Here is a 40505-nt window from a genome sequence, read left to right as displayed (position 1 = left end):
GGCGGCAACGGTGGTGGAAACTCCGGCGGTAACGGCGGGGGAAACAGCGGCGGCAACGGTGGTGGAAACTCCGGCGGCAACGGTGGTGGAAACTCCGGCGGTAACGGCGGGGGAAACAGCGGCGGCAACGGTGGTGGAAACTCCGGCGGTAATGGCGGGGGTAAAGGCGGCGGAAAAAGATGATGTTTAAACTTCGAGACACGCGCATATAGTGCTGGTGCATGAGAGTTTTGCTTGCAGAAGATGAACCGCACCTCTGCGATCAGATCAAAAAGCTGTTGAATGCCGAAGGTCGCGTAGTGGATGTGGTAAACAACGGTCTCGACGCGTTACATCTGGGCGCGACCGAACCGTACGACGTGATCATTCTGGATATCGGCCTGCCGGAACGGGACGGTATCTCGGTGCTGCGCGAGTGGCGTGGTTCAGGCATTAAAACCCCGGTTCTGATACTCACCGCCCGTGATGGCTGGAGTGAGCGTGTCGATGGGCTTGATGCCGGTGCGGATGACTACATGACCAAACCGTTCCACATGCCAGAACTGGCGGCCCGGGTCCGCGCCATTTTGCGACGGCAAAGTGGCCAGTTGAACCCGGTGATCGAGATGGGTAATGTCGTCCTGGACACGCGCAACGGGCGAGTGACGGTTGAAGGTGTTCCGATCGATCTAACGGCTCAGGAAATCGCTGTGTTTACCTATCTGGCCCACAATGCCGGGCGCATGATTTCAAGAACCGAGCTTTCTGAACATATCTATGAATACGACGGCGACAGGGATTCCAATACCATCGCAGTCTTCATAACCCGTCTGCGCAAAAAACTTGGCTCCGACTTGATTACAACGGTACGGGGCCGCGGATACATGATTGACTCTGCCTGATGTTGTCACTGCGTCAACGGGCATTGTTAGGAGGCTTTGCATCCGGAGCCGTGTCTGTTGGATTAGGTACACTTGCCGTCTTTTCTTACATCAACAACCGCGTATCAGATCGCTTCGACACTGCTTTGTTGGACCGCCACACACAGCTTGTAGTGGGTTTGAGCGTAACCACCCAAAGCCCCGATTCACTCAGGGATCTGATGTTCGATCCGGCTTACAGTTCTCCATACTCTGGTAGATACTGGCAAGTTAGCAACGATGAAGGAGAAATTTTTACGTCTGCGTCACTGTTTGACGAAGTTATCGCCGAACCTTCCGGCAACCCAGATACGCCAACGCTGTGGACTACGAATGGCCCTGAAGGTGAGGTTCTGCGCAGTGCCTTTCAAAAAATCACGTACGAAGACGGCTCTGTCTGGGGCGTAAGTGTCGCCGAAAGTCGGGTTCAACTTGCGGCCGAACGCCGCGCCGCACAGCAAAGCCTTTTGCCCGTATTTGCCCTGGTCGGTCTAATAGGAGTGGCCGGATCTCTTCTATTGATGACTATCATACTTGGGCCTTTGAGAAGATTGCGTTCCGATGTCGCGCATCGCTGGGATCAGGATGAAGATCTCAGACCAGCTGATTATCCAGAAGAGGTCGCTCCACTGGTTGAAGACCTGAACAAACTTCTGCGTCGGAATCGTGAGATCGTGTCAGGATCTCGCCGTCAGGCAGCAGACCTAGCCCACGCTTTGAAAACTCCTGCCACAATTTTGCGGAACGAACTGGAAACACTTTCCGGCGCAGGAGTTGCAACGGGCACCGCGCGGGAGGCGTTGGACCGGATCGATGCTCAATTGAGCCGATCTCTCGCCAGATTGAGGGCCTTGCATACCGCGGACTTAACCCATTCGAGAACGGATTTGACAAACGCTATCGACAGGCTGGAACGGCTGTTTGCAACAATAGCGGATCGCGAAGGCAAATCTCTGCAGATCGTGCGTGACCCCGGTCTCTGGGTACGCATGGATGCACAAGATATTGAAGAGGTGCTGGGCAACTTGCTGGACAACGCAGTCAAGTGGTGCCGGAAAAGTGTACGCTTGACGGCCAAGCGCAACCCTGATTGCATCGAAATCAGTATCGAAGACGACGGCCCCGGGATTCCCGAGGAGGCCCGCCGCGATGCACTTCGGTCCGGCGGTCGCTTGGACACGTCGGTCACCGGCAGCGGCCTAGGGCTGACAATAGCAGTCGATTTGCTGAAAGCTTATGACACCCATCTGATTTTGGGCGCTTCCAGTACCCTCGGTGGTCTCGAATGTCGGGTCGAGATCTCGAGCTAATTTGAGCCAAAAATCATCAAACTGATTAAGCCGTCCTTTTTCGATTTTGCAGCATTTGAGAAACACAGGCCTCTGTTGTTAATTCATGTAACTTTATCCTAGTCGATCAGCTTCTGCAGTTCTCTGTCTGCACGGATCAGGTCGTTGATGTTTTTGCGTGCCTCCTCGGCCTCTTGAGATCTGCCTCCGTGCTTCCACGAAGGATGGCTTAGCCCAGCAGCGTGCCCACCTCTAGCCCCATGCATGCGACAAACACTCCAGCCTTTAACAGCCGGAGCACGACATCGCTTCCCGGTAGACTTCGCCCTGGCAATACACCTCGGTGCATCTCTGAGCCTTTTCGTTGGGTCCATGAGGTTGTCGTCACTTTTTGTCATCCGACCGCCCCCCATTTTGAACGTTACCAACAATTGCCTGCCCGCCTTCTTTAACTTCAACGCGTTCGACCCGGACGGTTTGATCTGCTTTGGAGCGATACCTCTTCAGGGTATCAACCTGGCTGGTGAAGGTCCGCGCCAGCTTATTGAGCGCTCGTTCTGCCGAATCTTGCTGCGGGAGAGTTTTTACGTGGTTCAGGCGACGTGCCATCATCATCGTGGCCTGATGGACAGCGCCCATTTGGATCGCAAGCATGGCTTCGATCTCGTCCTGCGGCTTAACCCCAGCAACAACCGACATTACGAAGTTCGATGCCGTCTCGGAGACAGAGCTGTCCTGCTGCCCAAGAGTCGCGACTTGGTCCATGACCCCTTCGAGGAACCGATAATCAACGGTGCCGAGCTCATGCATTGCCAAAGCACAGGCAGCGGTTGGATCTTTTCCTTTGTGCCCAACCGTGAGCCGTCGTGTGTCTTCATCAAAATCCAACTTGATGTCCGGGGCCCGGACGTATGATCTCTTCCTTTCCCTCAGATCGGCAACCGCGTTGGTCTCCGCTTCGGCAAGCTCGGAGTTCTTTGTCCGAAGTTCGTTGCGACTGTTTGTCTGTGTCTTGCTCATGTCCGCCTCGCGTAACAGGGAGTGGTTATTATTAGTGTTCCGTTTCAGAACCGATGGACCGTCGAGAAATCGGCCTGACGGGTTCTGATTTTGAACCATGGGAGGTCTTTGGGTTCTCAAACGGAACCACAGAAGATGCTGACAGATCCATTTCAGAACCGCGTTTTGTTTTTTTGGGGTGCCAGGACCGCCAGTCATTTGTGGCGGCTTTTTTGCCGGACCGGTTCTGCGTCGCCTTGGTCGTGAACCGCCATTCGTGGGCGCGACGGTGATACCAGTTGCCTTCCTGTTCCAGCACAAGGAAGCCTTTGTCCTGCAGATCCTCGAAAGCCCGCTGAACCGTGGCCTTGCCCAATCCAAGAATCTCTGCCGCTTCGTTCATCGACAAAAACACCTTGCCGTTGTTGCCGCCGTTGTAGCGGGTGTGAAGCTCCAGCCAGAGCTTCACTGCAGGTCCGGACAATGCCCGCCACGCCGGAGATTTGATCATCGCGTAGGGCAGAGGGATGTATTGGCCCTCATCCGACCTTTTACCATTGGGTGGCCGCCTCCTACTCATCGCGACACCTCCGCTCGAAGTGCATGGGCAAAGCATCCAGTTCGGGAATGTGACACCCGATATGCGCCCGGACGAGCCGGGTTAGGCCGGAATTGGACACACTGTACCCGAGCGTGTCCCAGGCCGCTCCCCCGGCGGGAAATTGAGGTCTCTGACGCTGAAACAGCCATTGGATACTGTCCCGGCACTCGGCGACGCGGTAGATACCATAGCGAAAGAGTTCGCCCTGGTAGTTCTCAGCGGTTTCTCGATGATCGGTCTGGGAAACGGGGCCTTCTTCAAGCCCGCTTTCATAGCTTTGATTGCGCGATTTGGAAAAGGACATATCAGCCATGCTCGATCCGTCCTTTCCGCACGATCACCCGTTCAACCGAATGGCTCAGGGGCGACCAGTAGTACCGGCGCTCGTTTTGTCTTGTTGGCGCGGGGCATCCTGTGGCATCAACTGGACTTGCTAGGGTGACAGTTGATGTCACTGGAAAAGCCCCGTCTCCGCGCTTGGAGTTGGGGTTTTTCATTGCGCAGCCTCGTTGTTGGGATCGGTGCGACGGGCCGAAAGCCAGGCGTTCAGATCAGCGCCGTGATAGGCGATCCGCCGACCGATGCGGATAAAGGCCGGACCACACATGCGGTGGCGCCATTGAGCCAACTTCTCGCGGTTTCCCAGCAATTGCATTTCAGGGTCTTCTGGGAAATAGACCCGGTCGTCATTGAAGACGTTTGCCATCGTTGAAATCCTCTTGGATCAGTTGCGATGGCTCCCAATTATGGGCAGAATAGATCAATTGTCAGCAATGAAAAACAAGCACTTAGGCGCATTTACAGATAGCGTATATCACCTAGCCAACCCTAAGCTTTTTTGAAACCTGCTAGCCGGTTTTTGGGAATAGTGCTCTATACTTTGATCGAAACCTTTCTTCGCTTGCGAAAGAGGTAATGTATGCTTCAAGTTGCCCTTTTCCTTGCGACCAAAGCGAGGGATTTTCCGTCGACGCATCAGCCAACGCCAATTTGGCAACGTCAATTGGCTTCATCCTTGATAATGCGGGATTTACCTCCACCAACTGTTGGATATGGGCAAAAAGATGGTCCAAGCGCATTTGTTTTCTATCTTTTGATTTTCCCTTAAGGCCTCGCTCACGATAGCTTTGCTCATACTCATAAGCTCGTCGCGCGTCTGGCTCGAGGGTCGCCAAGTTTTGAGCACTCGAAAACAATCTACCCACACAAAATCCGAGCCGGAAAACCCAGTCTAGCCTTTCATCATCCTCTATAATGTTTTGAGCAAGATTCCTGATTTGTAGTGCTGCGACTACGTCAATTTCTAATCTATCGTAGGATCGCTCTGGATCTATCGCAAAAGGGTCTAGCTCGAGCTTTTCGGCTAAGTCGCTTAAGTGTTTCAACTCGATTTCAACACCAACTGCATTATTACTCCTGATGTGATCGAGGCAATGCTGGAAGCTACCGAATTCTTCCTCGAAGGTATCTGAGCGGATGAGAAAGCGACGTATGTTTAGGCCCGACTGGCGAATTGCCATAACGTGACCGTCAAATTCGCCTCCTATTGCAACAAAAATTACATCGACCACTGAGCTGGTAACTACGAGTGGCCCGTGTACCTCTAAAGATTTGTAAAGATCATCGTACGTCTTGTATTGCTCTTTTGGCCGATAACCGCTTGCAAGTGCCTTACCTCTCATTGACTCTTTTTCTGACACCCAGTGGATCATTTCGAGATCTGGAATCTCGGAATACCCATCAATCGGCTCTTTATCCGTCAATTTTGGGTTCCTCCCGCCGCTCAACACGCCACAATTTCACACCACTTTTCAATCAACTTTCGCCGCCTTTCCAACAAATCCGACCGCGCGTAAGCCCGCTCCACATCGGACCCAATCTGATGGGCCAAAGCCGCCTCTGCCAGTTCTCGAGGCGCGTTTGCAGACTCCGCCGCCCAATCTCGGAACGAACTGCGGAAGCCATGCACGGTGACGCCATCTTGCCGCATCCGGCGCAGCAGCATCAGCATGGACATGTTCGACAACGGCTGATGCCGCTTTTGACCCTCGAACACATAGTCAGAGGCCAGCGCACGCAGCGGCTCCAGAATGGCCAACATTTCGTCAGCGAGGGGCACGCGGTGGACCTGCCCGCCTTTCATGCGCTCTGATGGTATGGTCCACAGGCGCGCATCGACGTCGACCTCGGGCCATTTCATCTTCAGCACCTCTGAGGTTCGGCAGGCGGTCAGGATGGTGAACTGCAACGCCTTGGCAGCCATGGCTGAGCGGGCCTGTAACTCGGCATAGAACACGGGCACCTCTTGCCACGGCATCGCGTCGTGGTGCTGGACCTTGGTTTTGACGGTGGGCAGCACTTTACCTTCGCGGATCGCAGTCACCGGGTTCTCGCCCGAGCGGAAGCCCTTCGACTTTGCCACGTCGAGTACCGTCTTGATCCGCTGTGACAGTCGCTTTGCGGTTTCGTGTTTCTCAGTCCAGATGGGGGACAGGCACATCAGCACTTCGGGCTGATCAATGCTGTCCACAGGCATGCGTCCAATCTTGGGGAACGCATAGTCGCGCAAGGTGTTGAGCCATTGCTGACCGTGCTTTGCATTCTTCCATGTAGGCAGGCGGTCGATGTGGACCTGACGGCTGAGTTCTTCGAAGGTCGGGATTTCGCGCTGGGCATTGAAACGCGGGTTCAACCCGGCTTTCGCCATCCGACGATATTCGAGCGCCCTTTCTCGAGCCTGGTTTAAAGTGACAACATCTGCGCCGCCCAAACCAAAATCCGTTCTCAGCGGTGCGCCCTTGCGGTTCTTCTGCCCTTTGACCGTTACGCGCACAATCCAGCGCCGTGCACCTGATGGATCAACAACAAGGTACAAGCCAGAACCGTCGCCATGCCGACCCGGGCCGAGATTCTCTACCAGCTTCTTGGTCAGCTTCCCGCTGAGCGCAGCCATGAAAATACCACAAAATATACCACTCAATGAAAGTATAGTGGTGTAATCGGATAAAATCCAATGAAACACGCTATTGAGACTACAGCCATAAAACACAAAGGTTTTAACACTCTAGTGTGGTCCATCAAAATTGGGGAAAATTACCAAGTGGCGGACCGAGGAGGATTCGAACCCCCGACCCCTTGATTCGTAGTCAAGTACTCTATCCAGCTGAGCTATCGGTCCGCGTTGGTGAGGCGCTGTTTAGACCTGCCGCCCGAGACGTGCAAGCCGATTCTTCAAAAAAAATCAAAAAGTCATGTCCCCACGCGGAAGGCTGATTTCAAAGACAGTTCCCTCGGGGCCCGTCTCTTTCAAGACCAGATCACCCCCGTGCCCGCGCACCAACTCCTGAGAGATTGCCAGCCCCAGGCCAGAGCCGCCCTTTCGGACCCCCCCCTGGAAAGGCGTGAACAGGTTTTCGCGTGCTTTGGGGGGAAGGCCCGGCCCCGTGTCGCGAATTTCGATGCACCACGTGTCGTCGTATTCACACCCGGCAATGGTAACCCGACCAAGTTTTCCGGAAGCAACCAGGGCCTGTCTTGCATTGCGCACGAGGTTCATGATGACCCGGTACAATTGTTCGGGGTCCGCGCGGGCGACAAGCGCTTCGGGCACTTCGTTCACGATCTCGATGCAGGCATCGGCAACGGCGAGCTGTTCGCTTGCCGCGACATCCGCCGCGATTGCGCGTATCGGAACCATTGTCAGAGTGGGCGCGGGCTCTTCCGCGCGGCCAAACGCCAATGTGCTTTCACAAAGGGACACAGCCCGGGTGATGGAATTCACCAGTTTTGGTGCCATCCGCCGCACCAGCGGATCATCGCTGGCCTCGATCCGGTCCGTAAACAACTGCGCCGACGTCAAGATATTGCGCAGGTCATGGCTGACTTTGGCTACGGCCCCCCCCAGCTGCGCCAGCCTTTCTCGCTGTTTAAGCGCCTGGGTCAGGTCAGTTTGCAGCATCTTCAGTGCTTCCTCGGCCTCGCGCAGCTCCGTTACCTTCGAATTCGGTGTGATTATGCCACGCGCGTCCTCTGGCGCACTGGCATAGCGCTGCATGTAGCCGACAACGCTTTTGATGGGGCGCACAAGTACAACGCGCACAGCGAGAAACAGAAAAAACGCCGTGATGATGGAAATGACAAAAGACAGGCCGAGAATACGCAACCCGTAGTCAACCATCGCCGTTCGCAAGGGCATGCTGTCCGTGGTGACTTCGATCAGAAGGCCTGCACCCTTGACGGGTTCTCCGATGACCCGGATGACTTCGTTTTCGGGCTCAAAGAAGCGGCTGATCGCATCCCGGATCAGAACCCAGGGGCTTGCATCCCGCAAATCGAACGTGTCGCCGATTGGGCCCGGAATAGGCGACGACAACATCAGTTGCCGAACCTCATCCCGTCGCAATACGACATTATAGACGCCTGCGTTTGCCAGCAGTTCCGCCTCAAGATCTTCCGCCAGCATATCGTCCGCTAGCAAAGCCAGCGAGGCGATCTGCGCGCGTTCGAGCCTGTTCAGCAGAAAATCCTCGCGAAACCGGGCGATCGACGGGACAAAGATCAGGACTTCGGCCAACATGACGAAGACCGTCGTCAGGATCAGAAATCGGCCCGACAGCGAGTTCAATTTGCGCCCCTCCTCAGGTCAGGGAATCCAGCGCTGGACGAACCTGACCACTCGTTTAACTGTCTGATTCTCAAACAGCCTTGGCGAGAAATAAGCACCCGCCACACGTTTGTTAAGCTCTCCGATCGTCGGATAAGGTGAAACCATAGCAGCGATCTGTCCCATCTTCAGGTTATTGGCCAAAGCCAACGACCACAAGTTGATCAACTCGCCTGCCTGATGCCCGACGATTGTGACGCCGACGGGTCGGCCTTTCACCACTATGACTTTGATGAAACCTTCGGTTTTGCGCTCAGCAATCGCCCGGTCATTGTGGTGATAGTCAAAGCGAGCAATTTCGAGTTTTTCACCATGCGCTTTGCGCGCCTGAGCTTCGGTCAGTCCGACCTGGGCCAACTCCGGGTCTGTATAGGTGGCCCACGGGATATGTGCCGTTTTCGCCCTGGACGGCAGACCGAACAGGGCCGAACGAATGATGACACCTGCATGATACCCGGCAACATGGGTGAATTGCAGGCCACCTGCCACATCTCCGATCGCATAGACGCGGCGATTGGTCGTGCGCAGCGCGTCATCCGTCCTGAGGCCGGTTCTCGTGCGATCAATTCCGGCCACGTCCAAGTTCAGACGCTCAATATTGGCTTTGCGTCCGGCAGCGATCAAAAGGTGTGAGCCACGATGAATATCACCGTTTTCGGTAACGACTTCCACAGCACCTTCTGTTCCGCGGACCTGCGCGACCAAGGCGTTTTCGTGGATATCCACTCCTTCACTGCGCAGGGTATCCAGCACCACGGACGCAGCCTCGGGATCGTCTTTGCCCAAGGCTGTGAGCCCTTCGACAACCGTCACCTTGCTGCCGAGGCGTATATGGGCCTGCGCCATCTCCATCCCGATCGGGCCGCCCCCGATGATCAGCAGATGATCTGGCCGCTCTCTCAAGTCAAAGATGGTTTCGTTCGTATAATAGGGCACCGTGTCCAACCCCGGAATCGGCGGCACCAGCGGCGACGAACCGGTCGCAATGACGATGCGACGCGCAGAGATGACATGATCTCCGGCCTGCACCTTTTCTGAGGATATGAACGCGCCGTATTCGCGAATGACCTTCACGCCAAAGCCTTCGAACCGCTGCTGGCTGTCCATCGGTTCGATCTGAGCGATCACATCATGGACATGGTCCTTTACGGCGGCATAGTCGACCTGCGGGATTGTATCAGCGACGCCAAAACGAATGGAATGCGCCTGACCATAGGCCACCTTGCCGCTTGCAATCAGGGCCTTCGACGGGACACAGCCGAAATTCAGGCAATCACCGCCCATCTTGTGCCCTTCCAGCAGAATAACGTCCGCACCCATCTGGCTTGCACCAGCGGCGACGGACAATCCTCCGGACCCGGCGCCAATGACCAGGAGATCGGTTTTCAGGTCTTTCATGGCTCAGGTGCCCCTTTTCGCGCGCAGTGCTTTGAAAACGATGGGCAAGGCGGCCAATACACACAACCCGATAATCGGCCCGATCACGAACGGCTCCCACAGCAATGAAACATCAGGCATTTCCCCGCGGTCGAACACACCACCCAAACCGACTCCGATCCACGTGTACACGATACCTCCGGGGATGATGCCCAGCGCGGTCGTCAAAAGGAAGTTACGGAACTTTACACCGACCAAAGCCGGCACGAGATTGGCAACAAAGAACGGCACGACCGGCACCAGACGCAGCAGAAACAAGACCGAGATTTCGTTTTCCCGCAGACCGTCTTTCAGCCTCTTGACTGTCCCCTCTGAAGATTCCAGCCGCGACGTCAGGGCTTCGCCCAAGCCCCAGCGCGCCGCCAGAAAGATCGCCGACGCGCCGATGGTGGCAGACACAACATTGAAAACGGTTCCCGCAAAAAGACCGAAAAGAAAGCCGCCCGTCATCGAAGCCACCGCAGCACCCGGCAGGGAAAAGGCCACTATGGCGATATAAATGGCAACAAAAGCGGCAGCCATGATCCAATAGTGACCGTCCCGCCACGCCAGAAGCGCCTCGCGATTGTCCCGCAAGGTCTCGAAGGTCAGGTAATCCCCAAGTGTGAAAAAGCCGACAACGGCAACGCTAAGGATTACAAGCAGCGGAATGTGGCGCGCGAAACCGTTGCGCGGTGCATGGCTTGTGTCGGACATCAGGTTTTCCGGTTCTTTGTTCTTCATCTTGTGCCCAAGATGCGCTGCTTGGAGGGCCAGCAACAGGGGGATCACGGGGCCTTGATCTGTATGGCATCGAATGTGAGGGATTTCGGTGATAATCGGGTATTTTGAAACCTTTTGCCGTTGCCGGTTACAGAATTGTTGCAAAAGCTGCGAAAACCTGGCCGTTGGGGTTTGACTTACCCCCCGCTTGGCAGTAGAGGACGGGCTTCGAACACCACGGGCAGGCGAATCCGCGCCGCACCCGACCGCATAGATTGGAGACGGAGCGATGAAACGCACCTATCAGCCTTCGAACCTGGTTCGCAAACGCCGCCACGGTTTCCGCGCGCGCATGGCCACAAAGGCCGGCCGCAAGATCCTGAACGCACGTCGCGCACGCGGCCGCAAATCGCTGAGCGCGTAAACCGCTCACCGATCAGGTTATGAACATGACGCCGCCGGAGGCCCCTGAGGTTGGTAGGAACCACCCCGGGAATACGCCCCCGGCGGCGTCCGTTTGTGTGTCTGAACCTCTGACCGTTCTCAAGAAACGGTCCGACTTTCTGAAAGCCGCGCGTGCTCGTCGACAAGGTACGTCTTCGATGATGGTGCAGGCCCGCAAGCGTGCCCCCGGCGAGGGCAACGGGATGCGCGTAGGATTCACCTGCTCAAAGAAAGTGGGCAATGCCGTGGCCCGCAACCGTGCCAAGCGCCGTCTGCGCGAAGCCGCACGGGCCGTCCTGCCCGAGGCCGGCCGCGACGGGTGGGATTACGTGTTGATCGGCCGTGCCGAAGTCACCGCCAACCGCCCCTATGACGCACTGTTGGACGACCTGCGCTATGCGCTCCGCAAGGTGCATGCGGCAGAAAAATGACCTTCCTGTCCCATATCGTCGCCCTGCCTGTTCGGGCGTATCGGCTGTTCTTCAGCCCATGGGTCGGTTTCAACTGTCGCTACCAACCCACGTGTTCAGCCTACGCGCTTGAGGCGCTGGAGAAACACGGGGCAGTTAAAGGCTCCTATCTGGCCGCTCACCGGATTTGCCGCTGCCACCCCTGGGGCGGCGACGGGTATGATCCGGTACCTGACCACAGGCATAACGACCCTTCGTCCTGACCCCCCGTCAGACTTGACCGGTATACGCAGCGCCTGAACAGTTGGACCAGTCCAACCCGAGGTCCCGATGAAATCCCCAGCGCGCGACACCCTGCCGACCCACGATGTCCTGAACCAACCGCCCGTGCGCGGCGACACCGATCTTTGGCTGTCCGATCCGGTCCTGCAGGACGCAGCAAGAACAGCGGGCGCGCGCGCTTTGGATCTGGCGGCATATGGTAAGACGCTCGGAACCGAAGAAACGCAGGAACTGGGACGGGACGCCAACCGGCATCCACCAGAGCTGCGTCTGTTCGACCCGGGTGGCAGACGTCTGGACGAGGTGCGGTTTCATCCGGCCTATCATCAGATGATGCAGATCAGCCAATCGGCGGGCTATGCCGCACTGGCCTGGGATGGACAGCCCGGCGGACATGCGACCCATGCGGCGATGGTCTATTTGGCAGGACAGGTCGAACCCGGGCATTGCTGCCCGATGACCATGACCTATGCAGCAATCCCTGCACTCGCTGCCAATGAACACATTGCCTCAATCTGGCAGCCAAAACTCTTGGCCCGGCACTATGATCCTTCGGAGGAACCGATCGGTCAAAAGATCAGCGCGACGCTGGGGATGGCCATGACCGAGAAACAGGGTGGCTCGGATATACGTGCCAATACGACCGTTGCGACCCGCGACGGGGATCACTGGTGCCTGCGTGGGCACAAGTGGTTCTGCTCTGCGCCAATGTCGGATGGGTTCCTGACGCTGGCGCAGGCGCCCGGCGGGTTGACCTGCTTTCTGGTTCCCCGCTGGCTCGAGGGCGAGCGCAATGCAATCCACCTGATGCGTCTGAAAGACAAGCTGGGCAACAAATCCAACGCATCCTCGGAAATCGAGTATCATGACGCGCTGGCCTTTCAGTTGGGGGAAGAAGGAGCGGGTGTGCGCACCATACTGGAAATGGTGCATCACACGCGGCTCGATACAGCCATGGCGCCGGCCGGGCTGATGCGTGCCGCGCTCAGCGAGGCGCATCATTGGGTGACCCATCGCAGCGCGTTTCAGCGCCGATTGATCGATCAACCGCTGATGCAAGCGGTCCTGTCCGACCTTGTTCTGGACTGGGAAGGCGCATTGACCTTGGGAATGCGTGTCGCGCAGTCATTTGACGGTCAAACGCCCGAAGCCAAGGCCTTCGCCCGGATCGGTGTCGCATTGGCCAAGTTCCTGAACAATAAACGCTGCCCGGTCGTCGTCATCGAAGCGATGGAAGTACTGGGCGGCATGGGTTATGTCGAAGACACACCCTTGCCCCTGATCTACCGCGAAGCGCCCCTGAACAGCATCTGGGAGGGGTCAGGCAATGTGATCTGCCTCGATATCCTGCGCACTCTGGTACGTGAGCCGCTGGCTGCCGAGGTTTTGGAGGCCGAGTTGGATACGGTGACAGGCGCAGACAAAAATTATGACGCAGCACTGACCGCGCATCGCAACCGCTGGCCCGGTCTGCCGCCTGAGGCCGAAGCGCGTTGGTACACTGAACGCACGGCACTGCTGCTGACAGCCTCGCAACTGCTGCGCCATGCGCCCGGGGCGGTGGCTGACGGTTTTATTGCCACACGTCTTTCCGGTGATAGCGGCCGCATTCCCGGATCAGTAGCCGGGTTGGATACCGACGCCCTGCTGGCGCGGCTTGGCTGACCCGCCACTTGCCCGGTTGCGCCATCTGCTGTAGGGGCAGCGCATGTTTGATGATGCAGATGATATCCACCCGCTCTTTGCTGGCGCGCCCTCGACCACCGAGTTCAAGAAACTGCGCAAACGCATCTTACGCCAAACCCGCGAAGCGATCGAGCAATACGGGATGGTGGACCCGTCCGCCCACGACAAGGACGGCAAACCGCCACGCTGGCTTGTCTGCCTTTCGGGCGGCAAGGACAGTTATACGCTGCTGGCCGTCCTCTACGAACTCAAATGGCGCGGATTGCTGCCTGTCGATCTTCTGGCTTGCAATCTGGATCAGGGGCAACCCGGATTTCCGGCCACGGTCCTGCCAGAGTTTCTGAACCGCATGGGCGTGCCACACAGGATCGAGTATCAGGACACTTACTCTGTTGTGATGGACAAGGTTCCGCAGGGCCGAACCTATTGCGCCCTGTGTTCGCGACTGCGCCGCGGCAACCTGTATCGCATTGCCCGGGAAGAAGGCTGTTCCACCGTTGTGCTGGGGCACCACCGCGACGATATTCTCGAGACGTTTTTCATGAACCTCTTCCACGGAGGCCGTCTGGCCACCATGCCGCCGAAACTGGTGAATGAAGAGGGCGATCTTTTTGTCTTCCGCCCGCTTGCCCACGTCGCCGAAGCCGATTGCGCGAAATTTGCCAAGGCCATGCAGTATCCGATCATCCCCTGCGATTTGTGCGGCAGTCAGGACGGGTTGCAACGGCAGCAGGTCAAACAAATTCTCGATCAGTGGGAAAAGAACAGCCCAGGTCGGCGTCAGGTTATGTTCCGCGCGTTAACCAATGCGCGCCCGTCACACCTTCTGGATGCGAAACTCTTTGATTTTATTAACCTTTCCGTAAACTCTGACGAAAAAACAGAAAATTTGGAAGAAATGCCGCTTCTGCGTTAACGACTGACTCAGACTGGTTTCCTAGGCTCGGCATACAATCCATGCCCAAGGCCAGGACCCGATGCGGAATCATCCTTCTGTCGACCGTTTTTTGAATCTTTGAGAAACGTGGCATACGGCCCTGCCGTTCTTGCTTTTGTTCCGGCAATGAGCCTGGGTGCATTCTGGCTCGGCGGTGAACGCGCTTTGATCGCAGTGACACTGGGTTTGCCTTTGATACTTGCCGGCATTGGGGCAATTGCACCCAACCCGGCAAAGAGGAAACGACAACAGGGTGGTCTGCTGCCGAAAGACCGGTTCGGAACCGTTCTGGCAGAGGTACTTTCGGATAGCCGCCGCAGGGGTGAAACTTCGGCCTGTTTCGCTGTTATCCTGGACGACTATGTGCAAATGCTTGATCTACATGGCCAGGCAGCAGCAAACCACGTAGCGCAGCAATTCTGCTCTCGTATCATGTCTATGATCCGCGCCAATGACTCCGCAACCCGGGTCGATGGAAACAAGATGCTGGTTGTTCTGCACCCTGCACAACAGCTTGATCTGGAAACCTGCATTCAGATGTCGGGACGAATGCAATCCGCAGTCGAAGACCCGATCATGTTGAACGGCACCGGAGTTTACATGTCCTGCTCCATTGGTTTCTGCCTCAGCAGCAATGCCCCCGACGGTTCTGCGACAGACTGGTGCGACGCTGCAAACAACGCGCTGCAGGAGGCACAGCAAAACGGGCCCTCGACGATTCGTGCTTTTTCGTCCGAAACACGTCGCAGAGCTCAGGTCAGAACCAATCTGCGCAGGGAATTTGACGCTGCGTTGGAAAGTGGTGAAATTCGTCCATGGTTTCAACCTCAGATCTCGACAGATACCGGGCGCGTGTCCGGGTTTGAGGCGCTGGCCCGCTGGGAACATCCGACAAAGGGCGTGTTGGGTCCCAATGTCTTTCTACCCTTTGCTGAACAGGCCGAGTTGATGGGTAAACTGGGACAGGCGATGCGGCATCACGCCTTTTCCGCAATGCGCGACTGGGATCGCGCCGGTCTGATTGTGCCGCGCATCGGTATCAACTTCTCGTCGGACGAGTTGCGCGACCCGGGATTGATCGACCGCCTGAAATGGGAACTGGATCAATTCGATCTGACGCCGGGCAGATTGGCGGTCGAGGTGTTGGAGACCGTGTTTTCCAGACGGCCGGATGACATAATCACCCGCAATGTCACGGGCCTGGCCGCGATGGGGTGTTGCATTGATCTGGATGATTTTGGCACAGGGCATGCCTCGATCGCGTCAATCAAGCGGTTCAATGTGTCCCGGATAAAAATCGACCGCTCTTTTGTGACAAAGGCCGACCAGGACCCAAGCCAGCAGCAGCTGGCCAGCGCAATTCTGACCATGGCAGAACGGTTGAATCTGGAAACACTCGCAGAAGGTGTCGAGACGCCAGGGGAACATGCCTTGATGGCGCAATTGGGATGTGACCATGTTCAGGGGTTCGGTATCGGCAAGGCCATGCCTTTTGAAAAAACTAAGGACTGGATCACATCTCATCGCAACAAGATAGACGGAATGCCCAAAATCGGACGGCAAACGGGCTAAAGAACCGAAAACTGCGCCACAGAAGACCGATCCGTGACGAAATGACGAGCGATTCCGCTTGACCTTTGGGCCTGCACTCTGTTGAACCCTGCGGGTGTCTTTCACTGCTCAAGGTGGCTGTCCCAGATGGACGATCAGAACAAGAATCTCATCCTCGCAACCGCGCTCAGCTTTCTCGTGATCCTGGTCTGGTTCGTGCTGTTCCCTCCTCCGGAACCCACACCAACCACGGAGCAGGCTGAAATCGCCAGCATCGAAGGGAATGAGGTTCAGGCGCCCAGCGCCGCCGATACCGGCACCGTCGGCGAAGCTACTGCGACCGCCACCGAAGCCGAACCCGAAGCCGAGGCGCCCCGGGTCAGCATTGACACGCCCCGTCTGACTGGTAGCCTGTCGCTTGCCGGTGGCCGAATTGATGAGCTGTCGCTGAAAGACTACAAGGTTTCACTGGCCGAGGATTCTCCGATCGTCGAGCTTCTGTCCCCGGTTGGAAGTGAATCCGCATATTATGCCCTTTATGGCTGGGCCCCCGGCGCAGGCTTGTCGGCCACGGACGTTCCCGGCCCGAACACCCTTTGGACGCTTGAGCAGGGCGAAACTCTGGGTGTTGACGCACCGATTACTCTGGCCTGGGATAATGGGAACGGCCTCACCTTCCGCCGCACCATTGCCGTGGATGAAAACTACATGTTCTCTGTCACTCAGTCGGTCGAAAACGCCACAGACGCCGAGGTCGGCATGGCCCCATACGGTATCCTCGCACGCCACGGTATCGGCGAAGACGGTGACCTGCCGGGCCTGAAGAATTTCTTCATTCTTCATGAAGGCGTTATGGTCATGGCTGACGGCGTTCTGGATGAGATCGACTACGGCGATGTGCGCGATTTCGATATCGATCCCGATGAACGCGCGCAGGCAGAGGTCTATCAGGTTAAAGAAGGCGGCTGGGTCGGGTTCACTGATCACTACTGGATGACCACCCTGATCCCGGCCGAGGGCGCTGCTTTCAAGGCCGCTGCCAAGTACGACTCACGTCGCAAGATTTACCAGACAGAAACAGTACTGCCGACCCTTACAGTCGCGCCCGGCGCCACGGAAGAGGTCACGACCAGACTGTTCGCCGGTGCCAAGGAATGGGAAACCATCCGAGAGTATCAGGCAGAAGGTGTTCAGAAGTTCATCGACAGCATCGACTGGGGGTGGTTCTACTTCCTGACCAAGCCGATCTTCTGGCTGCTGCACAACATCAACGCCCTGATCGGAAACATGGGCTGGTCGATCATCGGCCTGACGCTGATCATCAAGGCAATCCTGTTCCCGCTGGCCTTCAAGTCCTACGTCTCGATGGCGAAGATGAAGGAATTGCAGCCGCAGATGGAAGCCCTGAAAGAGGCCGCAGGCGACGACCGTCAGAAGATGCAGCAGGGCATGATGGAGCTGTACAAAAAGGAAAAGGTAAACCCTGCCGCGGGTTGTTTGCCAATTCTGTTGCAGATTCCAATCTTCTTCTCGTTGTACAAGGTTATTTTCGTGACGATCGAACTGCGTCAGGCCCCATGGTTCGGCCCGTTCCAGGACCTGAGCGCGCCGGATCCGACATCGATCATGAATTTCTTCGGCTGGCTGCCTTGGGCCGGCCCGCAGCCTGACACCCTGATGGCGTTGGTCTTCATCGGTATTCTGCCGCTGCTGCTGGGTATCTCGATGTGGCTGCAGCAGAAGCTGAACCCGGCACCAACTGACCCAACGCAGGCAATGATCTTTGCCTGGATGCCTTGGGTCTTCATGTTCATGCTGGGTAGTTTCGCAAGTGGCCTGGTCGTATACTGGATTGCGAACAACACGATCACGTTCACGCAGCAATATCTGATCATGCGCAGCCAAGGCTACAAACCGGATGTGTTCGCAAACATCAAGTCCGGTTTCAAGCGGACGCCAAATACGGACAACAAATGAGCGGAATGGTTTCAGGCCTTTGGCGCCACCCGATCAAAAGCCACGGGCGTGAAGCCCTGAGCCAAGTCACAGTCATCCCCAGGCAAACCATGCCCGGGGATCGCGTTTGGGCGGTCGCTCATGAGGCGGCCAAAACCGATGGTTCGAACTGGGCCCCCTGTTTCAATTTCAGCCGCTGTTCGAAAGCGCCGCAGCTGATGGCCATTTCGGCCGAATTGCTGGGCGACCGGGTCACATTGCGCCACCCGCAGCGACCGGAATTGACTTTTGAACCTGATACGGAGCAAGAAGTCTTTCTGGATTGGGTTAAGCCGCTTATGCCTGCGGATCGTGCAGCATCTGCCCGGATCGTTCGGGTTCCCGGGCGCGGCATGACCGACAGCGATTTCCCGTCGATCAGCCTGTGCAACATGGCATCGCACCGCGCAGTCGAACAGAAACTGGACCAGACTCTGTCCATTGATCGGTGGCGCGGCAATATCTGGTTCGAAGGTCTGCCGTTGTGGGATGAGTTTGACTGGCTGGGCCGTGACGTTCGCATTGGCGAGGCCGTGCTTCGCGTACGCGAGCGGATCACGCGTTGTATGGCCACCACCGCCAATCCCGAAACCGGCGAGCGGGACGCGGACACGCTGCGCGCCCTGAACAGCTGGGATCATCAGGATTTCGGCGTTTACGCCGAGGTCATCAAAGGCGGCGAAATCCGCGTCAACGATGAGGTGCAGGTGCTATGACCACACTACCCTTCCCTCTGGTCGAAGACCCTGATGAATTCGCCATGGAACAAGGCCGCAAACTGTTTGCAGGCCCTTCCGAGTTCGTCAAAGGCGTTGTCGCCATGAACGGTCTGCCTGCCCATGACCGGCTGGAAGTCTGTTTTGCAGGGCGCTCGAACGTGGGCAAGTCCAGCCTGATCAATGCCTTGACCGGCACGAAGGGTCTGGCCCGCGCATCCAACACACCCGGTCGCACGCAAGAGATAAACTTTTTCACCCAAGGCCCGGAACTCTATCTCGTGGACCTGCCGGGCTATGGTTATGCAAATGCGCCGGTGAAAGTGGTCGAGAAGTGGCAGAAGCTGCTGAAACAATATCTCAGCGGGCGCCAGACGCTGCGCCGTGCCTTTGTCCTGATTGACTCACGCCACGGTGTAAAACCGGTCGATGACGAAATCATGAAGCTGCTGGACACCAGCGCCGTGACGTTTCAATGCGTGCTGACCAAGGCAGACAAGGTCAAAGCCAACGAGCGCGAGAAGGTGCTGGAACAAACCCGGGCCGCGTTGTCCAAACATCCCGCAGCCTTTCCGGAAATTGTGCTTACGTCTTCCGAGAAGGGCGATGGCATCGCGACCCTGCGGTCCATCATTGCGCATCTGGAATAGCTTCGCCCTTGGCAGCGTGCGGTAAAGGTCCTAACACGGTTTTCCAGAAGGACTTTAGCAATGAAGACACGAGATATGAACCGGGACTGGATCGCCACCGCAGCCACACTCAATAGCGCCCTGCCCTATCTGCAGCGCTATGATGGAGCCATCGTCGTCATCAAACTTGGCGGTCACGCCATGGGCAGCGACGAGGCGATGGAAAGCTTTGCCCGGGACGTGGTTTTGATGCGCCAGGTCGGTGTGAACCCGGTGGTCGTCCACGGCGGTGGTCCGATGATCAATGCAATGCTGGGCAAGCTGGACATTCAATCCGATTTCGTAAACGGCAAACGTGTGACCGACAAGGCCACGGTTGAAGTGGTCGAAATGGTTCTGTCCGGCCTCGTGAACAAACGCATCGTACAGGCGATCAATGATCAGGGGGGGTCGGCCGTGGGCTTGTCTGGCAAGGACGCAAGCCTGATGGTCTGCGATCAGACAGATGCGTCGCTGGGCTTTGTCGGCACTCCTGCCGAGATGAATCCGAAGATCCTGCATGATCTGTTTTCCCATGACGTAATCCCGGTCATTGCGCCGCTTGGTGCGGGTCGCGACGGCGAGACATTCAACGTAAATGGTGACACGGCAGCCGGGGCGATTGCCTCAGCTCTCAAGGCAGACCGTCTGTTGCTGCTGACGGATGTTTCAGGTGTTAAGAACGCTGCGGGTGACGTTGTGACCGAACTGAAGGCCGGTCAGATAAGGGAAATGACCCGCGAAGGCACTATTGCAGGCGGTATGATACCAAAGACAGAAACCGCGCTGGACGCCCTACACAGCGGCGTGCGGGCGGTTGTCATATTGGACGGGCGTGCACCGAATGCCGTGCTGCTGGAGCTGTTCACGGAACATGGGGCCGGGTCACTGATACGTCCGGACTGATCCCCGCACGAGAGGAGGAGACATGACACATCTTGCACAGCCTTCCTCTGATCCTGACGTTACGCCTTATGAACAGGTTGAAAACGCCGCCAGCCATGCAGGGTTGATGGTCATGGGCGCGCTGCATCCTCGCCACGTTGCAGCCAAACAACTGGACGCCGGAACCCTGATCCTGTTGGGGGCCGGCGCAGACTTCTGGCCCGTACTGAAAGCCTCACCAGAATGGCACCGGCCCGACCCCGTAGACCAATGGTCGAAAAGGGTGGTCAGTCAGATGGCCGAGGCGCTCGGCGCCCAGGCGTATTTTCCGTTTGGCGGCCCCCCGTACACCCCATTTATCAACTGGGCGCTCAAATCAGGACGTACGTTCAGCAGCCCGGTCGGCGCACTGGTGCATGATACCGTTGGCATGATGATTTCCTATCGGGGCGCACTGCATTTTGCCGAAGAATTCGCCATCCCAGACCCCTCCGGGGTATCGCCTTGCGAAACCTGCGCCGCGCCTTGCACGAGGACCTGTCCGGTCAGCGCCCTGAACGCGCAGGACTTCTACAACATCGGTGGCTGCCACGACCATCTTGACACTTCTGAAGGTCAGACCTGCATGTCTGGTGGGTGTCTGGCCCGCCTTGCGTGCCCCCTCAGTACAGGCGCAGGGCGCGACCCCGAACAATCGGCCCATCATATGAGAGCCTTTCATCCGTCATGATCCGAACTCTGATCCTGACACGTCATGCGAAGTCCAGCTGGGATAACCCGGGTCTTGGTGATCATGAACGCCCTCTTAACAAACGTGGACGAAAGTCTGCCCCGGCCATCGCTGCTTGGTTGCGGCAAAACGGCTGGCTCCCGGATGAAATCTTGTGCTCGACGTCAACCCGTACCCGTGAGACATGGGATCGGATGGGCTTGCAGGCCGATAAAATCTGTTTTCACAGCGCGCTCTACCACGCTGATTCAGAGGTCATGTTGCGAGAGCTTTCGGGCGCTACGGAACCGACTGTGTTGATGCTGGGCCACAATCCCGGGATTGCCGATTTCGCCGACCGTCTGGTGCGACAACCGCCTGATCACATACGCTTTTTCGATTATCCAACCTGTGCAACAATTGTTATGGCATTCGACGAAAACAGCTGGGCCGAAGTCAAATGGCGCACCGGGACAGTGCTGGGGTTCACCATCCCACGCGACTTGATCGAATAGAAAAAGGCGGGGCAATACCCCGCCTTCGCTCTTTCAGTCCTTGTGTGGATCAATGACCCAGAATCTGGCTCAGGAAGAGTTTGGTCCGCTCGCTTTTCGGGTTGTTGAAGAACTCTTCGGGTTCGTTCTGCTCCACGATCTGACCGGCATCCATAAAGATCACGCGGTTGGCGACCTGGCGGGCAAAACCCATCTCGTGGGTTACACACAGCATGGTCATGCCTTCTTCGGCCAGTTCGATCATGGTGTCGAGCACCTCTTTGATCATCTCGGGGTCCAGCGCCGATGTCGGTTCATCGAACAACATGATACGCGGCATCATGCACAGGCTTCGGGCAATCGCCACACGCTGCTGCTGACCACCCGAAAGCTGACCGGGAAACTTGTCGGCCTGTTCGGGAATTTTCACCTTTTCCAGGAAGTGCATGGCGCGCTCTTCGGCCTCTTTCTTGGGCGTCTTGCGCACCCAGATCGGGGCCAGCGTGCAGTTTTCCAGAATGGTCAGGTGCGGGAACAGGTTGAAGTGCTGGAACACCATGCCAACCTCGGACCGGATCTTGTCGATGTTCTTCAGATCATTCGACAGCTCGATTCCGTCCACCACAATGGTGCCTTGCTGGTGTTCCTCCAGCGCGTTCAGGCAGCGGATCAGGGTGGATTTGCCCGAGCCCGACGGGCCCGCGATCACGATCCGCTCGCCCTGATTGACGGTCAGATTGATGTCGCGAAGCACGTGGAAGGACCCGTACCACTTGTTCATTTGGTTGATGTCGATGGCGATTTCGTCGCTCACCTGCATCTTGGAGCGGTCGATTTCGCGGTCAATTGCAAGTTCAGACATGCGTTGAACTCCTTAACGATGATCGGTGGCAAGGCGACGCTCGAGCCACTGTGAATATTGAGAGATGCCGTAGCAGACGACGAAGAACAGAAGCGCAGCAAAGCCCAGAAGTTCCCAGTAAACGCCGTTCCATTCGGTCGACGCCAGGATGGGACCCCGGATCATGCCCACAAGATCGAACATCGAGATGACCGAAACCAGTGTCGTATCCTTGAACAGGCCCACGGCCACGTTCACGATCCCGGGGATCGAGATCTTCAGGGCCTGCGGCAGGATGATAAGCCGCATTGCCTGCGGGTAATCCAGCCCAAGGCTATCTGCCGCCTCGTACTGCCCCCGTGGAAGCGCTGCCAGACCGCCGCGGATCACCTCGGCGATATAGGCGGATGAGAACATGGTGATCATGATCACGACGCGCAGGAACAGGTCGACCGTGCTGTCAGGCGGGAAGAAATACGCCAGCATCACCGAAGCCACGAACAGCAGCGTGATCAAAGGCACGCCGCGGATGAATTCGATAAAGATGACGCAGACCCACTTGATCAGCGGCATGTTCGACTGTCGCCCCAGGGCCAGTGCGATCCCGAGTGGCACCGACAGCGAAACACAGGTCACGCCCAGCATCATGTTCAGCATGAAACCACCCAGATCACGGCTGGGAACGGCCGTCAGCCACGCATTATCTGATGCACCTTCCGGGATCAGGGCTCCACCGACTTTCCAGATGACCAGGGCGGTCACGATTGCTCCGAAGAACCCGGCAGCAAAGCTGTTGTTGCCCAGCTTCTGGAAAACGCCACCAGCAGCAACGCAGCCGACAAGTGCAACCAGAGGAACAAGGATCGTGCCACCCCAGATCAACCAGAACGCCAGGAAGGGATAGACCGCAGTGAACAACAGCATCTTGCGGGGCAGGTCAAAGAACAGCACCGGGGCAATGGCCACCAGCATCAGCACAAAGGCCAGATTCGGGCGCCAAAAAGCATCGGTGGGGTACTTGAACCCATAGATCAGCTGAGGCCAGCGTTCCGTCAGAACCGCGAAACAGGCTCCGGTCTTATCCCCCAGAATCTCGCGGCACTCTGCCAGCGAGTTGGCATTCCACACTCCGTTGAGAATCCATGGCAGGGTATTCTTGAGAAGAATGTAGATCAGGATCAGTGACAGCACCGTCAGGATTGAGTTGGCGACCCCTGAAAACAGGTTCTCACGCAGCCATTTGATGACACCCGTCTCATTCGCCGGCGGCGGAGAGGGCGGGATTGTGCCTTCGGCCACGAAGGCGATCGGGTTTGTTGCTTGATCACTCATGGCTCAGCGCTCCTTCAGCTTGACGGAAGCGTTGTAGATGTTCATCCCCGTCGAAATCAGCAGTGAAGCTGTGAGATAGAACAACATCAGCAGCAGAACGCATTCGATCGCTCGACCGGTCTGGTTCAGGGTGATACCACCCAGTGTCGCGGTGATATCCGCATAGCCAACAGCAATCGCAAGAGACGAGTTCTTGGTGATGTTCAGATACTGTGAGATCAGCGGCGGGATGATAACCCGCAATGCCTGGGGCAGGATGACCAGTTTCATGATCCGTCCCTGACGCAGGCCCAGCGCGGCGGCAGCCTCGGTCTGACCTTTGCTGATCGCCTGAATACCCGCGCGCACGTTTTCCGCGATAAAGGCTCCGGTGTAGATCGACAGGGCGAACCACAACGCAATCAGCGGGCCGCCTGCATTCAGTCCACCGCTGAAGTTAAAGCGCTTCAGCTCGGGGACGTCCCAGGTCAGGCCCATGATGACCATCAACAGCACCAACGGCACCAGCCAGATTGCCAGTTTCGGCAACAGCGTCGCGGGACGCTCGCCGGTTTCTTCCTGTTTCTTCGTTGCGCGTTTTTCAACTTCGCCACTGACAAACCACGATCCGATCAGAACGGCGATGACCAGCAACCAGTTCAGGGCTGCCGATGCAAACACGCCACTGGCGAATTCAGGACGCGGGAAATAAATGCCCCGGTTGGTAAAGGCAAAAGAACCAAACAGCATCGATGACGTCGGGTTTTCCCCACGGAACTCGCTTGGCGGCGGCAGCACAGCCGTCATGATCGTGAAGATGATGATGATCCAGATCAGCACCGGTATGTTCCGGAAGATCTCGACATATACCGCCATCAGCTTCGATACGAGCCAGTTGTTCGACAGTCTCAGAACACCCGCGATCACACCAAAAATCGTTGCTGTAATACAAGCCAGAAAGGCGACAAGCAGTGTGTTCAGCAAACCTACGAGCGCTGCGCGTGCATGTGATGACTGACTGTCATATTCTACAAGACGCTGGTTGATGTCATACCCGGCGGAATCGCCGAGGAAAGAGTAGGAAATATTGAGCCCTGCGGCCCTGAGGTTCTGGATCAGGTTGTTGCCCAGATACCAGATCGAAAGCGCAATAACGATGGCCGCAATCACCTGAAATGTAAGAGAGCGATAGCGGGTATCGTTTATGAGCATAGACAACCGAAAATCTGCTTTCGGTGGGTCAGTCATAGTCGACATATTTTGGGATCCCCGTGGCTTGCGAGCTGTTAAATATCGGCGAGGTTTTCCCCGCTCTGCATCTGCCCGCAGCAATTTATTGTAGAAGAGGGCGCAGGTTGCCCTGCGCCCTCTTCCATTGATGTCTTAGCGGAACGGAGGCGAGTAAAGCAGACCACCTTCGGTCCACTGTGCGTTCAGGCCTCGCGCCAAACCGATCGGTGTTTCTTCACCGATGTTCTTGGCGAAGATTTCACCATAGTTACCACCAGCTTTGATCGCTTTGGCAGCCCAGTCGGCGTCCAGACCCAGCATTTCACCCAGAGTGCCTTCTGTACCCAGCAGGCGGTTGATTTCCGGGTTGTCGGTGCCGGCGCTCAGTTCGTCGATGTTTGCCGATGTCACGCCCAGCTCTTCAGCCGAAACCAGTGCGTTCAGAGTCCAGCGCACGACGTCGCCCCACTCGTGGTCGCCATGACGGACCAGCGGGCCCAGCGGCTCTTTCGAGATGATTTCGGGCAGCAGGATGTGCTCGTCCGGCGCTTCGAAGGTGGCGCGAGTTGCAGCCAGACCCGATGCGTCGGTGGTGTAGACGTCACATGCACCAGCCAGGTACTGCTGCTGCGCTTCGGCGTTGGTTTCGATCGGAACCGGCTCGTAGCTGATGTTGTTGGCACGGAAGAAATCGGCCAGGTTCAGCTCGGTGGTGGTACCGGTCTGGATGCAGACACGGGCACCGTCCAGTTCCTTGGCAGAGCTGACGCCCAGCGCTTTGGGAACCATGAAGCCCTGACCGTCATAATAGTTCACGCCGGTGAATTCGAACTTCAGGTCAACATCGCGGCTGAAGGTCCAGGTGGTGTTCCTTGCCAGCATGTCGATCTCGCCCGAGGCCAGAGCGGTAAAGCGTGTCTTACCAGTGGTCGGAACGAATTCAACGGCGTTGGCGTCGCCCAGAACGGCAGCAGCAACAGCGCGGCACAGCGATACGTCAAAGCCCTGCCATTCGCCATTTGCGTCGGGCGCAGCAAAACCAACCAGACCGGTGGTCACACCACAATTCAGCTTGCCGCGTGCTTTAACGTCGTCAACGGTCCCTGCCATGGCTGCGCCAGCAGCAAGACCGGCAATCGTTGCCGCGCCCAAGATTACGGATTTTTTCATTTTTACCTCTTCCTGATTTTCCGCCCCGTCCGAGACGGCTCTGCCCGGCAAGTGGATGCCGGATAGGTTACCCCAAAGGTGTCTCCCCTTTAGTGGCACTGAGTTTGGGCGTATTCATAAACAAACGTCAAGAGCCGGATCATCGAAAACGATGGATCAGGCCCCAAGCTATTTACAGATTTGCTCAAAAATCAGGAATTAAGGATCAAACCGATAGGTCAAAGAAGCGTTTGGCATGCATGAAGGCCGCTTTCTTGGCCTCGGCAACCTCATGGGCTTCTTCGTCATGGCCCCATTGTTCAATCTGCCAGGTTTCATCCAACCTAGAAATGCGCCATATCTCGTCCGGTTTGCGCCAGTTCATGGCGACCGCAAAGCCAAGAATCAATGACCCCGACAAACTGACCAGATCGTGAAAAGCGGCCAGTTGGAACGCATCCAGCCCACGCACCCGAGACCGCAATGTCGCCAGGGCAGTTCCCGACTGCGGTTGATGCAGTACGCCGGCAACCGGAACCAGACGGGCGGACAGCGCGGTCTCGGCCCAATCCAGGGCGGGGTCCCATTCGGCGGTCTGGCGATCCTGCAACTCTTGCGGATGGGTTGCGCGATAACACAACAAATCAGAGTCGCCATAGTCGGCCAGCATGTCGGCAACCTCCCCGTGCTGGATGCGGACTTTGTCAATCGCTGCATTTGCAGAACGGGTGAACGGCATTTCTGCGGGATCAACCTCTTTTTCCTGGGCGTCCCATTCCGCTGCGACCGCTTCGGCCATGGGACGGGTTGGCAGGATCAATCCTGCCTTGGCGGGTGTTTTGACACGGCGTCCATCAAGCTCAACTGTAAACCCGCCATCGGCCTCGACTACGGTGCTGTTTTTCCAAAAGCGCTTCGGTTTCCAGTCGCTCATGTTCTAGTCCCACATCCCGGCCAGCGCATTTGGCAACTGGTCAAAGGTTTCGATAGTGCAAGAGGCAGCGGTCAAAGCCGATCGGTCATGATAGCCCCAGGTTACGCCGATGCCGCGAACTCCGGCAGCCGCAGCCATATCCATGTCATAGCTCGTATCGCCGATCATCACTGCACAGGCCGGATCGACCCCGGTTTCCGCCAATGCGGTCTGCACCATGGACGGATGCGGCTTTGAAGGGTGGTGATCCGCGACTTGCCTGGTCACGAAATACGCTTCCAACCCGTGCGCTTCGATCAGCGCGTCCAACCCGCGCTGCGACTTGCCGGTTGCCACGCCAAGAAGCACGTCGGGTACGGCGTACAATGCTTCAATTGCCTCTCTTGCGCCGGGGTACAGCGGCGAACTTGCCGCGCCCAAGTCAAGCCGATGGGCGTGATAAGCCTCTTTGTATCCTTCGACCAGATCGTTCTGGACCGAAAGAGGCTGTTCCGGCACCAACCGCGCGATAGCGTGCGGCAGCGACAAGCCGACAATGGACAGGATCGCCTCACGCGTCGGAACCGGCACGGACACGGCCTGAAAGCTGGTGGTCATGGAGTGAACAATGCTGCCCTGACTGTCGACCAGGGTACCATCGACGTCGAACAGGACCAGCCGCAAGGGTGCGCTCATTGCAGCTCCTCAAACGGGTCGTCAGCCGCCAGATCCTCGCTCCACCCGAACGTATCCCAGCTGTGTTTCATATGCTCCGGCAGGGGCGCCGTCACCGTCACCGGTTTCCGCGTCATCGGATGCAGGAAGGACAGCCGCCGTGCGTGCAAATGCAGCTTTTTGCTGATGACCCCGCCCAGTTGCGCACCCCATCCGTCGCCAAGGTTTTCCTGACCCGAACCGCCGTATTTTCCGTCGCCTATGATCGGATGCCCGATTGCGGCCATATGAGCCCGCAATTGGTGCGTACGTCCGGTGATCGGCTCCATCGCCACCCATGCAGCGCGGCTGGCAACCCGATAGAGGGTTGCGTAATGCGTATGCGCGCGTTTCGCGCCCGGAGTGCTGTCAATTTCGCTCATATGCACGGGGATCATCTTTTCACCCTCACCGTGCTTCCCATGACCCGGCGCTTTGACAAGGCCGGTTTTGATCTCACCCAGGTACGGTGTCGGAACACCGGCAACCAGCGCCCAGTAGATCTTGCGCGTATCACGATGACGGAAGGCGGCAGTCAGACCCTTGGCGGCCTCCCGCGTGCGGGCCAGCAGCAAAACACCTGACGTGTCCTTGTCCAATCTATGGACCAGCCGAGGGTTCTCGTCATAGCCGAACCGCAATGCTTCGGACAGGCTGTCAACATGTCGCGTCTGCCCGCTACCGCCTTGCACCGGCAAGCCATGCGGCTTGTTCAGGGCCAGAATGTGATCGTCACGATAGATCACGCAGGACTGGATCATCCTGGCATCCGCATCCGAGATACGATGCTTGACCTCAGCCGGTTTGTGATCGGCATCCGGAAGGGGCGGCACGCGAACCACCTGCCCTACCTCTAGTCGGGTCGAGGCCTTGGCGCGGCTTCCGTCAACACGCAATTCTCCCTTGCGGCACATTTTTTCAATGCGGCCCTGGCTGACATGCGGAAACAGGCGGCGCAGCCAACGGTCTACACGCTGGTCCCCATCCCCTTCAGCGACTGTAATCATCTGTACGCCACTCATGCCATTACCCCTTGTTCCGCGCGGGTGATCCGCCCGGATTGCGTGTTTACCCGTGTCCCAGAAATCATGGGCGTCTGTCGCGCGCAACGCGGCAAGAGTCAAGGTATCTGGCTGTGGTTCTCAGATGTTCGAGAAGTTACCGTGTCGCCCTGCTCCATCCCGAAACCGGCCAGCCCCAGCGGTACCTTCTCGGCGAATGGCGTCCAACCCGTTGGCCCATTCGATCTTCAGCGCGTCCCGAACCGGCATTCCATGTGTTTCAATGATTGATCGGCGGTCTGCACGAACGGCCTCTTGTGGAAAACGGGCTATTTCATGGGCCATTTTTTCGGCTGCACTGCGTGCTGTGCCATGTGAGACGACCTTTTCCGCCAACCCAATCCTGCAACACTCTTCAGCTTCGACCTTGCGCCCGGTCAGAGCAATCTCCAATGCCTTGCCCTGCCCCACCAGACGCGGCAACCTGACCGAGCCACCATCCATCAGGGTAATCCCCCAACGTCGGCAAAAAACACCCAAGTAAGCCGTTTCCGCCATGACCCGGATATCGCACCACAAGGCAAGCTCCATTCCTCCGGCCACTGCCGCGCCCTCAATCGCGCCAATGACGGGCTTCGTAAGCTCCAACCGCGAAGGCCCCATGGGCCCCAGCGTTGAAGGAGCCGACCCGATGGGGAAGCTGTGTTTGTCGAAATATGCTTCGCGTCGCTCGGGATCGGCCAGCGATGCGGCAAGTTTCAGATCCCACCCTGCACAGAAATTGCCACCTTTGCCCCAGAATACCGCAGCCTTGGCCGAACTGGCCTCAAAACTCAGAAATGCCTCAACCAGAGCCTCGGCATGTTCCGTATCAACGGCATTCCGCGCATCCGGCCTGTCGTGGATGACGGTCCAGACACTCTCGGATTTTTCGATTGAAATCGGCATACCAAGTCCTCCCCTGCAAGCGTTAACCCAAGGGAAGCGTCCAATTTCAATCCTGTCGTCTGTGACGCTGCGGAAGGTCCACAACTGACCCTGCGTAACTAGCTGTTCCGCTGCGTCCGCAACTTGGCAAAGTAATCGAGGCGCTTCTTCAACTCACGCTCAAACCCACGTTCGACCGGTTGATACAGAACCGGGCGTTTCATTGTCTCGGGGAAGTAGTCCTGACCGGAAAACCCGTCCTCGGCATCATGGTCATAGGCATAGCCTGCACCATATCCCTGATCCTTCATCAAAGAGGTCGGCGCGTTCAGGATATGCTTGGGCGGTGGCTCGCTGCCGGATTGCTTGGCCAATCGCATTGCCGCCTTGTAGCCGACATAGGTGCCGTTGGATTTTGGCGCCAGGGCTAGATAGACCAGCGCCTGAGCAAGCGCCAACTCTCCTTCCGGGGAACCCAGACGTTCGTAGGTTTCCCACGATTGCAAGCAAATGGCCTGCGCCTGTGGATCGGCCAAGCCTATATCCTCGACGGCCATGCGTGTGATCCTGCGTGCAAGATACCTTGGGTCCTCGCCCCCGGTCAGCATGCGCGCAAACCAATACAAAGCCGCATCCGGGTCAGAGCCGCGCACCGATTTGTGCAGGGCCGAGATCAGGTTGTAATGCTCATCACCAGACTTGTCGTACTTCGCAGCCCGCCGCATCAATCGCGTCGACAGCGCATCGGGGCCCAGCGGCGCATCCACCTTCCACGCTGAAACCTGTTCGATCAGGTTCAGCAAAGCCCGACCGTCGCCATCGGCCATCTCCTGCAACGCATCGCGTGCGGCAGGCGTCAATGGCAACGCACGGTTCAGCTCTTTTTCGGCCCGCTGGGTCAGACGCTCCAGATCGGCAAGGCTGAGCCGTTCCAGCACCAACACCTGCGACCGGCTGAGTACAGCGGCATTCAGTTCAAAGGACGGGTTCTCGGTCGTTGCGCCGACCAACAGGATGGTGCCGTCTTCCATATGGGGCAGAAACCCGTCTTGCTGTGCCTTGTTGAAGCGGTGGATCTCGTCCACGAACAACAACGTGCCCTGCCCGTTCTGGCGGCGGATTTTGGCGGACTCGAAGACTTTCTTCAGATCCGGCACACCAGTAAAGATCGCACTGATCTGAACGAAGTGCAGATCGGTTTCCTGTGCCAACAGCCGTGCAATCGTCGTCTTTCCAACTCCGGGTGGGCCCCAGAAGATCAGGCTGGATAAACTACCTGCCGCCAGCATAACACCCAGCGGGGCTTCGGGGCCCAGCACCTGTTCCTGCCCGATCACCTCGGCCAGGGATCGAGGCCGCAACCGGTCAGCCAGAGGCCGGTGTGGGGAAGCGGCGGGTTCTGCCGGCCCGGTATCGAACAGATCACTCACAGGTCACAACCGGAACCGCAAAGAAACGGACCGCCCCCCGCGCAGCAGACCAATCTGCACGCGACGGCCCGGGTCGGTCAGCGCGGTCTCAACGTCCCGAGGGCGCTGGATTTCTTCAGAATTGATGCTTTCAAGAATATCACCGGATCGCAAACCCGCCCTTGCGCCGTACGGACCGGGATCCACCACGACGACACCGGTCTGCGACAGCAACAAACCCATCTTGGTGATCATGACAGGATTGACCCGAGATACCACCAAGCCCGGAAGAACGGTTCTGTCATTCAACGTCGTTTCTTCGGCGGCCGGAACATCGGGGGCTTTGATAAGGGCCACCTCAACATCTTCACTTTGCGCGCCGCGCAAACGGGTCAGAACCGAGGTTCCACCAACCCCGGCGACCGACATCCGAAACTTCATCTCGGCGGGCGAGTTTACCTCATCCCCGTCCACATGCGTTACCACATCTCCCACTCTGAGCCCCGCGTCGCGCAGCGGGCTGAGTTCATGCAGGTCAGAGATCACAACGCCCAACGGGATGGCCAGACCAAGGGACTCCGCGATATCTGCGCTCATGTGTTGACCCGACATTCCCGCCCACGGGCTGACGAAACTGTCATTCCCCTGCTGCGCCTGCTTCAGGAATTGCGCCACCAGATTGGCAGGGATAGCAAAGCCGATGCCATTTGATCCACCCGATCGGGTCAGAATGGAAGTATTGATCCCGATAAGATGGCCATTCACATCGATCAGCGCCCCACCGGAGTTACCCGGGTTGATTGCAGCATCTGTCTGAATGAAATACCCGCGGCTATTCCCGGTTGCCGTGCCCGTGCGCGCCAGCCCCGAGATGATGCCGGATGACACCGTCTGCCCCACCCCGAATGGGTTTCCGATGGCCAGGGCCAGCTCTCCGACTTCGACCTGATCGGAATCGCGAAGGGTCAGGTAAGGCAGGTCTTCGGCCCCTTCCAGACGCAGGATCGCGATATCGCTTTCCTCGTGACCCAGCACAACCTCAGCCGAAAACTCGCGCCGGTCCGTCGTGACAACCCGGATCTCGGTCGCGGACCCGACCACGTGATAGTTGGAAACAACGTACCCATCGTCAGACAGAATAACCCCAGAACCCAGCGAGTTTTGAACTCTCTGACGGGGTTCTTCAAAACCCCGGCCAAAGAAGTCCTGAAAGAACGGATCCGAAAAAAACGGGCTTGCCCGGTCCTGCCGGACGATCTTGGCATAGATGTTCACAACCGCTGGTGAGGCCTGTTTTACGACCGGTGCGAATCCCAGCGAAATCTCAGCCTGTGACTGCGGAACTGTCGTTTCGGCCATACCTTGCGTAGCGCAGGTCAAAGCAACAAGGGTCAGCATTGCGCGGATCATGGTGGCTCCGTTTTTTTGTGATTGGCCCAGATATGCTGACACGCAATCTGAATTGCAAGTCGGCGCTCCAGTAGGTCCCGTAACATGTCCCGGAAAGCCAGAACGAAAAAACCTCCGTCCGGTTTCCCGAACGGAGGTTCGAACCTGACCATGTGTCAGATCTTATTCTTCGGCAGCCTCTTCGGCGGCAACGCGTGCCTTGTCGGCCGCGCCTTTGGCGTCCAGATCGCGGTCAACGAATTCGATGATCGCCATCGGGGCCATGTCACCATAGCGGAAGCCAGCCTTCAAAATGCGGACATAACCGCCCTGACGCTCGGCGTAGCGAGGGCCCAGAACCTCGAACAGCTTGGCGACGTCTTTGTCTTCTTTCAGCTGCGATGCGGCCTGACGGCGGGCGTGCAGATCGCCGCGTTTGCCCAGAGTGACCAGCTTTTCGATGATCGGGCGCAGTTCTTTTGCCTTGGGCAGAGTTGTCTTGATCTGCTCATGTTCAATGAGCGAGCCAGCCATGTTCGCAAACAGAGCCTTACGGTGCTCATGAGTACGGTTCAGGCGGCGGTAACCACGTGCGTGACGCATTTTCTAGTTCCTTCTTCAGCGTTTTGCTTTGTCTGGTCGGCGATGCGTGTCACCGGCTCTCCTTGGGGCGGATATGCCCATTTTGTCCCCGGAAACCCGGGCATTGATGAAGACGCGCTTAGAACGCGTCTTCGAATTTTTTGGCAAGGTCTTCGATGTTGTCGGGCGGCCAGTCCTCGACATCCATACCGAGGTGCAGGCCCATACCGGACAGCACTTCCTTGATCTCGTTCAGCGACTTGCGGCCGAAGTTCGGGGTGCGCAGCATCTCGGCTTCGGTCTTCTGGATCAGGTCGCCGATGTAAACGATGTTGTCGTTCTTCAGGCAGTTTGCCGAACGGACCGACAGTTCCAGCTCGTCCACCTTCTTCAGAAGCAGCGGGTTGAATTCCAGACCATCGTCTTCGTCCTGACGGCTTGCCGATTCCGGCTCGTCGAAGTTGACGAAGATCGACAGCTGATCCTGCAGGATACGAGCGGCAAAAGCCAGCGCGTCTTCCGGCGTGATCGAACCATCGGTTTCGATCTTCAGGGTTAGCTTGTCATAGTCCAGAACCTGACCTTCACGGGTCGGCTGAACATCATAGGCAACCTTCTTGACCGGCGAATAGATCGCGTCGATCGGGATCAGGCCGATAGGTGCATCTTCCGGCTTGTTCTTCTCAGCCGAGACATACCCTTTGCCGGTGTTGACGGTCAGTTCCATGAACAGGTCTGCGCCATCGTCCAGGTGGCAGATGACGTGATCGCGGTTCAGAACCTCGATGCCGGCGCTCTCGCTGATGTCGCCGGCGGTGACGACTGCGGGGCCTTTGGCATTGATCGACAGGCGCTTGGGGCCTTCGACCTCCATGCGCAAGGCAACCTGCTTGAGGTTCAGGATGATGTCGGTGACGTCTTCACGAACGCCTGCCACGCTCGAAAACTCGTGCAGGACGTTGTCGATCTGGACGCTGGTGATGGCCGCACCTTGCAGCGAGCTCATCAGGACGCGGCGCAGGGCGTTGCCCAGGGTCAGACCAAAGCCACGCTCCAGCGGTTCAGCAACCAGGGTGGCCTGACGTGCAGGATCATTACCCGGCTTGGCTTCCAGCTGGGTCGGCTTGATCAATTCTGCCCAATTCTTGTGGATCATGTAATCCCTCCATTCCTGTCCGCGCCCCATGACCAACAAGGTGCAGACGCCCGAGGTTCAAAATGACGTGCTGGGGCCGTGCGTACACACAGCCCCAGCTCAATTCCAAATCGCTTAGACGCGACGACGCTTCGGCGGGCGGCAACCGTTGTGAGCAATCGGTGTCACATCTCGGATCGATGTGATGTTGAAGCCCACTGCAGCCAACGCGCGCAGTGCCGATTCACGGCCCGAACCGGGCCCCTGAACTTCGACTTCGAGCGTTTTGACGCCGTGATCCTGCGCCTTCTTGCCTGCGTCTTCTGCAGCCATCTGAGCGGCGTAGGGTGTCGATTTACGCGACCCTTTGAAACCCATGGTCCCGGCAGAGGACCATGCAATGGCGTTGCCCTGCACGTCCGAAATCAGGATCTTGGTGTTGTTAAAGGTCGAGTTCACATGGGCAACGCCCGATGCGATGTTCTTGCGCTCTTTGCGCTTAACGCGAGTCTTGTCACGTGCCATCAGTCAGACCCTCCCTTATTTCTTCTTACCAGCAATGGCCTTTGCGGGGCCTTTGCGGGTACGAGCATTGGTGTGGGTACGCTGACCGCGAACCGGCAGGTTGCGGCGGTGACGCAGACCGCGATAGCAGCCCAGGTCCATCAGGCGCTTCACGTTCATCTGAACTTCACGACGCAGATCACCTTCGACGGTGAAGTTTGCGTCGATGTGCTCGCGGATGGCCAGAACTTCGGCGTCGGACAATTCATTGACGCGACGGTGCGCTTCAATACCTACGGCTTCGCAGATCGCTTTGGCCGAGGTGTTTCCGATACCGGTGATATATGTGAGGGCGATAGGTACCCGCTTTGCAGTCGGGATGTTTACGCCGGCAATACGTGCCACGTGTCACTTTCCTTTTTGTTGCGGTTCCGTAACTCCGGAACCTTTTTTCACAACACCTGACCGTGGCAGTGACGCCAGAGGGTCCAGTATTATTCGAGGTGGTCGGGGCGCAAGCGACGAATCCCTCACGCGATCTTGATTCCCTTTAGGGATGGGGGTCGATATGGGCTTTTAAGCTTGGCGTCAAGTCCATATCAATCCGGCCAGCAAACCTTCTCTCTGACATACTGATCGAAGATGAAATGAATGCTGGTTTGGTCGTTACAAAAATCCATATGGGTACTCAGGCCACCTAGTACTCATCACGGCTAATCCACACAGTACAATGCCCCCAAGAAGGCCAACCAGAAATACGGCAGAAGCCTTGTTGTAGGCATTCTAGAACACCAAAAACCTGACGTTCAGCTCAAGATGGCTTCGATCGAAGCGGTGACTTCCTTGATATCCGCCAGCCCGTTCACCGGACGCAGATCACCCTTGGCGTAGTAATACCCAATCAGCGGCGACGTCTTCTTGTAATATTCCATCAAACGCGTGCGCAGGCTTTCCTCGTTGTCGTCGGCGCGACGCACGAAGTCATTTTCCTTGCCGCAATTGGTGCACTTTCCATCAGCCGGGATCGGCTTGGTCCTGTCGTTGTAGACCTCACCACATCCGCCGCAGGTCGAGCGTGCGGTGATCCGATCCACCAGGGCGTCATCGTCTACGCGCATCTCGATCACAGTGTGCAGCGACTGGCCCAGCTTGGTCAGCAAAGCTGCCAACGCATCGGCTTGTGCCAATGTGCGCGGGAAACCGTCAAAGATGAAGCCAGCACCTTTTTCGGTGGTCAGTTTCTCTTCGATCAGACCGATGACGATCTCATCGGTGACGAGCTTGCCCGCGTCCATGATCGCTGCAACCTTCTTGCCCATCTCTGTGCCGCTGGTCCGCGCCTCGCGCAGCATGTCACCCGTGCTCAGTTGGATCATACCGCGGGTTTCAACCAGGTGACGCGCCTGCGTTCCCTTGCCTGCCCCCGGGGGGCCCAGAAGAATGATGTTCATCGACGAGCAGCTCCCTTTCTGCCGCGTTTCTTGCCTTTGCCACGCAGTTGGGACTTTTCGATAAGCCCTTCGTATTGATGCGCAAGCAGATGGCTCTGAACCTGCTGGATCGTGTCCATGGTCACAGAGACGATAATCAGAACCGAGGTGCCACCGAAATAGAACGGAATGGCGAACTGGCCGCGCAGGATCTCGGGCAGCAGGCAGACCGCCGCCAGATAGCCCGAACCCAGCACCAGAACGCGGTTGACCACATATTCCAGATACTCAGCGGTTTTCTTGCCGGGCCGGATACCGGGCACAAATCCGTTCTGCTTTTTCAGGTTGTCCGCCACATCGTCCGGTTTGAACGACACGTTGAACGTATAGAAATACGCAAAGAACACGATCATCGACGCAAAGAACAGCAGGTAAAGCGGCTGTCCGGGGCCGAAATTGGCCAGCAGCCAAGACATGATCGGTCCGTTCGCAGCACCTGACGAGAAGGTCGAGATCGTGACCGGCAGCAGAAGCAGCGAGCTGGCGAAGATCGCCGGAATGACACCCGCAGGGTTGACCTTGACCGGCAGGTGGCTGGAGCCGCCTTCGTAGATTTTCATACCGGCCTGACGGCGCGGATACTGAATGTGGATCTTGCGCAATGCACGTTCCATGAACACCACGAAGGTGATGACAGCGATCACCATGACGATCACGCCAACGATGACGGCAGGGCTGATTGCACCGCTGCGTCCGCTTGCAAAGAACTGCGCCAGAGCGGCCGGAACCTCGGCAATGATACCCACGAAGATAATCAGGGAGATGCCGTTGCCGATACCGCGTGCGGTGATTTGCTCACCCAGCCACATCAGGAACATGGTGCCGCCAACCAGCGTTATCATGGTCGACATCCGGAAATAGAGACCCGGATCGGTCGCCAGATCGCCCGATTCCAGCGAAACGGCCAAACCATAGGCCTGAACGGTGGCCAGCGCCACGGTGCCGAACCGGGTGTACTGGTTGATCTTCTTGCGCCCTTGCTCGCCCTCTTTCTTGAGTTGCTCGAGCGCGGGAACCATCGATGTCAGCAGCTGAACGATGATCGAGGCCGAGATATAGGGCATGATGCCGAGGGCAAAGATACCCATCCGCCCCAGCGCCCCGCCGGTGAACATCGAAATCATGCCGCCGATGCCCTGCCCCGCCTGCTCCATGAATTCGCGCAATGCTGCTCCGTCGATCCCCGGCACCGGAATGAAGGTGCCCAGACGATAGACGATCAGCAAACCCAGCGTGAACAGGATGCGGTTGCGCAGATCGGTGGCTTTGCCTAAAGCAGCCCAGCTTGTGTTGGCTGCCATTTGTTCTGCTGCTGATACCATAAATCGGTCTCTCTTATGCAAACGCCGCCCGGAACCGTTTTCCGGCTCGGACGGCGTCTTGGAAAACTCTGAGGTCTATGTAAGCGGGTCTTTGCCCGCTCACAAGCGATTACTCTGCCGCAGCAGCTTTTGTGACCTTCAGTGAACCGCCCGCTTTCTCAACTGCCTCGACAGCAGATTTCGAAGCACCGGTCACTTCCAGGTTCATCTTGGCGCTGATTTCGCCTTTGGCCAGAACGCGGATACCGTCCAGCTTGCGACGGACCAGACCGGACGCAACCAGAGCGTCTTCGGTGATCGCAGCCGTAGCGTCCAGTTTGCCGGCTTCGACGAATTTCTGGATCAGCCCCAGGTTGACAACGGCGAATTCCTTGCGGTTCGGCTTGTTGAAGCCACGCTTGGGAAGACGCTGGTACAAGGGCATCTGACCGCCTTCATAGCCATTGATGGCTACACCCGAACGGGATTTCTGGCCTTTGATACCACGGCCACCCATTTTACCTTTGCCGGAACCCGGACCACGACCGACGCGCGTGCGTTTCGTTGAGGCGCCGGGATTGTCGCGCAATTCATTCAGTTTCATTTCGCTTCTCCTAAGCCGGATATGACCCCGAAGCGTGATGGGCCAAACACGGCATTTCTTGGTTTTGATTCTCGTGGCGGAATGCCACCGCAGGCGTATAGGCCCGATAAACACACTTGACAAGCCTGTAGATTGCCATCCGCCTTGCGATGTCGGCAGATGGTCCCGAACCAGGCTGTCCAAGTGATACAGAAAGGGCACCCCAGCCCGCTTCTGACCGAAAATTGACTGCGAAATATAGCAACTTTGTCAAAAACCTCTTGCCATGCCGGGGTGGTAGTCTATCCGGTTGCCTGCAAACACTAGACTGGCAGGCGTATGACTGAACCCTCTCTCTCGCTCCGGGATAAGCCGGAGACTACCGCTGCACGCGACTGGGTAACGACGCTTGCCAAATATCGCGAACCGGACCAGCTGCGCAGCTTCTTCGAGTTGGGTGTCAGTATTATCCCCTTCTTCGCGTTATGGGGTTTGTCCTGGATGTCGCTGTCAGTCAGCTATTGGCTGGCCTTTGCGATTTCCGTCCTCAACGCGGCCTTCCTGTTGCGACTGTTCGCCATTCAGCATGATTGCGGGCACGGCGCGTTCTTCAAGAATCGAACGATCAGTGACTGGATCGGGCGTGGAATCGGAGTTCTGACGCTGACGCCTTATGACGTCTGGCGCCGCACCCATTCCACACATCACAACAGTTCCGGCAATCTGGGCAAGCGCGGGATGGGCGATATCCACACCCTGACCGTGGCCGAGTATCAGGCCAAAACACCGATGAACAGGTTCTGGTACCGCGTGTATCGAAACCCGATTACCCTGTTCGTGCTTGGCCCTGGCTATCTGTTCCTGTTTCAAAACCGCCTTCCGCTGGGCCTGACAGACAGCGTCAGGTTCTGGGTCAGCGCGATGGCCACCAATCTTGCCATTCTGGTTGCACTCGTGGCCATCTACTATTTTGGCGGGCTGATGCCGATGTTGCTGATCTTCCTGCCCTCGACACTGATTGCCGCTACGGCCGGAGTTTGGCTGTTCTACGTACAACACCAGTTCGAGGACACACATTGGGAATCCGATGAAGACTGGCAACTACACGAAGCGGCGTTGCACGGAAGTTCGCACTACATCCTGCCCTCGGTGTTGCAGTGGTTCAGCGCCAATATCGGCATCCACCATGTACACCACCTCTACAGCCGTATTCCGTTCTACCGCCTGACCGAAGTGCTGCGCGATCATGATGAGCTGGCGAACAGCAACCGGATGACAATCCGCGAAAGCCTCGCCAACGCGCGCCTGCATCTGTGGGACGAGCAGAGCCGCCGCCTGTTGTCCTTCGCCGAGGCACGAGCACTTTACGGGTAAAGGGCGCGTTCAGCGAGGCTGAGCGCAACCAAAACCTCGCAAACGGTGCACTCATGACCGCACCCAAGGTGCAGCCGTACGTCTCTAGGCGAAACGCGGCTACTCACTTTCTCCAAATCGAATATTTGACTACTTGCTTCCGGCCGTTATCCTCCATGTGAATTAGTCTGGGGGGGACAGATGCGTTTTCACGTTGTTTTTTCACTGGCCGTAACTGCCGCAACACTTCTTCATGCTCAAGATCAGCCGATAGTGCATGACGGTGAGTACCAGTTTCTCAGGGCTCAGTTCGGCGACCGATGGGACGCCCAAGATGCCGATTTGAGTGCAAAGCTGGCAGATATTCGATCCGCCAACAACGACCGCCCTCCGAACATTGTCTATATTCTGATTGACGACGTGAGTTTCGGCCTGATGGGCAATCGAGCGCTGAATTACGTGGCTGGATTTGACACCCCGGAGATCAACGATTTTGCATCAGAAAGCCTGTCGTTGATGCGAATGTATACAGAGCCATCATGTACCCCTACGCGAACTGCATTCCTGACAGGTCGACACCCTGTTCGTGCAGGCCAGGAAGAAGTTAAGGTTGCATTGGTTGGCGAAGGTCTGTCGGCGGACGAAGTGACTCTGGCAGAGATCCTAAAGAAAGCGGGATATAACACCGCCCATGTTGGCAAGTGGCATCAGGGGGACATTGAGCAATCGTTCCCGCATAATCAGGGGTTTGATCAGGCGTTCTTTCCCGTTCATCAGCAAGTGCAGTTGAGCTTGATGACTCCCGAAGCCGCGGCAGCGACCAACCTGAATGGTTGGCACCGGTCCACACAATCTGGTCAGTTTGCCATCGACGAGTTGTTCAAACCTTACGGGCTTGTAACGGGCCTGGAAGCTGAAGAAGGCGGTTTGGCCCGTGAAGTCGATCTTGCTCCGGGTGAAGAATGGACGCAGGCGCATTACGAACGGATGAACGAACGCTACCAAGCTCAGGCGATGGAGCAGCTTGAAAGGCTTTCACAGGAAGACGCTCCGTTCTTTCTTCAATACTGGCCATTGTACCCGCTGAACTTCACCTATTCCGAACAGCAAACCAGCCGGAATGGCGGCTTCATGGCGGACAAGATGGAAGTTGTGGATGCATGGATAGGAGAGTTGCTGTCCAGGATTGATGACTTGGGCGTGTCCGAAAACACGCTTGTCGTCCTGATGGCGGACAACGGGATTTTCAAGCAGTATTCCCCGGATTCAGGAATGATGGAACTGATCTATCGGGGCGGAAAAGCTG

At 57.2% G+C, this 40505-nt stretch carries 43 protein-coding genes and 1 tRNA gene (1 of these 44 cut by a window edge); 17 read left to right on the top strand and 27 right to left on the bottom strand.

Annotated elements, in window-relative coordinates:
• The 3 genes from AC2FEB_RS12350 to AC2FEB_RS12340 form a co-directional block, all read left to right on the top strand.
• The coding region (locus AC2FEB_RS12350; RefSeq protein WP_496884082.1) for a hypothetical protein at positions 1-190 on the top strand (190 nt) is incomplete at its 5' end.
• A gap of 31 nt (positions 191-221) precedes the next feature.
• Positions 222-881: a response regulator transcription factor gene (locus tag AC2FEB_RS12345; protein WP_496677673.1), complete on the top strand. Its 660-nt coding sequence runs from the start codon at positions 222-224 to the stop codon at positions 879-881.
• 50 nt (positions 882-931) lie between these two features.
• Positions 932-2209 (top strand): sensor histidine kinase, encoded by a 1278-nt coding sequence (locus tag AC2FEB_RS12340; protein WP_496677672.1) that lies wholly within the window; start codon positions 932-934, stop codon positions 2207-2209.
• Between the two features lie 363 nt (positions 2210-2572).
• Here AC2FEB_RS12340 and AC2FEB_RS12335 read toward each other — a convergent pair whose 3' ends face one another.
• The 10 genes from AC2FEB_RS12335 to AC2FEB_RS12290 form a co-directional block, all read right to left on the bottom strand.
• The gene (locus AC2FEB_RS12335) at positions 2573-3076 is read right to left on the bottom strand and encodes a hypothetical protein (protein WP_496884081.1); all 504 of its coding nucleotides are present in this window, start codon (positions 3074-3076) and stop codon (positions 2573-2575) included.
• 163 nt (positions 3077-3239) lie between these two features.
• Positions 3240-3767, bottom strand: coding sequence for a helix-turn-helix domain-containing protein (locus AC2FEB_RS12330; RefSeq protein WP_496677670.1), 528 nt, complete (start codon positions 3765-3767; stop codon positions 3240-3242).
• On the bottom strand, positions 3760-4101 hold the full coding sequence (locus AC2FEB_RS12325; protein ID WP_496677668.1) for a hypothetical protein: 342 nt from the start codon (positions 4099-4101) through the stop codon (positions 3760-3762). Before AC2FEB_RS12325 ends, AC2FEB_RS12330 begins: the two co-directional genes overlap by 8 nt.
• A gap of 180 nt (positions 4102-4281) precedes the next feature.
• Complete coding sequence (locus AC2FEB_RS12320; protein ID WP_496677667.1) at positions 4282-4494, bottom strand: MerR family transcriptional regulator; 213 nt, start codon at positions 4492-4494, stop codon at positions 4282-4284.
• A gap of 142 nt (positions 4495-4636) precedes the next feature.
• A complete protein-coding gene (locus AC2FEB_RS12315) occupies positions 4637-5551 on the bottom strand; it encodes a hypothetical protein (RefSeq protein ID WP_496884080.1) in 915 nt (304 codons plus the stop codon).
• A gap of 20 nt (positions 5552-5571) precedes the next feature.
• Positions 5572-6741, bottom strand: coding sequence for a tyrosine-type recombinase/integrase (locus AC2FEB_RS12310; RefSeq protein ID WP_496884079.1), 1170 nt, complete (start codon positions 6739-6741; stop codon positions 5572-5574).
• A 148-nt stretch (positions 6742-6889) separates the two neighbouring features.
• Positions 6890-6966 (bottom strand) — tRNA-Arg (locus AC2FEB_RS12305).
• Positions 6967-7029: 63 nt separating this feature from the next.
• Positions 7030-8412 carry an ATP-binding protein gene (locus tag AC2FEB_RS12300; protein WP_496672149.1) on the bottom strand — a complete coding sequence of 461 codons (1383 nt, stop codon included), beginning with the start codon at positions 8410-8412 and terminating at the stop codon, positions 7030-7032.
• An 18-nt stretch (positions 8413-8430) separates the two neighbouring features.
• Positions 8431-9849 (bottom strand): dihydrolipoyl dehydrogenase family protein, encoded by a 1419-nt coding sequence (locus AC2FEB_RS12295; RefSeq protein ID WP_117870141.1) that lies wholly within the window; start codon positions 9847-9849, stop codon positions 8431-8433.
• Between the two features lie 3 nt (positions 9850-9852).
• Positions 9853-10584: a TVP38/TMEM64 family protein gene (locus AC2FEB_RS12290; RefSeq protein WP_117872864.1), complete on the bottom strand. Its 732-nt coding sequence runs from the start codon at positions 10582-10584 to the stop codon at positions 9853-9855.
• A gap of 295 nt (positions 10585-10879) precedes the next feature.
• On the opposite strand from AC2FEB_RS12290, the gene rpmH reads away from it, so the two are divergent.
• From rpmH to AC2FEB_RS12230, 12 genes are all read left to right on the top strand, one after another.
• The gene (gene rpmH, locus AC2FEB_RS12285) at positions 10880-11014 is read left to right on the top strand and encodes a 50S ribosomal protein L34 (RefSeq protein ID WP_005980833.1); all 135 of its coding nucleotides are present in this window, start codon (positions 10880-10882) and stop codon (positions 11012-11014) included.
• Between the two features lie 25 nt (positions 11015-11039).
• The gene (gene rnpA / locus AC2FEB_RS12280; RefSeq protein ID WP_117872865.1) at positions 11040-11465 is read left to right on the top strand and encodes a ribonuclease P protein component; all 426 of its coding nucleotides are present in this window, start codon (positions 11040-11042) and stop codon (positions 11463-11465) included.
• A complete protein-coding gene (gene yidD / locus AC2FEB_RS12275; protein ID WP_117870143.1) occupies positions 11462-11707 on the top strand; it encodes a membrane protein insertion efficiency factor YidD in 246 nt (81 codons plus the stop codon). Before rnpA ends, yidD begins: the two co-directional genes overlap by 4 nt.
• A gap of 67 nt (positions 11708-11774) precedes the next feature.
• A complete protein-coding gene (locus AC2FEB_RS12270; RefSeq protein WP_496672154.1) occupies positions 11775-13391 on the top strand; it encodes an acyl-CoA dehydrogenase family protein in 1617 nt (538 codons plus the stop codon).
• A gap of 43 nt (positions 13392-13434) precedes the next feature.
• The gene (gene ttcA, locus AC2FEB_RS12265) at positions 13435-14328 is read left to right on the top strand and encodes a tRNA 2-thiocytidine(32) synthetase TtcA (protein WP_496672157.1); all 894 of its coding nucleotides are present in this window, start codon (positions 13435-13437) and stop codon (positions 14326-14328) included.
• A 147-nt stretch (positions 14329-14475) separates the two neighbouring features.
• Positions 14476-15921 (top strand): putative bifunctional diguanylate cyclase/phosphodiesterase, encoded by a 1446-nt coding sequence (locus tag AC2FEB_RS12260; protein WP_496884078.1) that lies wholly within the window; start codon positions 14476-14478, stop codon positions 15919-15921.
• Positions 15922-16047: 126 nt separating this feature from the next.
• Complete coding sequence (gene yidC, locus AC2FEB_RS12255) at positions 16048-17877, top strand: membrane protein insertase YidC (protein WP_496672163.1); 1830 nt, start codon at positions 16048-16050, stop codon at positions 17875-17877.
• On the top strand, positions 17874-18611 hold the full coding sequence (locus AC2FEB_RS12250; protein ID WP_496672166.1) for an MOSC domain-containing protein: 738 nt from the start codon (positions 17874-17876) through the stop codon (positions 18609-18611). Before yidC ends, AC2FEB_RS12250 begins: the two co-directional genes overlap by 4 nt.
• Positions 18608-19261 carry a ribosome biogenesis GTP-binding protein YihA/YsxC gene (gene yihA, locus AC2FEB_RS12245; protein ID WP_496672169.1) on the top strand — a complete coding sequence of 218 codons (654 nt, stop codon included), beginning with the start codon at positions 18608-18610 and terminating at the stop codon, positions 19259-19261. Before AC2FEB_RS12250 ends, yihA begins: the two co-directional genes overlap by 4 nt.
• Before the next feature lie 60 nt (positions 19262-19321).
• Positions 19322-20185 carry an acetylglutamate kinase gene (gene argB / locus AC2FEB_RS12240; RefSeq protein ID WP_117870155.1) on the top strand — a complete coding sequence of 288 codons (864 nt, stop codon included), beginning with the start codon at positions 19322-19324 and terminating at the stop codon, positions 20183-20185.
• A 22-nt stretch (positions 20186-20207) separates the two neighbouring features.
• Positions 20208-20894, top strand: coding sequence for a ferredoxin (locus AC2FEB_RS12235; RefSeq protein ID WP_496672172.1), 687 nt, complete (start codon positions 20208-20210; stop codon positions 20892-20894).
• Positions 20891-21388, top strand: coding sequence for a SixA phosphatase family protein (locus AC2FEB_RS12230; RefSeq protein ID WP_496672175.1), 498 nt, complete (start codon positions 20891-20893; stop codon positions 21386-21388). Before AC2FEB_RS12235 ends, AC2FEB_RS12230 begins: the two co-directional genes overlap by 4 nt.
• Before the next feature lie 49 nt (positions 21389-21437).
• Here AC2FEB_RS12230 and AC2FEB_RS12225 read toward each other — a convergent pair whose 3' ends face one another.
• From AC2FEB_RS12225 to rplO, 17 genes are all read right to left on the bottom strand, one after another.
• Positions 21438-22229 (bottom strand): amino acid ABC transporter ATP-binding protein, encoded by a 792-nt coding sequence (locus AC2FEB_RS12225; protein ID WP_117870160.1) that lies wholly within the window; start codon positions 22227-22229, stop codon positions 21438-21440.
• Between the two features lie 12 nt (positions 22230-22241).
• Complete coding sequence (locus tag AC2FEB_RS12220; RefSeq protein WP_117870162.1) at positions 22242-23540, bottom strand: amino acid ABC transporter permease; 1299 nt, start codon at positions 23538-23540, stop codon at positions 22242-22244.
• A 3-nt stretch (positions 23541-23543) separates the two neighbouring features.
• On the bottom strand, positions 23544-24776 hold the full coding sequence (locus AC2FEB_RS12215) for an amino acid ABC transporter permease (protein WP_117870164.1): 1233 nt from the start codon (positions 24774-24776) through the stop codon (positions 23544-23546).
• A gap of 126 nt (positions 24777-24902) precedes the next feature.
• Positions 24903-25919: an amino acid ABC transporter substrate-binding protein gene (locus AC2FEB_RS12210; RefSeq protein WP_117870166.1), complete on the bottom strand. Its 1017-nt coding sequence runs from the start codon at positions 25917-25919 to the stop codon at positions 24903-24905.
• 205 nt (positions 25920-26124) lie between these two features.
• Complete coding sequence (locus AC2FEB_RS12205) at positions 26125-26832, bottom strand: ATP12 family chaperone protein (RefSeq protein ID WP_496672180.1); 708 nt, start codon at positions 26830-26832, stop codon at positions 26125-26127.
• Positions 26833-26835: 3 nt separating this feature from the next.
• Positions 26836-27507, bottom strand: coding sequence for an HAD-IA family hydrolase (locus AC2FEB_RS12200; protein ID WP_496672183.1), 672 nt, complete (start codon positions 27505-27507; stop codon positions 26836-26838).
• Positions 27504-28547: an RluA family pseudouridine synthase gene (locus tag AC2FEB_RS12195; RefSeq protein WP_496672186.1), complete on the bottom strand. Its 1044-nt coding sequence runs from the start codon at positions 28545-28547 to the stop codon at positions 27504-27506. Before AC2FEB_RS12195 ends, AC2FEB_RS12200 begins: the two co-directional genes overlap by 4 nt.
• A 120-nt stretch (positions 28548-28667) precedes the next feature.
• Positions 28668-29474 (bottom strand): crotonase/enoyl-CoA hydratase family protein, encoded by an 807-nt coding sequence (locus AC2FEB_RS12190; RefSeq protein ID WP_496672189.1) that lies wholly within the window; start codon positions 29472-29474, stop codon positions 28668-28670.
• Positions 29475-29572: 98 nt separating this feature from the next.
• Positions 29573-30883 (bottom strand): replication-associated recombination protein A, encoded by a 1311-nt coding sequence (locus tag AC2FEB_RS12185; protein WP_117870175.1) that lies wholly within the window; start codon positions 30881-30883, stop codon positions 29573-29575.
• Positions 30884-30886: 3 nt separating this feature from the next.
• Positions 30887-32272: a trypsin-like peptidase domain-containing protein gene (locus AC2FEB_RS12180; RefSeq protein ID WP_496672192.1), complete on the bottom strand. Its 1386-nt coding sequence runs from the start codon at positions 32270-32272 to the stop codon at positions 30887-30889.
• A 162-nt stretch (positions 32273-32434) separates the two neighbouring features.
• The gene (rplQ, locus tag AC2FEB_RS12175) at positions 32435-32854 is read right to left on the bottom strand and encodes a 50S ribosomal protein L17 (RefSeq protein ID WP_117870177.1); all 420 of its coding nucleotides are present in this window, start codon (positions 32852-32854) and stop codon (positions 32435-32437) included.
• A 118-nt stretch (positions 32855-32972) separates the two neighbouring features.
• Positions 32973-33989 (bottom strand): DNA-directed RNA polymerase subunit alpha, encoded by a 1017-nt coding sequence (locus AC2FEB_RS12170; RefSeq protein ID WP_117870179.1) that lies wholly within the window; start codon positions 33987-33989, stop codon positions 32973-32975.
• Between the two features lie 114 nt (positions 33990-34103).
• Complete coding sequence (rpsK, locus tag AC2FEB_RS12165; RefSeq protein ID WP_058283499.1) at positions 34104-34493, bottom strand: 30S ribosomal protein S11; 390 nt, start codon at positions 34491-34493, stop codon at positions 34104-34106.
• A 15-nt stretch (positions 34494-34508) separates the two neighbouring features.
• Positions 34509-34877, bottom strand: coding sequence for a 30S ribosomal protein S13 (gene rpsM / locus AC2FEB_RS12160; protein ID WP_008757392.1), 369 nt, complete (start codon positions 34875-34877; stop codon positions 34509-34511).
• Positions 34878-35278: 401 nt separating this feature from the next.
• Positions 35279-35923, bottom strand: a complete 645-nt coding sequence (locus AC2FEB_RS12155; RefSeq protein WP_496672197.1) for an adenylate kinase — start codon at positions 35921-35923, stop codon at positions 35279-35281.
• Positions 35920-37284, bottom strand: coding sequence for a preprotein translocase subunit SecY (secY, locus tag AC2FEB_RS12150; RefSeq protein WP_117870185.1), 1365 nt, complete (start codon positions 37282-37284; stop codon positions 35920-35922). The genes AC2FEB_RS12155 and secY overlap by 4 nt, the downstream gene beginning before the upstream one ends.
• Before the next feature lie 109 nt (positions 37285-37393).
• Positions 37394-37867 carry a 50S ribosomal protein L15 gene (gene rplO / locus AC2FEB_RS12145; protein WP_117870187.1) on the bottom strand — a complete coding sequence of 158 codons (474 nt, stop codon included), beginning with the start codon at positions 37865-37867 and terminating at the stop codon, positions 37394-37396.
• 318 nt (positions 37868-38185) lie between these two features.
• Between rplO and AC2FEB_RS12140 the strand changes: the two genes are divergently transcribed.
• Together AC2FEB_RS12140 and AC2FEB_RS12135 are read left to right on the top strand one after the other, a co-directional pair.
• Positions 38186-39220, top strand: coding sequence for a fatty acid desaturase (locus tag AC2FEB_RS12140; RefSeq protein WP_117870189.1), 1035 nt, complete (start codon positions 38186-38188; stop codon positions 39218-39220).
• A gap of 180 nt (positions 39221-39400) precedes the next feature.
• A protein-coding gene (locus AC2FEB_RS12135; RefSeq protein ID WP_299899032.1) for a sulfatase-like hydrolase/transferase crosses the window boundary here: on the top strand, positions 39401-40505 show its 5' portion. It continues 533 nt past the right edge of the window; the window shows 1105 of its 1638 coding nt (coding positions 1-1105); its start codon is at positions 39401-39403; the stop codon falls past the right edge of the window.

The sequence above is a fragment of the Ruegeria sp. YTSC106 genome (assembly GCF_059609765.1).
The sequence above is the reverse complement of the archived record's forward strand: the minus strand, read 5'-3'. Positions and strand labels throughout refer to the sequence as shown.

What these genes read in the sequence shown, in the direction of transcription:
- secY (WP_117870185.1), bottom strand. Translation starts at nt 37,284, where the DNA reads ATGGTATCAGCAGCAGAACAAATGGCAGCCAACACAAGCTGGGCTGCT.
- yidD (WP_117870143.1), top strand. Translation starts at nt 11,462, where the DNA reads ATGACCTTCCTGTCCCATATCGTCGCCCTGCCTGTTCGGGCGTATCGG.
- rplO (WP_117870187.1), bottom strand. Translation starts at nt 37,867, where the DNA reads ATGAAACTGAATGAATTGCGCGACAATCCCGGCGCCTCAACGAAACGC.
- yihA (WP_496672169.1), top strand. Translation starts at nt 18,608, where the DNA reads ATGACCACACTACCCTTCCCTCTGGTCGAAGACCCTGATGAATTCGCC.
- AC2FEB_RS12230 (WP_496672175.1), top strand. Translation starts at nt 20,891, where the DNA reads ATGATCCGAACTCTGATCCTGACACGTCATGCGAAGTCCAGCTGGGAT.
- AC2FEB_RS12205 (WP_496672180.1), bottom strand. Translation starts at nt 26,832, where the DNA reads ATGAGCGACTGGAAACCGAAGCGCTTTTGGAAAAACAGCACCGTAGTC.
- rnpA (WP_117872865.1), top strand. Translation starts at nt 11,040, where the DNA reads ATGACGCCGCCGGAGGCCCCTGAGGTTGGTAGGAACCACCCCGGGAAT.
- yidC (WP_496672163.1), top strand. Translation starts at nt 16,048, where the DNA reads ATGGACGATCAGAACAAGAATCTCATCCTCGCAACCGCGCTCAGCTTT.
- AC2FEB_RS12345 (WP_496677673.1), top strand. Translation starts at nt 222, where the DNA reads ATGAGAGTTTTGCTTGCAGAAGATGAACCGCACCTCTGCGATCAGATC.
- AC2FEB_RS12155 (WP_496672197.1), bottom strand. Translation starts at nt 35,923, where the DNA reads ATGAACATCATTCTTCTGGGCCCCCCGGGGGCAGGCAAGGGAACGCAG.
- AC2FEB_RS12215 (WP_117870164.1), bottom strand. Translation starts at nt 24,776, where the DNA reads ATGTCGACTATGACTGACCCACCGAAAGCAGATTTTCGGTTGTCTATG.
- AC2FEB_RS12250 (WP_496672166.1), top strand. Translation starts at nt 17,874, where the DNA reads ATGAGCGGAATGGTTTCAGGCCTTTGGCGCCACCCGATCAAAAGCCAC.
- AC2FEB_RS12260 (WP_496884078.1), top strand. Translation starts at nt 14,476, where the DNA reads ATGAGCCTGGGTGCATTCTGGCTCGGCGGTGAACGCGCTTTGATCGCA.
- AC2FEB_RS12180 (WP_496672192.1), bottom strand. Translation starts at nt 32,272, where the DNA reads ATGATCCGCGCAATGCTGACCCTTGTTGCTTTGACCTGCGCTACGCAA.
- AC2FEB_RS12140 (WP_117870189.1), top strand. Translation starts at nt 38,186, where the DNA reads ATGACTGAACCCTCTCTCTCGCTCCGGGATAAGCCGGAGACTACCGCT.
- ttcA (WP_496672157.1), top strand. Translation starts at nt 13,435, where the DNA reads ATGTTTGATGATGCAGATGATATCCACCCGCTCTTTGCTGGCGCGCCC.
- rpmH (WP_005980833.1), top strand. Translation starts at nt 10,880, where the DNA reads ATGAAACGCACCTATCAGCCTTCGAACCTGGTTCGCAAACGCCGCCAC.
- AC2FEB_RS12210 (WP_117870166.1), bottom strand. Translation starts at nt 25,919, where the DNA reads ATGAAAAAATCCGTAATCTTGGGCGCGGCAACGATTGCCGGTCTTGCT.
- rplQ (WP_117870177.1), bottom strand. Translation starts at nt 32,854, where the DNA reads ATGCGTCACGCACGTGGTTACCGCCGCCTGAACCGTACTCATGAGCAC.
- AC2FEB_RS12295 (WP_117870141.1), bottom strand. Translation starts at nt 9,849, where the DNA reads ATGAAAGACCTGAAAACCGATCTCCTGGTCATTGGCGCCGGGTCCGGA.
- AC2FEB_RS12320 (WP_496677667.1), bottom strand. Translation starts at nt 4,494, where the DNA reads ATGGCAAACGTCTTCAATGACGACCGGGTCTATTTCCCAGAAGACCCT.
- AC2FEB_RS12235 (WP_496672172.1), top strand. Translation starts at nt 20,208, where the DNA reads ATGACACATCTTGCACAGCCTTCCTCTGATCCTGACGTTACGCCTTAT.
- AC2FEB_RS12200 (WP_496672183.1), bottom strand. Translation starts at nt 27,507, where the DNA reads ATGAGCGCACCCTTGCGGCTGGTCCTGTTCGACGTCGATGGTACCCTG.
- AC2FEB_RS12290 (WP_117872864.1), bottom strand. Translation starts at nt 10,584, where the DNA reads ATGTCCGACACAAGCCATGCACCGCGCAACGGTTTCGCGCGCCACATT.
- AC2FEB_RS12270 (WP_496672154.1), top strand. Translation starts at nt 11,775, where the DNA reads ATGAAATCCCCAGCGCGCGACACCCTGCCGACCCACGATGTCCTGAAC.
- AC2FEB_RS12190 (WP_496672189.1), bottom strand. Translation starts at nt 29,474, where the DNA reads ATGCCGATTTCAATCGAAAAATCCGAGAGTGTCTGGACCGTCATCCAC.
- AC2FEB_RS12170 (WP_117870179.1), bottom strand. Translation starts at nt 33,989, where the DNA reads ATGATCCACAAGAATTGGGCAGAATTGATCAAGCCGACCCAGCTGGAA.
- AC2FEB_RS12195 (WP_496672186.1), bottom strand. Translation starts at nt 28,547, where the DNA reads ATGAGTGGCGTACAGATGATTACAGTCGCTGAAGGGGATGGGGACCAG.
- AC2FEB_RS12310 (WP_496884079.1), bottom strand. Translation starts at nt 6,741, where the DNA reads ATGGCTGCGCTCAGCGGGAAGCTGACCAAGAAGCTGGTAGAGAATCTC.
- AC2FEB_RS12225 (WP_117870160.1), bottom strand. Translation starts at nt 22,229, where the DNA reads ATGTCTGAACTTGCAATTGACCGCGAAATCGACCGCTCCAAGATGCAG.
- AC2FEB_RS12220 (WP_117870162.1), bottom strand. Translation starts at nt 23,540, where the DNA reads ATGAGTGATCAAGCAACAAACCCGATCGCCTTCGTGGCCGAAGGCACA.
- rpsK (WP_058283499.1), bottom strand. Translation starts at nt 34,493, where the DNA reads ATGGCACGTGACAAGACTCGCGTTAAGCGCAAAGAGCGCAAGAACATC.
- AC2FEB_RS12325 (WP_496677668.1), bottom strand. Translation starts at nt 4,101, where the DNA reads ATGGCTGATATGTCCTTTTCCAAATCGCGCAATCAAAGCTATGAAAGC.
- AC2FEB_RS12330 (WP_496677670.1), bottom strand. Translation starts at nt 3,767, where the DNA reads ATGAGTAGGAGGCGGCCACCCAATGGTAAAAGGTCGGATGAGGGCCAA.
- argB (WP_117870155.1), top strand. Translation starts at nt 19,322, where the DNA reads ATGAAGACACGAGATATGAACCGGGACTGGATCGCCACCGCAGCCACA.